Annotated in this window: 45 protein-coding genes, 1 tRNA gene and 1 pseudogene (2 of these 47 running past the window's edge); 28 read left to right on the forward strand and 19 right to left on the reverse strand. The window is 56.4% G+C overall.

Annotated features, from left to right (window positions below; all coding sequences use genetic code 11):
* The 5 genes in view from GS611_RS12410 to GS611_RS12430 are tightly spaced (at most 58 nt apart) and all read left to right on the forward strand, a layout consistent with a single transcriptional unit that may run on beyond the window.
* Nucleotides 1-57 carry the 3' end of an NUDIX hydrolase gene (locus GS611_RS12410; RefSeq protein WP_253285020.1) on the forward strand. Its footprint begins 366 nt before the window's first position, so only the last 57 of its 423 coding nucleotides appear in the window; its start codon lies off the left edge, out of view; its stop codon occupies nt 55-57.
* 58 nt (nt 58-115) lie between these two features.
* Entirely contained in the window at nt 116-1141 is a 1026-nt protein-coding gene (locus GS611_RS12415; RefSeq protein ID WP_171636061.1) for an ABC transporter substrate-binding protein, read from the forward strand.
* On the forward strand, nt 1142-3358 hold the full coding sequence (locus GS611_RS12420) for an iron ABC transporter permease (protein WP_171636063.1): 2217 nt from the start codon (nt 1142-1144) through the stop codon (nt 3356-3358).
* Nucleotides 3355-4425 carry an ABC transporter ATP-binding protein gene (locus tag GS611_RS12425; protein WP_171636065.1) on the forward strand — a complete coding sequence of 357 codons (1071 nt, stop codon included), beginning with the start codon at nt 3355-3357 and terminating at the stop codon, nt 4423-4425. Before GS611_RS12420 ends, GS611_RS12425 begins: the two co-directional genes overlap by 4 nt.
* Nucleotides 4426-4992 carry a histidine phosphatase family protein gene (locus GS611_RS12430; RefSeq protein ID WP_171636067.1) on the forward strand — a complete coding sequence of 189 codons (567 nt, stop codon included), beginning with the start codon at nt 4426-4428 and terminating at the stop codon, nt 4990-4992.
* Nucleotides 4993-4995: 3 nt separating this feature from the next.
* On the opposite strand, the gene GS611_RS12435 is transcribed toward GS611_RS12430, so the two are convergent.
* From GS611_RS12435 to GS611_RS12445, 3 genes and pseudogenes are all read right to left on the reverse strand, one after another.
* Nucleotides 4996-5787 carry an inositol monophosphatase family protein gene (locus GS611_RS12435; RefSeq protein ID WP_171636069.1) on the reverse strand — a complete coding sequence of 264 codons (792 nt, stop codon included), beginning with the start codon at nt 5785-5787 and terminating at the stop codon, nt 4996-4998.
* A gap of 401 nt (nt 5788-6188) precedes the next feature.
* Nucleotides 6189-7205 (reverse strand): annotated as a pseudogene (locus GS611_RS21160) (IS30 family transposase).
* Nucleotides 7206-7328: 123 nt separating this feature from the next.
* Nucleotides 7329-7413, reverse strand: a tRNA-Leu gene (locus GS611_RS12445).
* A gap of 661 nt (nt 7414-8074) precedes the next feature.
* Here GS611_RS12445 and GS611_RS12450 point away from each other — a divergent pair.
* The 13 genes from GS611_RS12450 (at nt 8075) to GS611_RS12510 (ending at nt 25406) form a co-directional block, all read left to right on the forward strand.
* Nucleotides 8075-8668: a hypothetical protein gene (locus tag GS611_RS12450; protein WP_253283273.1), complete on the forward strand. Its 594-nt coding sequence runs from the start codon at nt 8075-8077 to the stop codon at nt 8666-8668.
* A gap of 2 nt (nt 8669-8670) precedes the next feature.
* Nucleotides 8671-10683, forward strand: a complete 2013-nt coding sequence (locus GS611_RS12455; RefSeq protein ID WP_171636071.1) for a dynamin family protein — start codon at nt 8671-8673, stop codon at nt 10681-10683.
* An 8-nt stretch (nt 10684-10691) separates the two neighbouring features.
* Nucleotides 10692-12443: a dynamin family protein gene (locus tag GS611_RS12460; protein ID WP_171636073.1), complete on the forward strand. Its 1752-nt coding sequence runs from the start codon at nt 10692-10694 to the stop codon at nt 12441-12443.
* A 52-nt stretch (nt 12444-12495) separates the two neighbouring features.
* Nucleotides 12496-12897: a hypothetical protein gene (locus GS611_RS12465; protein ID WP_171636075.1), complete on the forward strand. Its 402-nt coding sequence runs from the start codon at nt 12496-12498 to the stop codon at nt 12895-12897.
* A 23-nt stretch (nt 12898-12920) separates the two neighbouring features.
* Nucleotides 12921-13793, forward strand: a complete 873-nt coding sequence (locus GS611_RS12470; RefSeq protein WP_171636077.1) for a hypothetical protein — start codon at nt 12921-12923, stop codon at nt 13791-13793.
* A gap of 68 nt (nt 13794-13861) precedes the next feature.
* Entirely contained in the window at nt 13862-15904 is a 2043-nt protein-coding gene (locus GS611_RS12475) for a dynamin family protein (RefSeq protein WP_171636080.1), read from the forward strand.
* Nucleotides 15901-17187 carry a dynamin family protein gene (locus GS611_RS12480; RefSeq protein WP_171636082.1) on the forward strand — a complete coding sequence of 429 codons (1287 nt, stop codon included), beginning with the start codon at nt 15901-15903 and terminating at the stop codon, nt 17185-17187. Before GS611_RS12475 ends, GS611_RS12480 begins: the two co-directional genes overlap by 4 nt.
* 341 nt (nt 17188-17528) lie before the next feature.
* Nucleotides 17529-19715 carry a serine/threonine-protein kinase gene (locus tag GS611_RS12485; RefSeq protein ID WP_171636084.1) on the forward strand — a complete coding sequence of 729 codons (2187 nt, stop codon included), beginning with the start codon at nt 17529-17531 and terminating at the stop codon, nt 19713-19715.
* Nucleotides 19716-19916: 201 nt separating this feature from the next.
* On the forward strand, nt 19917-20954 hold the full coding sequence (locus tag GS611_RS12490) for an FHA domain-containing protein (RefSeq protein ID WP_171636086.1): 1038 nt from the start codon (nt 19917-19919) through the stop codon (nt 20952-20954).
* A gap of 3 nt (nt 20955-20957) precedes the next feature.
* Nucleotides 20958-21740, forward strand: a complete 783-nt coding sequence (locus GS611_RS12495) for a PP2C family serine/threonine-protein phosphatase (RefSeq protein ID WP_171636088.1) — start codon at nt 20958-20960, stop codon at nt 21738-21740.
* A gap of 21 nt (nt 21741-21761) precedes the next feature.
* On the forward strand, nt 21762-23024 hold the full coding sequence (locus tag GS611_RS12500) for a transporter substrate-binding domain-containing protein (protein WP_171636090.1): 1263 nt from the start codon (nt 21762-21764) through the stop codon (nt 23022-23024).
* 44 nt (nt 23025-23068) lie between these two features.
* Nucleotides 23069-24178, forward strand: coding sequence for a LysM peptidoglycan-binding domain-containing protein (locus tag GS611_RS12505; RefSeq protein WP_171636092.1), 1110 nt, complete (start codon nt 23069-23071; stop codon nt 24176-24178).
* A gap of 265 nt (nt 24179-24443) precedes the next feature.
* Complete coding sequence (locus GS611_RS12510; protein ID WP_371732259.1) at nt 24444-25406, forward strand: glycosyltransferase family 2 protein; 963 nt, start codon at nt 24444-24446, stop codon at nt 25404-25406.
* A 575-nt stretch (nt 25407-25981) separates the two neighbouring features.
* Here the strand turns inward: GS611_RS12510 and GS611_RS12515 are convergent.
* The 3 genes from GS611_RS12515 to GS611_RS12525 all read right to left on the reverse strand — a co-directional run bounded on the left by GS611_RS12515 (nt 25982) and on the right by GS611_RS12525 (nt 30375).
* Complete coding sequence (locus GS611_RS12515; RefSeq protein WP_171636096.1) at nt 25982-28195, reverse strand: NADP-dependent isocitrate dehydrogenase; 2214 nt, start codon at nt 28193-28195, stop codon at nt 25982-25984.
* 318 nt (nt 28196-28513) lie between these two features.
* Entirely contained in the window at nt 28514-29572 is a 1059-nt protein-coding gene (locus GS611_RS12520) for an ABC transporter ATP-binding protein (protein WP_171636098.1), read from the reverse strand.
* Complete coding sequence (locus GS611_RS12525) at nt 29569-30375, reverse strand: IclR family transcriptional regulator C-terminal domain-containing protein (RefSeq protein ID WP_171636100.1); 807 nt, start codon at nt 30373-30375, stop codon at nt 29569-29571. Before GS611_RS12525 ends, GS611_RS12520 begins: the two co-directional genes overlap by 4 nt.
* A gap of 141 nt (nt 30376-30516) precedes the next feature.
* Here GS611_RS12525 and GS611_RS12530 point away from each other — a divergent pair, with 141 nt between their 5' ends.
* The 10 genes from GS611_RS12530 to GS611_RS12575 all read left to right on the forward strand — a co-directional run bounded on the left by GS611_RS12530 (nt 30517) and on the right by GS611_RS12575 (nt 41781).
* Nucleotides 30517-31776 carry an ABC transporter substrate-binding protein gene (locus GS611_RS12530; RefSeq protein ID WP_171636102.1) on the forward strand — a complete coding sequence of 420 codons (1260 nt, stop codon included), beginning with the start codon at nt 30517-30519 and terminating at the stop codon, nt 31774-31776.
* Between the two features lie 92 nt (nt 31777-31868).
* Nucleotides 31869-32795: a carbohydrate ABC transporter permease gene (locus tag GS611_RS12535; protein WP_171636104.1), complete on the forward strand. Its 927-nt coding sequence runs from the start codon at nt 31869-31871 to the stop codon at nt 32793-32795.
* 1 nt (nt 32796) lies between these two features.
* Nucleotides 32797-33645, forward strand: coding sequence for a carbohydrate ABC transporter permease (locus tag GS611_RS12540; RefSeq protein WP_170345350.1), 849 nt, complete (start codon nt 32797-32799; stop codon nt 33643-33645).
* Nucleotides 33642-34982 (forward strand): alpha-glucosidase/alpha-galactosidase, encoded by a 1341-nt coding sequence (locus GS611_RS12545; RefSeq protein ID WP_171636106.1) that lies wholly within the window; start codon nt 33642-33644, stop codon nt 34980-34982. The genes GS611_RS12540 and GS611_RS12545 overlap by 4 nt, the downstream gene beginning before the upstream one ends.
* Before the next feature lie 58 nt (nt 34983-35040).
* A complete protein-coding gene (locus GS611_RS12550) occupies nt 35041-36747 on the forward strand; it encodes an IlvD/Edd family dehydratase (protein WP_171636108.1) in 1707 nt (568 codons plus the stop codon).
* Complete coding sequence (locus GS611_RS12555) at nt 36747-37511, forward strand: SDR family NAD(P)-dependent oxidoreductase (protein ID WP_171636111.1); 765 nt, start codon at nt 36747-36749, stop codon at nt 37509-37511. Before GS611_RS12550 ends, GS611_RS12555 begins: the two co-directional genes overlap by 1 nt.
* 4 nt (nt 37512-37515) lie before the next feature.
* A complete protein-coding gene (locus GS611_RS12560) occupies nt 37516-38409 on the forward strand; it encodes a 2-dehydro-3-deoxygalactonokinase (protein ID WP_171636113.1) in 894 nt (297 codons plus the stop codon).
* Complete coding sequence (locus GS611_RS12565; protein ID WP_171636115.1) at nt 38406-39011, forward strand: 2-dehydro-3-deoxy-6-phosphogalactonate aldolase; 606 nt, start codon at nt 38406-38408, stop codon at nt 39009-39011. Before GS611_RS12560 ends, GS611_RS12565 begins: the two co-directional genes overlap by 4 nt.
* Nucleotides 39008-39868 carry an SMP-30/gluconolactonase/LRE family protein gene (locus tag GS611_RS12570; protein WP_171636116.1) on the forward strand — a complete coding sequence of 287 codons (861 nt, stop codon included), beginning with the start codon at nt 39008-39010 and terminating at the stop codon, nt 39866-39868. Before GS611_RS12565 ends, GS611_RS12570 begins: the two co-directional genes overlap by 4 nt.
* Nucleotides 39865-41781: a beta-galactosidase gene (locus tag GS611_RS12575; protein WP_171636118.1), complete on the forward strand. Its 1917-nt coding sequence runs from the start codon at nt 39865-39867 to the stop codon at nt 41779-41781. The genes GS611_RS12570 and GS611_RS12575 overlap by 4 nt, the downstream gene beginning before the upstream one ends.
* A gap of 40 nt (nt 41782-41821) precedes the next feature.
* Here the strand turns inward: GS611_RS12575 and GS611_RS12580 are convergent, their stop codons facing one another.
* From GS611_RS12580 to GS611_RS12640, 13 genes are all read right to left on the reverse strand, one after another.
* The gene (locus tag GS611_RS12580) at nt 41822-43093 is read right to left on the reverse strand and encodes an ABC transporter permease (protein ID WP_171636120.1); all 1272 of its coding nucleotides are present in this window, start codon (nt 43091-43093) and stop codon (nt 41822-41824) included.
* Nucleotides 43090-44010: an ABC transporter permease gene (locus tag GS611_RS12585; RefSeq protein WP_171119259.1), complete on the reverse strand. Its 921-nt coding sequence runs from the start codon at nt 44008-44010 to the stop codon at nt 43090-43092. The genes GS611_RS12580 and GS611_RS12585 overlap by 4 nt, the downstream gene beginning before the upstream one ends.
* Nucleotides 44011-44022: 12 nt before the next feature.
* Complete coding sequence (locus GS611_RS12590) at nt 44023-45135, reverse strand: ABC transporter ATP-binding protein (protein WP_171636122.1); 1113 nt, start codon at nt 45133-45135, stop codon at nt 44023-44025.
* 116 nt (nt 45136-45251) lie between these two features.
* Nucleotides 45252-46376: an extracellular solute-binding protein gene (locus tag GS611_RS12595; protein ID WP_171636124.1), complete on the reverse strand. Its 1125-nt coding sequence runs from the start codon at nt 46374-46376 to the stop codon at nt 45252-45254.
* A gap of 147 nt (nt 46377-46523) precedes the next feature.
* A complete protein-coding gene (locus GS611_RS12600) occupies nt 46524-48488 on the reverse strand; it encodes a beta-galactosidase (RefSeq protein WP_171636126.1) in 1965 nt (654 codons plus the stop codon).
* Entirely contained in the window at nt 48485-50131 is a 1647-nt protein-coding gene (locus GS611_RS12605) for an amino acid ABC transporter permease (RefSeq protein WP_171636128.1), read from the reverse strand. Before GS611_RS12605 ends, GS611_RS12600 begins: the two co-directional genes overlap by 4 nt.
* A gap of 64 nt (nt 50132-50195) precedes the next feature.
* On the reverse strand, nt 50196-50945 hold the full coding sequence (locus tag GS611_RS12610; RefSeq protein WP_171636130.1) for a basic amino acid ABC transporter substrate-binding protein: 750 nt from the start codon (nt 50943-50945) through the stop codon (nt 50196-50198).
* Between the two features lie 22 nt (nt 50946-50967).
* Nucleotides 50968-52014, reverse strand: coding sequence for a LacI family DNA-binding transcriptional regulator (locus tag GS611_RS12615; RefSeq protein ID WP_171636132.1), 1047 nt, complete (start codon nt 52012-52014; stop codon nt 50968-50970).
* Nucleotides 52014-52763: a sugar phosphate isomerase/epimerase gene (locus tag GS611_RS12620; RefSeq protein ID WP_171636134.1), complete on the reverse strand. Its 750-nt coding sequence runs from the start codon at nt 52761-52763 to the stop codon at nt 52014-52016. Before GS611_RS12620 ends, GS611_RS12615 begins: the two co-directional genes overlap by 1 nt.
* A gap of 71 nt (nt 52764-52834) precedes the next feature.
* Nucleotides 52835-53917, reverse strand: a complete 1083-nt coding sequence (locus tag GS611_RS12625; RefSeq protein ID WP_171636136.1) for an ABC transporter ATP-binding protein — start codon at nt 53915-53917, stop codon at nt 52835-52837.
* Nucleotides 53918-53920: 3 nt separating this feature from the next.
* Nucleotides 53921-55576 carry an alpha-amylase family glycosyl hydrolase gene (locus GS611_RS12630; RefSeq protein WP_171636138.1) on the reverse strand — a complete coding sequence of 552 codons (1656 nt, stop codon included), beginning with the start codon at nt 55574-55576 and terminating at the stop codon, nt 53921-53923.
* Between the two features lie 9 nt (nt 55577-55585).
* Nucleotides 55586-56734 (reverse strand): carbohydrate ABC transporter permease, encoded by a 1149-nt coding sequence (locus GS611_RS12635; protein ID WP_171636140.1) that lies wholly within the window; start codon nt 56732-56734, stop codon nt 55586-55588.
* Between the two features lie 3 nt (nt 56735-56737).
* Nucleotides 56738-57671, reverse strand: partial view of a carbohydrate ABC transporter permease gene (locus tag GS611_RS12640; RefSeq protein WP_171636142.1) — the 3' portion only. It continues 74 nt past the right edge of the window; the window shows 934 of its 1008 coding nt (coding positions 75-1008); its start codon lies beyond the right edge, outside the window; its stop codon occupies nt 56738-56740.

Here is a 57671-nt window from a genome sequence, read left to right on the forward strand (position 1 = left end):
CTGACAGACAATCCAGAAGTCAAAATTGTCATAAAGAAACTTCGACAGGCTGCATGAGGAAGGGCATGAAAGAACCGGGAAACCCGGACGCATCAAGCTCAAAGGGAGGAAGAAAATGAGTAAATTGATATCCACCACGGTTGGATCGGTGATCGCCCTGGCTGCGTCACTGTCGGCGGCACAGGCCGACAAACTGACATTTTATTGTTCGGCGCAAGAAGACTGGTGCCAACTGATGGCGCGCAGCTTTGAAGATGCGACGGGCATCGACGTCAACATGACCCGGAAGTCGTCAGGGGAAACCTTTGCACAAATACGCGCCGAAAGCTCGAATCCAAAAGGGGACGTTTGGTGGGGCGGTACGGGTGATCCGCATTTGCAGGCCGCCGAAGAGGGCCTGACGATGGAATACATTTCACCAATGCGCGATCAGCTTCATAATTGGGCGATATCCCAGGCAGAAAGCGCGGGTAACAGAACGATCGGCATCTATTCGGGCGCACTTGGCTACGGCTACAATGCCGATCTTATCGCTGCAAACAACCTGCCCGAACCGGCCTGTTGGAAAGACCTGCTGAAGCCCGAATACAAGGGCCACGTTCAGATGGCGAATCCGAACTCATCAGGTACGGCCTATACCACGCTGGCGTCGATGGTGCAGATCTTCGGCGAGGATGAAGGCTTTGAGTTCATGAAGGGCCTGCATTCGAACATCAATCAGTACACCAAATCCGGATCGGCGCCGATCAAGGCCGCCGGTCGCGGCGAGAACACAATTGGTATCGTCTTCATGCATGACGCCGTGAAACAGGCCGTTTCCGGGTTCCCGATCAAGGTCGTCGCGCCATGCGAAGGTACAGGATACGAGATTGGCTCTATGTCGATTATTGACGGAGCCCGCAACGAAGAAGAAGCGAAGAAGTTCTATGATTGGGCTCTTTCGCCCGAAGCTCAGAACCTTGCTTTGCAGGTCAACGCGTTCCAGGTGCCATCGAACAAGAACGCAAAAACTTCGGAGAGCGCGCCAGACATGAGTCAGATCAAGCTGATTGATTATGACTTCAAAAAGTATGGGTCCTCGGACGAACGGAAGCGTCTGTTGCAGAAATGGGACGAAGAAGTTTCCACTCTGCCGCAGTAAATGACTGACCGGACTTCAAAAACGACCCATCCGGTTCTGATCTTTTGGATCACGGCCGGGTGGGTCGGATTCTGCCTGTTGCCCTGGTATATGGTCGACGGCGGCCTTTGGTCGTTCGAGTGGCTTTTGGACGGCTATCCATTCGATGAGGATTACGCCCCCGCTGCATTTTTGATCGGGCAGGGCGAAAAACTTTGGCTCGCGCCGCTCCTGATCGCACTGGCCCTGCCGCTTCTGGTGTTGAAGCGCACCAAATCTGATCCAGTTTACGCCCGCATACTGATCCTGTCAGGGGCGCTTGGCTTTGGCTGGCTGATCGCTCAGGGGTTCAGCATTGGCATCAGAGGTTTCAACTTCAACTGGTTGGAGGCGATGTTTGGCGAACTGGGCGACCGTCAGTTCGGCATGGGCTATGGCGCGATGATATGCGCCTCGAGCTTTCTGTTCCTGCTGACTCAGGGGATCGCGGCAAGGGGTGCCATTAATGGTGACGTCTTTGTCGTAAGCGCCATCGGCGGCGTGATTACAATCGTTACTGCGTTTGTCTTTTTCCCCATCGCCAAGATGCTTTTCGCTGCCTTCATCACCGAAGACGGCGCGTATTCCATCGCAGTTTTCTTCTCAAAGTTTTTCGATGATCGACTGTGGGGCCTGGGGTGTTTTCATGGTGCCCGATGCGGTGCGGCCTGGAACTCACTTTTCCTTGCCATCCTCGTTGGCTTCATCACAACGATCCTCGGCCTATGTTTCGCGTTGGTCGTGACGCGTTCGGGTTTCCGCTACAAGCGCGCGTTGCGCGCTCTGACCGTTCTGCCAATAATCACCCCGCCATTCGTGATCGGCCTGGCGCTGATCCTGCTTTTTGGCCTGTCCGGCTCTGTCACCCGGTTCTTTGCCGAACTGTTCGGCACGCAACCGACACGCTGGCTTTACGGAATGCCGGGCATCCTGATCGCGCAGACACTCGCGTTTACACCAATTGCGTTTCTTGTTCTGATTGGTGTGGTTGAAGGCGTCTCTCCGTCGATGGAAGAAGCGGCGCAAACGCTCCGCGCCAGCAGATGGCAGACATTCAAGACGGTTTCCTTGCCCCTGATGCGGCCTGGTCTTGCGAACGCATTTCTTCTGGGCTTCATCGAAAGCATGGCCGATTTCGGAAACCCGCTTGTATTGGGCGGGAATTTCGACGTGCTTTCGACCGAGATATTCTTTGCCATCGTCGGCGCTCAGTACGATCAAGGCAGGGCTGCGGTTCTGGCCATGGTGCTGCTGTTCTTTACTCTTTCCGCCTTTTACGCGCAGCGTGTCTGGCTGGGGAAGAAAAGCTACACAACCGTCACCGGCAAAGGGGATGCCGGCGTCCATCCACTGATGCCCACTGGCCTTTCTGTTCCGGTACTGCTCGTCGCTCTGGGTTGGGCGCTGTTCACAATTGTTGTCTACGCGATGATCATTTACGGCAGTGTTGTCGAGCTGTGGGGCGTCGATAACTCGCTGACGATCAAACACTATATCACTGCATTCTCGGTCCGCTTCGAAGAAGAGGGTATTCGCTGGACCGGGGCAGCTTGGGACAGTTTCTGGACCACCATAACCATCGCGGCCATTGCTGCCCCGTTGACTGCCGCCGTTGGCCTGGTGACCGCCTATCTGCTGACAAGACAAAGTTTTGCAGGCAAGAACGCTTTCGAATTTGGAACAATGCTGTCCTTCGCCATCCCCGGGACAGTGATCGGCGTCAGCTACATCCTGGCCTTCAACGTTCCGCCGATTGAAATCACGGGTACGGGTGTCATTCTCGTGGTCAGCTTCATCTTCCGCAATATGCCGGTCGGCGTTCGTGCGGGGATCGCGAGCATGTCGCAGCTTGACCGCAGCCTTGATGAATCCTCGCTGACCCTTGGTGCAAACTCGTGGCAGACGTTCCGAAACATCATTCTGCCGCTGTTGCGCCCTGCGATACTTGCCGCGCTTGTATACAGCTTTGTGCGCGCCATGACGGCGATCTCGGCTGTCATCTTTCTGGTCAGTGCAGAATATGACATGGCGACCAGCTACATCATCGGTCGGGTCGAGAACAACGACTATGGCCTTGCGATCGCCTATTCGACGACGCTGATCTTCGTGATGCTCGCGGCGGTCGGCTTATTGCAACTTCTCGTCGGTCGGGTCCAAATTGGCCGACGCACGCAGCACGGAACGGAGACATCGCCATGACCGACACCAAAATCGGTTCCAAGGCTGCCCCGGTACGCTTTGAGAACGTGTCGAAAGTGTTCGGCAAGGATGTCGTCGCTGTCGACAACATCAACCTGAACGTCGAGGCGGGAAAGCTCGTCACACTGCTTGGCCCGTCAGGCTGTGGGAAAACAACGACTCTGCGCATGATTGCCGGGTTGGAAATGGCAAGCTCGGGCAAGATCCTGATCGGAGATCGGGACGTGACCAAATTGCCTGCCACCGACCGTGACGTATCCATGGTGTTCCAGTCATACGCGCTTTTCCCTCACATGAGCGTGCTGGAAAACGTGATGTATGGCCTCACCTTCTCGGGTTTTGCAAAGGATGAAGCCCGCAGCCGCGCTCTGAATGGATTGGAACTTGTTGGTCTTCAGGGGTTCGACAACCGTCTTCCCTCTGAACTGTCGGGGGGTCAACAACAGCGTGTTGCAGTCGCCCGCGCGCTGGTTCTTGAGCCGCAGGTTCTGCTGTTCGACGAGCCGTTGTCCAACCTCGATGCCAAGCTTCGCCGTCAGGTGCGAGAGGATATTCGGGCAATCCAGCAAGAACTTGGTTTGACAGTTGTCTACGTGACCCACGATCAGGAAGAGGCACTGGCGGTCTCGGATGAGATTGTCGTCATGCGCAACGCAGCAATCGCCCAAATGGGCACACCCCGCCAGCTTTACGATGCCCCGAACGACCGATTTGTTGCCGATTTCATAGGCGAGGCAAATCTTTTGGAGTGCCAAATCGTCGAAATTAATGGCGCCACGGCAACGATAGAAATAGAAGGCTACCACCACACGCTACCACGTCGCGGTTTGTCCGAAGGACCTGCGACCATCGCTGTGCGCCCCTCGCGTCTGGTCATCGGCTCAGACCAAGGCATCCCAGCCACGGTGGCCAAGGCGACCTATGTTGGCGTTCGGATGGAATATACGCTGACCGGTGAATTCGGTCAGGTTTTTGCTGTACACGATGACGTCGATACGCCGCTTGATCCCGGCACAAAAACCAAAATGGGCTTTGCTGACAAAGGCCCCGTTCTTTTGCCGGATTAAATGCCGAAACTCATTATCATCTCGCACCCCGAGGTCTCTGTCGATCCAGCCGTCCCGATAACTGAGTGGGGATTGAACGCTGTGGGCCGCAAACGCGCTACCGAATTTGCATCCAGTGAAGTCTTATCCAACGTGACGCAGATATGGACCAGTGGCGAGCGGAAGGCCCGCGAAACAGGTGAGATTCTTGCTGCACCACAAGCGTTACCCGTAAATTGCAACTGGGGTCTTGGTGAGAACGACCGCAGCGCAACCGGTTACTTGCCTCGGGACGATTTCGAGGCCGCCGCCGATGCTTTCTTTGCGCAGCCGGATACGAGCTATCGCGGTTGGGAAACAGCTGTCGAGGCGCAGAGACGCATTCATCGCGCAGTAACAGAGATAATCCAGACGCATGATGCCGGGGATCTTGCAATCACGACACACGGGGCAGTAGGCACATTGCTTTGGTGCGCACTTTCGGATTGTTCGATAGACCGCAAGTATGACCAGCCCTCACAAGGCCATTTCTGGCAGGCTGATCTAGCGACACTCAAACCTGATTCAGGTTGGGTCTCTTTGACTTAGACGTTAAGCGCTCCATGCGTTCTCTGCGATCTCACGTAACGTCTCGAACACATCTGGCGTGCCTGCGATCACGCGCCCACCGTCTCGGATCATCGCATCGGCGTTCTGATCCTCGACAACGCCGCCCGCTTCCGCGACCAGCAATTGCCCAGCCAGACAATCCCAAGCATTCATGTGTTCCTCGACGTAACCCAAAAGGCGTCCGGCAGCGACGTAGGCCAACGAAAGCGCTCCGCTGGCATTTCTGTGAAACATCGCCCCGTGCTCGATCAGATTCTCGATCACGGGTATAACATGACGGCTTTCAATCCGGTTCGAGTATCCTACGGCCACGGTTCCGTCGCGCAAAGGCACTCCTGAAGCGACCCATATCGGTGATCCGTTAAGTGTTGCTGTTTCTCCGCGCGTTGCGACAAAAGTCTCATCCACGCTTGGATCATGGATCACGCCAATCTCCGTTTGGCCGTTGGTGACACCAGCCAGAACAATGGTCCACGCTGGAATACCGTTCACGAAATTCGTGGTTCCATCAATTGGGTCAATAACCCAGTCAAAGCCACTCTCTCCCGCTACCGCGCCATGTTCTTCACCGTAAATGCCATCTTTGGGCCAAGCCTCCGAGATCTTTTGACGAATGAAGGTTTCGACGCTCCTGTCCGCCTCGCTGACCCAGTCCTGAGCGCCTTTTTGATCAACGACAAGATTGACCCGATCTGCAAAGAACTTTTTGGCCATTACCCCAGCCTGCTCGCAGATTTCGGTGGCAAAGTCTCTGCGATCTGAAAGTCGAGACATAGGAGCTCCTTTTTCGGCTGGAGAGTTGCCCAGCAACATTGCAGGCGAGCCAAGGCCAGGCAAGACAGATAGTCTTTTTTGTTTATTTCAGGGGCATTGTTGACTCCGCAAACTTTCAGTTGCTGGTGTATTCCATCTCCCTCGCGCCCAGAGTGCCGGAGCAGGGGATTCTACCGATCAACTATGCTCAAGTAAGACACTCTGCGCCGGTTTCCAGGTTGCGAAGAGGTTTGCTGGCTTTCCGTTTGACGTGGACTTAAAGCGCTTGAACTGTCGAAACATTCAAAAAGCGCAAGAATCTTGAGGTGTTGAAATCAAGGTGAGACGAGACTCAGTCGCTCGATCTCACTCTTACGTACACCGACATCCGAAGACTGTGAGCGATACCTGAACTGCGACTCCTATTGCCTTTGAGGGTAGGGGGCTCGGCCCATTTCTTCCATCATCTTTTCCCGGAACACCTCGGCGGGCGTCTTCCAGCCCAGGCATTTTCTGGGCGTCGCATTGAGGCGGTCACTGATCACCTTCAAGTCATGATCAGTGAGGGCCATAATGTCCCGCTTCCTTGGCGGCCATCTTTGAACGCGGCGGTTGGTGTTTTCGTCCGTGCTTTTCTGCAAGGGTGAGGACGGCTTGCAAAACCAAGTCTGCGTTCCGATCTCGGCCTGCAAATTGGGCCACGAGACAAACTCGGTGCCGCGATCGAAGGTGATGGATTTCCGTACCAGATGGGGCAGGTTGCCCACCGCCTTCATGATCTTGCCCATCACGGGCCTCGTGCGCTTGTTCGGGTTCTTCAGCAGCACCGTAAACCGGCTGACGCGTTCGACCAGTGACGTGACATTTGACTAGCCAAGAGCCTGTTTGAACAGCATCAAATCTCCCTCCCAGTGACCGTACTGACGTCGATGCGCCACGTCATCCGGGCGAAACAGGATGCTGACATCACAGTCAAACTTGGGGGGCTGGCGCTTTCTGGCGCGGCGTGGCCGACGAAACATTCGATGCTCGTGCAGATACCACCAGAGCTCGTCGGCCATGCCTTCTCTGGAATTGATGTAGCGGTAGATCGTTTCCTGACACACGCGTAGCTTTGCGCCTTCATAGATCATTCGGTTGCCGATCTGCTCAGGCGTCCAGCCATTCTTTAGCCGCTCGACGACACGCTTGCGCAACTCGGGATGGCGGATCAGTTTACGTTGCCGGTCGCGCCGATCCGCAGCTTTCCGATGCGCAGACGCGCCGTAGTAGCTATCGCATTTCGGCAGACAAGGATCCGAGAAGAAGTTTCGCTTGATCTCTCGATGGATGGTGGCTTTCGAGCACTTCAACACACGTGCCATTTCTCGAACAGGAACTTCCGCCTGCCTCCGGCGCTGAATTCTACGGCGCTCTTCGATGCTGAGTTGCAAATACACTGTCCTCTCGCCATGACCTCCTCATTAGATAACCCATTGGTTTCTAATAGGCGTCGCACTTGGAAGTAGCGCGCACCCGGGCGCAATTATAATTCGTATAATGATGATTATGGTAAATTCATATGGTGCGGGTGGAGGGACTTGAACCCCCACGCCTTGCGGCGCCAGAACCTAAATCTGGTGCGTCTACCAATTTCGCCACACCCGCAACCAAGCGCGTTTGCGCTGGAATGAAGCGGTCAATAACAAAGCTTGCATCGGAGTGCGAGAGGGAAAATTCGAGGAATAGAAAGTTTGTGACTTGCCGGGCTGCCTGGTTGAAAACTGCAACCTGTTTTCGGCCTGGTTGATACCGCAAGCAACGCAACGGTCGCGAAACCAGAGGCGTCTGAAACCCTACCTGCAACCGGTTTGCAAGCAGCTATATGACGCTGCTTTTCGACTTTTGGTTCTCAGGTTGACGCCTGGCACAATCAAGCCATTAAAAACGCGCTAACGTTGAATAGACGCCAGAACTACAAGTCGGAACTTGTGCCGCCAGACTTGATGGAGAATCAAGGCACAACGGACCAGAGTTGATGCAGTCTGATCCGGAAAACTGTCGCAGACTGTGTTACTGGATCTGACACGGAACATGGTTACATCCTCCAGATCCGGTGTTTTCGGTAAAGCAACGAAACATAAATATCTGTTTTTATTCGAAAGTAAAAAATCAAAAGGTTTTCGACCTCCAAATCTTTCGAATGCACCTGAAAAGACGTCACCTTCGCGTCATTTGGCTGCGCCGACTATGCATGCATACAAGCTTGCCGGACGTTTCTCGGTCTGATCTGCCTCATCGAGATACTCGCGTCGGTTGAGGCATTCTTATGAGAGATCGACCACATTGCCGCCACAATTCAACCGCTAAAAAATCTTATTCGCGCCAAAATAACACCGCCTTGAAGGTACTTGTTGTTTATCAGGAGTTAATGAGTCTTTTTGCCACTTTGGCGCCGGTACGAGTTTTTTTGCTCAACTCCAATACAAGGCTTTCTGCTGTGACCGATTTGAATCCCTCCGCTGCCGCCGAGCAAGAAGCCGTCTTCTTCGCTCGTGAGAGTTTCCTTGGTGAGCTCAAAACTCTGAATCGCGACCATCCGAATACAGGCTTTGGCATTTCGCTTCGAACGCATTCCGGTGAACATTACCTGCTTGCGAACGCACGCATGCCGTTGCCCGCCGCAAAATCCGAAGGTTTCCCGACCGGGCGCCGTGTTGCGTGCCTCAAGAACGGCGACCGCTTCAGCTCGATCGAAGTTCTGGCAGATTCCAAATCGTACGAGACCATTACACCTCGGGCCGAAGCTGAAATTCTGGGCAATGCATTGGACCTGATCGCGCGGATCGACACTCTGACAAGCATTCCGGCGGGGCGTGTCGCGCACGAACCCGAAATAGCTGCAACGGGAACCGGAGGTTAAGTATGGCGCGCAACGATCACCTTTTGTCTGTGGGCAACGAAGCACTGGCACCGATGACGGCGACCATGGCTTCACTGACGGCTCAGATTGATCAACTGACTGAGGTGGCTGATGCGCGCTCCTCGGCACGGCTGGCGACCCTCAAGACCCGGATGGAGAACTTTACCGCTAGTGTCACGATGGTGGGCCAGGTCAAGGCCGGAAAATCCTCGATCGTCAATATTCTTGCCGGGCACCCCGGCCTGCTTCCGTCAGACGTCAACCCTTGGACGTCGGTGGTTACGACGTTGAACATCAACACGCGCCCGCCCGGTGACACAAAGGCCAAGTTCACGTTCTTCGAGCAGGAAGAATGGGACAACCTGATGGTCGGTGGCGGTCGTCTTGGCGAATTGGCCAATCGCGCCGGCGCAGATGACGAGATGGAAGACATCCGCCGCCAGATTGGTGAGATGAAGGCCAAGTCAGAGGAACGTCTTGGCAAACATTTCGACCTGATCCTGGGTCAAAGCCATCAGTATGATCATTTCGATGAGGAACTGATTCAGCGTTATGTCTGCCTGGGCGATGAAGACGATCCCGATATTGATCCCAAAACAGGCCGGTTTGCTGATGTCACCAAATCAGCCGAGCTGTATATGGACATTCCGCAATACCCCATCGCGCTGAAACTGTGCGACACACCGGGTGTGAACGATACGTTCATGGTGCGCGAACAAATCACTCTGCGCAGCCTGCGCGGATCCGAAGTCTGCGTTGTGGTATTGGCGGCAAGCCAGGCCCTGACGACAATGGACATGGCCCTGATGCGCATTATCGCGCAGTTCGAGAACCGGCAGATCATCCTGTTCGTCAACCGGATCGACGAGCTGTCCGATCCTGTGAGCCAGGTGCCAGAGATCCGTGACCGCATTCAGGACACGCTGAAACAGAACAATATCGACACAAATACCAGCGTCGTTTTTGGCAGTGCGCTGTGGGCCGAAGCGGCGTTGACCGGGAACCCGGATATTCTGACAGAAGAGTCGCGCCAGGCTTTGAATACGTTCTACCTGGCCGCCGGTTTCGGTGATCAGGCGGCCTCGCTCGATAAAATCTGGGCGCTGTCCGGTCTGCCCGATCTGCTACTGGCCATGAATGAGCGCATTGCAGAAGGTGCCGGAGCGCGACTGATGGACCGCGTCCGCCATCGGGCGCGAAACATTGCCAGTCAGATCCGCGCGACTGCGGTTGCTAGGAATCTTTCCGAAGGTGAAGGCGTTGCACGGGATCTTGACGGCGTATCGCCCGAAGAGGCGGTTAACACGGTGTCAGCCGAATACGAAAAGAAAGTCGCCGAGTTGACAAATGCGCTGCGCGACAAGGTGTTGGAGCGTCTGAAGTCAGCCGAGGACAATTTCGTCAAACGCGCGACGGACTCTCTGATCGCGCATCTTGAAAAAAATGGCGAACAAGGCACATGGCAATACGATCCAGCAGGTTTGCGGACGTTGCAAAAAGCTGCCTATTTCAGTTTCGCCCGCGCCATGCGAAAAGATGCCGGGGCGTTGTACGCAACCGCTGCTGCGGATGTTGAAGCGCTTTATCATAAGATACTCGGCAACCATCTGGGCGAATTCAGCATCGAAGCGCCCATTGTTCCCCGTGTTCCACCGCCTCTCGGCATCGGCCGGACGATCGCACTGGACTTGCAAAGCACCTGGTGGCGACGTTGGTGGCAACGACGAAAGGGGTTTGAGGCATATGCGGCGGATTACACGCGGTTGATCGCGTCCGAGGCAAATTCGATCACCAAGGATATCGAGGAAAACCAGATCGCGGCGGTTCTGGAAAACGTTCGCGCGATCCTGACGGATTTCCTGCGCGAGCAGAAGGAAACTCTGCTGAGCATCTCGTCTTCTGCCGACAAGAACCCGGGTCAGACTGCGGCGGCGATGGCGGGCTTGCAGCCACAGAAATCCAAGGACGAGATTCTGGGTGACATACTGAAAGATCTAAGCAACGAAGCGGCATAAGTAGAAAAATGGCAAAAGATACACAAACACGCTTTGTTTCTCCGAAGGCATGGGAACGCATCGAGCAGTGGTCCCGTCGCAAACCGGTTTTCGCCCTGATGGGCGAGTTCAGCGCCGGCAAATCCACGTTGATGAACTTTTTGCTGCGAACGCAGACCTTGCCGACGCAGGTGACGGCAACCCAGTTGCCACCGGTCTGGTTTAGCTGGGGCAATCAGGCGCCCTATATCAAACGCCATGACGGAAGTACTGAACTGATCGAACTGGATCAGCTTGAAACCGTTGGCGTCAATGACGCACAGTTCATCCGCATCTTCCTTGAGGCCGATATTCTGGAAGCTGTCGACCTGATTGACACACCCGGCATTTCGGACCCCAAGATCTCGACGGATGTGTGGCAACGCGCGGTGGGTCAGGCAAACGGCGTTTTGTGGTGTACCCACGCGACACAAGCCTGGCGCGAAACCGAACGCGCGACATGGGTTTCCCTACCCGAGAGGTTGCAACACAACTCGTTGCTTTTGGTGACGCGGGCAGATGCCCTGAGCCTCAAAGACCGTCAAAAAGTACTGCGCCGCGTTAACCGCGAAGCTGGTCACCTGTTCAATCGGTCCATTTTGTTTTCGGCCCGCGACGCGATCACGGCCCGGGACAAGACAGGCGATGCCGAGATGTGGTCGCGCAGCGGCGGCGGCAAGATGATCGACAGTTTCCTGGAGATCACGGAACAGATTATGGACAACCGTGCCGATCAGCTGGCTCGATACCAGATCGACAAGAGCCAAGCCGACGCACCCAAAGTCAAACCTTTGCGCCCTGCCCGTTCATCAAACGAGCCGACAGCCAAAGACGAAGCCACACCCTTGAGGTTGGTGAACCCGTTGGAGGCCGCCGGGCAATCGAACGCTGTAGGCGAAACAGTTGTAACCAGCTTCCCGGTACGACCTGCCCGGGTCGAGCGGCGCTCGGATGAGGCCGAGCGGGTTCGGATCGATGCCGAAGAGGCTGAACGGCTGCGCGCAGAGATGACATCAGAGCCGGTTCCGCTGCCCGTTGAACCCGACACAAGCGATGATCTGCGTTCCTTTTTCAAAGACACCTCGAACGACCCGCTGGAATTGACGAATGTCGCGGGCCTTGAGGATGACGAAGACGAATTCGAGCTGTCCGTTGACGCCGATCTGGAGGACGAATTGGATGACGACACGGGCGCTCTGGATGATGCGGAAATCAGCCCCGCACCTCTTGCGGCTGTTGACAATTCCGATGACGTGCTTGCCTCGCTGAACACTTCGATGCGAGAGACCCCGATCGTGCCGGATGGCGCAGAAGAGGAATCCGAGCAGGCCGATTTGGCTGAAGATCGCGGCATAGAAGTTTCTGTATCCTCGATTACGGCATTGATGGCCGCGCAAACCGGCAACACTGCGGATGAGTATGAGCCGGAACCCGAAACCAGCGGTTTGATCGAAGCTGCCACCACCGAACAGGTTGACGCAGTTGAAAGAAACGTTGCCGCGCTAGGTGACCTGCACGAAGTTGCGGTCGGATCGCCTCTCAGCGCGTCGGATATGTGGCACGAGGTTTCAAGAAATGAAGACTTGCCGCAGGATGCAGCAGGGCTGAAGAACGTATTCAAGGCCTTTCTGGCCGAGTTTGATCAGATCGCCATTGAACACAACGAAAGGCAAACCAAAGAGGCACTTCGATCCATTCCGAAAGCCAAAGAAAACAGCGGTGCTGAATGGCATGTGTTGTAAGGGTGTCCGAATCGAAGTAATGAGAAACTCATAAATGAAAACAATGGATTAGATGTCTATTCAAACCGCACTGAACTCCGCCATGGAAACGATACCCGACTGTATAGCAGCCGGGTATATCGACATGGAGACGGGGATGCTTTTGGGCAGCTCTGTTTCTGATTCCGACTGCGCGGATTCGTTGGATGTTTTGGCGGTGGCTGTGGCCAATCTGTTTCAGGGGCGCGGGGTTGCAGCCTTTGAAGCGCTCTTGCGTCAGGCCGGCAGTGCAGACGAAGAAAACGCTGGCTTCGGGGAAGTCGCCGTTTTTTCCAAGGACAGGCTGAACATCTTTCTGCGGACCAAGGAATATCCTGATCATGTGGTCTGCTATATCTGTCGCAACAGTGCGAATGTCGGACTGGCGCTTACCAAATCACATCTCAGTCTGGGGCCGGTCGCGGCCGCGGTTTGAACGGGACCAGAGGGGGTCACGGCATGATGGACACGGACATTCTCGACCTGCTTGAAGATATCAGGCGGACCTCGGTCGCACGGCTGTCTCCGACCGTGCGGATCGCTGGGGAAACAGCGGCCGCGCGCCGTTCTGCGGTATTGCGGGCAATCCGCGGCACAGTATTGCCGCGCCGGTTGGAATTTACCGCCGCAAACGGGGATTGTCTGGCAATCGAGGTGAACAGCTCCCGGATCACGGATGTTTTTAAGGTTCCGGCAGGTGAGGTTCCGGACTTTGAAACGGAATCACGCGCCGAACTGATCGAGAAACTAGCCGGATTGGTCTCCGGCATCTCCGGTTCGCCTGCTCCGCTTGAACTGACGTCGGGCAGACCGGACACAGCGCTTGAAGTGGATGACGTGGGTATCACCTTCAGTGAAATCGAGAAAGCCTGCGCTGCCATTGAGCTTCCGTCCGAGCCGATTGTTTCCGTCGTCCCGAGTGCTGAGAAACCTGTTGATGACTTTCCATCCGCCGAGGCAACACCCGATGCAGCGGAAACACTTGCCCAACGTTTTTTTGAAGCGTCGAGCCGCTTTGCCTCGGGTCGTGTGTTCGTGGACAATTCGGACGAAGCCGCACCTCTTTTGGAAGGCGTTTGCAAGCCATCTGAGCCGACGCATCCCGACCAGGACACGCTGGCCCGTTTTGTGGCTGATCTTGCCGGCTGGGATGGCGACTCTCAGCATGAGAGTGAAGACCCGCAACTGATTGTCATGCGGCCATCGGGCGGGAAAGGGGCTGGTCTGGCCGTCTTGAGTGACCAAGGTCAGATCGCGGTCGCCATCCACGAAGCTCGCAAACTGGGGGCGGTCGTCAACCTGTGGACCTCTTTGCAGGAGGCCGAGAAATGATTGCCTCCGTTGAATTCAAATTTTCGACTACTTCAATCTGTTTATTATTGTAATCAGGGTAATGAGTAATGAGTGAAACACATCGCCGCGAACTTATTCGCATAGCAGAAGAAATGAACGGGGCAAGCAATGATGAAACGCGCCAATTCATTTCGCGCATCATTGGTGATCTTAGCAATCTGAAACCGTCAATTGCGTTTGTCGGGCAAATCAAGGCTGGAAAATCGCGTCTGATCAACGGCTTCACCGGTCAGGCAGAGTATTTGCCGTCGGATGTAAACCCCTGGACAACTGTTATAACCGACATGCATTTCGGGCACCCTTCCCGCAGAACCCAAGGTGCCGAATTCCACTTCTTCGACAATTACCAATGGCAATCGCTGATCGCCGAAGGTGAAGAACTGCGCAACATGTTTCCCGATGACGAGGACAGCTATAAGCGCGAGATGATCGAAGAACAGGTCGAGGCCATGAAGGTCCGGGCGCGTCGGCGTCTGGGTGACAGCTATGAACAGCTGCTGGGCCAACAGCACGATCTGGACGAACTGACGTCAGATGACCTCGCCAGATATGTCTGTGCCGGGGATGATCCGTCCGAGGACGGGGCTTTGGACCCCGGAAGCGATCGCGGCCTTTACAGCGACATCACTCGCAAGGCCGAGGTTTATTTTGACTTGGGCCATTTTCCGTTTCCGCTGACGGTCACCGACACGCCCGGTGTAAATGACCCCCTGCTGATCCGTGAAGAAATTTCACGACAGTATCTGAAGGAATCCGATTTCTTTGTGGTGGTTCTGTCCGCGCATCAGGCATTGTCGCGCGCGGATCTGAAACTGTTCCGGTTGATGCAAGCGCTGGAACTTGGGCAGATCGTCGTCTTCATCAACCGTGTGGATGAACTGGGCGGCGGGGCCGAAGACGCGGCCAAGGTTCGTCTGGATGTATTGGAGGGGTTGGAAAAGGCGCTCGGCAACTCGAACATCGATGTCCTGATGGGCAGCGCGCAATGGGCGCACTATGCTCTGACCGGTGATGAAACCGGAGTGAACCACGACCACGTTCTGGCATGGCTGCGCGCCCACCCGGAACAGATGCAGCAATATCTCAACGGTGTGGCCGAGATCAAACAAGGCCCGGGACCGATCAGCCGCGAAGCGGTTCTGCGCTTTGCCGCAATGATTGCGTCCGGCCTGCCCGATCTGCGCCGTCATGTCACTCAGGCTTTGACGGACGGACCGATCAACGAACAGTTGCGTATGGCCTGGCAACATCTCGACAGCTTCGCACGCGGGGAGCTTGAGCGCTCTCAGGTTCGTTTGCGGGCGCTGCAAGATGAAGACGGCTTGGATGTCCGAAATACCGATGAAAGCGACAAGACACTTGGCGACCTGCGGAAACTGATTGCTGAAAAAACGCAAGAGATCACGCGTGACATGGATGATGTTCTGTCGAATCTGCGCGGGGTCATGGATGACACTGTCTCGGAATCGGTGGCTATCGTTGTGCGCGGGCCGGACGGCCAGTCGCCTCTGCTGGCAAAAGGCGGAGAGACCGAGCTTAATTTTACGCCATTGCGCGAGCGTATGCGTGAACTGGTACAGGGGGCATCGCAAGTTGTTCGGCAGCGCATGCTCAGCGAGCTTTACGCGATCGACATGCATTGCAATGCCGCCTTGCGGGCATTGCCGGGATGGCAAGAGCCGGTCGACAATCGCATGAACACCAGTGCTGTACGTTGGTTCCGGCCGGACACCACCGCCCTGACCCGTGGCATTACCGTTGAATTGCGTGTAAACTGGCTGTCGCGTCTGATCTCGCGCAATAGCGTTGTGGCGCGTGCAGAACGGCTGATCGTGCAGGAGTTCGAGCTGATCGGGGATGACCTGATCGACACGACCCGCGACGATCTGTCGGAACGGCTGAATACGGTTCTGGACCACTATATGGCCCTTCTGGCCGGTCATCTTGAGCACCGTTCCAACTCAGGAGAACTGAACGCCCAGGCGGAAGCGCAAGGTGCCTTCGACAAAGCACGTCGCATTGCAGCTGAGCTGGAGACGGTTTTTGGAACACCCGATGCGGATGAAAGACAAGCAGAGGCTGCGGAATGATTGAATTTCCCGGAACTGAAAAGGAAGTACGCCAACTGGAGCGCTTCCTGACCGCAACTGAAAACCTGACGCCTGACGAGGCGTTGGAGGATATGCGTGCGCGGGCTCTGTCCCACGCTGAACGTCTGTCAAACGCGGTCAATATCGGTTTCGCTGGGGAATTCGGCGCAGGCAAGTCAAGTCTGGCGAACATGCTGGCTGGCGCGGACATTCTGCCAACCGGCCCGCAGCATCTGAAATTGCCGCTTGTGATCGTCGCATACGCGGATGCGCCCGAAACGACTGTCGGTTGGTGGAACAGGGAACCAAAGACATACTCCGGCATAGTGCTGGAAAAAGCGGCCCAGGAAGAGCCCGATTTCATATCGGTCGGTATCAATACTCCGGCCCTCAAGGAAATATCGCTGTTTGATCTTCCGGGCTCGGGTGCTCTGGATGATACCTACAAGCCGACTTTGGATCTGCTGAAATTCGTCGATTGTGCCATCTGGTGCACAAATGGAACCAATGCCTGGCGCGAGACCGAGCGTCACTTGTGGTCTCAGGTGCCCCCGGAGCTTCGGGCCAACAGCCTGCTCGCCGTAACACATGCTGATCTGCCACCGGTGCAGGGTGCCCTGGAGCGCGTCCTTGCGCGTCTGAACAAGGAAAAAGAAGGAATGTTCCGCGCCGTTGTCCCAATTGGTACGCCGGTCGCCGTGCGTGCCATGGCGCAGGAGCCAGAGCCCGACTTTGCGCTTTGGGAAACCTGCGGCGGGCAGAACCTTGCGGAACACGTGCTGGAAGCGGCATCCGACCGGCGCCGCGGCGATCTCGAGGCTGCGCGGAAAGATTTGCAGCAGGACTTCCTGCCCTATCTTGAGGCGCTGAAGGGCGCAGAGCCAGAGCCTGTTTCGAATGATACCGCATCAATGCAGTCAACGCTTGGGTCTGCCCTGCCCCCGTTGAACAACCCCATTCTCGAGGACTGGCTGGCCGCAATAGCAAGCATCTATGAAGATCTACGTGAAACCTCTGATATCGAACCGGCCGCGTTTCTGAGCAGCTGTCAGGAGATCGTCGAAGATTTTGCGGAACGGCTGGAACAAGGTGGCGAAATCGACCCCGAAGCTGATTGGATTCCCGCTGAATTTGAAAAGGCGACAGATTTGCTTCTGTTGCTGCAATTCGAAAGCGGGGACGCACCATTGAAGGACGCAATCAGCATTCTGGCGCAGCTGGGCGACAACCTTGCATGGGCTGGCAGCACGGTCGCAGCGGCGCAGCCGAAAACCGGAACCTGACGCTTTCCCGTCAAGATTGAGCTGCATTGCAGCGATTCGAAGGGCCGAGGAATCGGCCCTTTATTGTTTCGAATTCGTGGACCAACACGCTTGATTTCGGGTTTAAGTTTTCAATCAGCCCATACTCATTGTCTATATATAGATCCGCATATACCATTAAGCACAACATATGCCATCACGCGAAAAACGATCCATAGTGAAGCCATCAGGCGGCCCCAATAAAGTCAAATTTGAAACGTCTAACCGTTCTCAAGTGTCCTGCGGTTGTTTTTGGTTGTGAGTTCGTGGGCTGTCGGCCCGGTTTTTCTAAGCCGCAAAATGAATAGAACGGGCGGATTGAAATGAGCCACAACCAGGCTGTCGGCGCGACGCACGACGAACCGAAAATTGAAGGATTGCAGCCAGGCGCAAAGCTGTTGCGCGGGCAGTATGAAATCCTCCGCTATCTCAGCAACGGCGGATTTGGGATCACTTACCTGGCGCGCGACAGCCTGGAGCGCGACGTCGTGATCAAAGAGTGCTTCCCCGGAGCGCTGTGCCGCCGCAACGGTGATCTGGTCGAACCAAACGACCCGTCCTTCAAGGACGACCTGCGCTCGATCATTGACCTCTTTATTCAGGAGGCACGCAATCATGCGCGTCTGGTACATCCCAATATCGTAGATGTGCATCAGGTGTTCGAAGACAATGACACCGCATATATCGCAATGGATCTCATCCGTGGGTGCGACCTGCTGGATTACGTGGAAAACCCGGAGAATGACGGCGGCCCTGATTTCATCGTTCAGGTCACCGAAAAAATGTTGTCCGCGGTGTCTTTCATTCACCAGAGCGGCATGTTGCATCGGGACATTTCGCCGGACAACATTCTGATTGATGAAAACGGAGACCCCGTCCTGATCGATTTTGGCGCCGCACGCGAGCAAGCGGCGAACAAATCGGCAGCATTGCTGACCCTGCGCGTGATCAAGGATGGATACTCTCCGCACGAATTCTATGTGCGGGGCGCGGATCAAGGGCCCAGCAGCGACCTTTATGTTCTGGCCGCCACGCTTTATCACGCCATAAGCGGTGAACGCCCCATCGACGGCCAGAGCCGCCTGAACGCGTTCAACAACGGGCAGGATGACCCCTACACGCCGTTGACCGGTCGTTTCGAAGGATACCCAGACGGGTTCCTCGAGGCGATTGACAAGGCGATGGAAGTTCACGCCACGGATCGTCTTCAATCTGCATTGGATTGGTTGCGCATGTTCCGCGGCCCTGGCGTCATGTTCGACACATTCGCCTATCGGCCCGTGTCCGTGATTGTCGGCATGGATCGCAAAGACAAAGAGGAAGAAAAGGCCCGGATCAAGGCCGAAAGCGAGAACGCCGAAGCCGTAGTTACGGCCCTGCTGGCCGGAAACTCGGACATCGTTCTTGGCAACGAAGACAAAAAAGATAGCGATCTGACCAAAATCTCAAAGAAAGAGGAAACCCCGGTCGCTGTCGATACAGTGGTTCAGAGCGGGTCCGGCGGCAGCGGCAAGCTGATTGCAGGCGCGGCTGTTGTTGCAGTTGCGTTAGCCGCAGGTGGTTTCTTTGTGATGTCCGCCGACAAGACAGAAGACCAGGCAGAAATACCGGTCGCGCAGCCCATGGCAGACATGCAATCCGCTGAGACAGAGGCGCCCGTTACCGATCCTTCTGTCACAGAGGCCACCGATCCCGAACCCGAAGTGGCCGTTGCACCCGAACCCAAACCGGAAGAGCCTGTCGAGCAGGCACAATCAGTACCTGCGGAGCCAGCTGCCACAGAAACAGCCTCCGTAGACACTGAACGTTCCGAAATTCCGGCACAGTCGGAAGAAGTGACTGATATTGCAGCAGTGTCTGAGATCGAGACACCTGCGACTGATGCAATCGCCAACGCCGGTGTTCCGGCGGAACAGCAGGTGGCGTTTGCGCATTGGGATGTCGATATCCCCTTCCAGACATCCCGCCGCCGCGGCTCTACCGGAGCCACCATTGCAGTTACGGGGGTGGACGCCAATCAGGACATGAGCGTGATCGGCGATTGGGTACAGCGTGGCGCTGTCATCTATACCCTGAATGGCAGCCCGGTCCGCCAGGATGTACCTTTTGCGGCGCAGGTTCTGGATAACCTGAAGGTTGATGCCGATGGGTACACAAGGGTTGCTGCCCGCTATCGCCCGCTGGGTCAGACCCGGGCGCAAAATGGTTTGTTGGCCCTTCCCGCCATACGATCCGTTGGTTTAGAAAATGGTTACACCTTTACCGTGAGCGCCGATGGCAATAGCGGATGGCAAACCACGGTGAACGCAGTTCCGGCTGACGCGGCAGTAAGCCTGCAAAAAGACGATGTCCTTCTGAATGAAAGCCATTCCGGCATCACATTTGACGGCTCGGAAAGCCTTGATGAGATGCTGGCCGCACTCGTTTCAAGCGAGCAGCCTGAGGCAAATCTGACAGTGTTGCGCAATGGGGCCGAGACGGCCGCAATCATGCAACTTGCACAGGAGTAATCTGACCGGTTCGAAAGTGATCTGCCAGTGTGTGTTTGCTGAGGGTGGTATCAAGGTGTGCCACCCTGGCGGGAACCGGCCCGCCGCAGAATGTACCAGTTCCCATGGGTATCCATTGAGTGGCTCTGCGCTGAAGTGCAGGGAACAGTAGCAGCTTACGACGCGGCTTATCTGCGTCACTAACTTGAAGGTGTCGACACCATGTTCAAATACAAAAGCCCTCTGAGCCGGCTTCTCGAAGGTGCCGGCAAATCCAAAGAAGAAGACGTTGCCGAGAAACCGACCACAGTAGACGGTGCTGTAAGCGAAGAAGAAAAGCAGGAACCCATTGCGGATTTCAACGCTTTGCGCGCCGCATTGGCCGGTGGAAACATGACATCCGAATCCTATGAGGAAACGGATGAACTGATCCCCGAAGAAAAGATGCCCGAGTTTGACGAGGCCGAGCCGGAGGCAGTGGCCGAACCCGAGGAGTCGATCTTTGCCGAAGACAGTTCGGAAGAAGACAACTTGGAAGAGGGCGACGCTCTGAAAAACGTTCTGGTGGAAGAGAATGTCGAAGAACTGGTTGAGGTCGAGCAGGTTGTCACCCTGCATGTGACGGAAACACCCGCCGAGACTTCGCCAGAGGAAGCAACGGCCGAGGTCGTGTCCGAACCTACCGAGCCAGAAGTCGGCGAGGTTGAGGTTGCCGAAGCTCCGGCCCCAGAAGAGAAGCAGGTCGAAGACGCGGTTGAGCCGGTGATTGAGCAGGTTGAAACAGCCCCTGCCCCGGTCGAGGATCGCCGTTCACGGGTCAAGACGACATTTCTGGGATTTGAGCGCGCCGATACGCATGTTCAGGACCTGATCGAATCCTCCGAACCCGTAGCGAAAGCAGAAGCGGCGCAAGAGACATTCCCGGTGGGCTGGCTGGTCGTAACAGCCGGTCCGGGACGAGGTTCAAGCATTACGCTCACCGAAGGCCTGATGCAAATCGGGCGCAACGATGACCAGACCATTCAGTTGGATTTTGGCGATACCGGCATCTCGCGCTCGAACCATGCAGTCATCGCCTATGACCCCGAAGACCGGAAGTGTTACTTGGGCCATGGCGGCAAGGCCAATCTTGTACGTCTGAACGGCAAACCTGTTCTCAGCACCGTGGCCCTGTCCAACGGAGACCTGATCCGCATCAGCGAAACCTCGATCCGGTTCATGGCCTTCTGCGACGACGGTTTTGATTGGCGGGATTCCTGATAAATGCTGGCAACTCCGGCATATGATGTTGCGCTGATCCTGAACCAGGGTCAGCGGGAAACGCAGGAAGACGCGATTGCAGCCCGCATGTTTGACGCGTCGGACGCGGGCTATGTTGTGATTGCGGACGGTATGGGCGGCCATGAGGCGGGTGAAATAGCTTCGGAAATGGTAGTGGCTGCATGGCGCGACGCGCTGGACGCAGAACTTGAGGCAGAAACCCTGAACGAAGGATCCGCGATAGATGCGCTTCCTTTGGCCGCCATGCACGCCAATGCCGCGATCGCCAACTACACCGAGGCCAGGGGTCATGGCTTCAACATGGGATCAACCATGTTGGGTGTCCTTCTTCTGGGGCGGCGTGTGTTCTGGATTTCGATCGGCGACAGCCCTCTTTACCTGTTTCGGGACGGAGCGTTGACGCAGGTCAACGAAGACCACTCGATGGCACCCGTGATTGCGTCGAAAGTGGCTTCGGGCGAGATCACCGAAGCGGTGGCCCGGGACATGGACAGCAATCAATTAACGTCCGTGGTTACAGGCGGGGCCATTCCCAAAGTGGATTGCCCGGAAGATCCATTGATCGTGTCGCCCGCCGATGTCCTGATCCTTGGAAGTGATGGGTTGCAGTACATCAGCGACACCGAAATTCAAGCCATTCTGCGGGATCATCAACAGGGGCTGGCTCAAGACATTGCCGAAGCATTGCTGACGGCTGTGCAGGCCAAGGGTGACCCGGATCAGGACAATCTTTCTATCGCAGTGGCGAAACTCACAAGAACCTAAACAGGCAAAGCAACAGGACCCATGATAAAGCACTTACTCATATCAAGCCTTGCCCTTGCTGCCGCCACGGGCGCGGCATCTGCGCAAGAGGCGTGTTCAAGTTATGAAATTCAACGCGGCGATAGCTTACGGGAATTGGCAATCGAAGTGTATGCGACCGAGGACTTTCGCATCATTTTCGACGCGAACCGGGATGTTATCGGTTCCAACCCCAATATCATCCGCGTCGGCGACGTTCTGGAACTGCCCTGTCTGGAAGATGTCGGGCGTGCTCCGGCGCTTGCTGACACCGAGGCAGAGCGGCTGGCCGCCGAAATGGCGGCAGAGCTGGTAAAAGCCGCAGAAGAACGCGCCGAGAAAGCCGTGGCCGAAGCGGAAGCCCGCGTTGCGGCAGCGGAAGCCGAGGCAAAGAACGCGAGTGAAGAGGCGGTCGTTGCAGCACGCGCTGCTGCCAAGGAAGAGATCGAAGCCGCCCGTGCCGAAGCTGCCGCTTTGATCCGAAATGCCGGAACGGGCGAACGGCCCGAAATCCGGGACCGTCAATTGCTGTTGATCACTGGCGGTAACTACGCTCCGTTCACCGATGAATCTCTGCCCAATCGGGGGCTCTATACCCATCTGGTTGAGACAGCGATGTTTCGTGCCGCTCCCGAACAGGCCTACAAGATTCAGTTCGTGAATGACTGGTCTTCGCATCTGGACCTGTTGATGCCGACACTCGCATTTGACGCCACCTTCCCCTGGTCGCGTCCCAATTGCGAAGAGGCCGTTGCGCTGTCGGAAGATGATCGCAATCGGTGCGAGACCTACAATTTCTCAAACCCGTTCTACGAGGTCGTGGATACGTTCTTCGCCCGCGAAGGTTCCGGCTATGAGGAGACATTGACCTATGCCGATTTTGCCGGTGCAACGATCTGCCGGCCAGAGGGTTGGTCTTTGTCTCACATGGACGCTGTAAGCCTGTACGAACCGGTCATCAAACTTCTGCGGCCAACGTCACCGGATGATTGCTTTCACGCTTTGATGGAAGGCACCGCAGATATCGTCGCCATCGAGGCACATCTGGCAGCCGAGGCAATTGAACGGCTTGGGTACAAGCACCGGATTATCGAAAACCCCAACCTTGCGGCCATCAAGTCGCTCAACGTCATGACCCACAAAGATAATCCTGATGGGGAAGCGATCCTTGAGACGCTGAATCAGGGTCTGGCAATCATGCAGCAATCGGGCGAATGGCGCGACATCGTGTCAACCGCCCTGCGTCATCAAATGGAAAATGGATAAGGCCCCGATCTGGCCTGACAAACTAAAGTCTGGAGGAAGTGGACATGTTTAACGAGAAGATGAAAAAGGTAGCGCTTTCAGCAACTGCTATTACCGCTCTGAGCGCAGGTGCCGCTGCAGCACAGGAAGCTTGCACCAACTATACCGTCCAAGACGGCGACACCATGGCGACCATTGCAATCGCAGCCTACGGCACGTCGAACTATCAGCCGATCTTCAACGCGAACCGGAACGAAATCACCAACCCCAACGCTCTGGAGCCAGGTCTGGTTCTGGCCCTTCCCTGTGAGGACGGTAGCCTGCCCAATGGTCAGAGCGCGCAGGAAATCATCGCAGCTGAAGAACAACGCGCGGCCAGCGTCAAACGTTCGAGCGTCTACCAGCCACCGATCAAGCTGGTGACCGGCAATGGCTGGGCACCTTTCGCCGATGAATCGCTGAACGGCGGCGGAGCAATCACCCGTCTGGGCACCACGGCTTTGCAGCGTGGCGGCAACGCGCGCGACTATTCCGTAAGCTTCGTGGATGATTGGAACTCGCACTTGGAAACTCTTCTGCCTCTTGGCGCCTTTGACGTGTCCATGGCGTGGAACATGCCGGATTGCACCAACCGCACCTACGAATGGTCCTGGGAAACCGAGGTGCGCTGCACCCAGTTCGATTCATCTGTTCCGGTCTACGACATTGTCGTCGGGTTCTACACCATTCCGGAAAGCCAGTATGCGAACGCGACAACCTTTGAAGAGCTGAAGGGCGCCACGATCTGCCGTATGGATGGCTGGTTCATCCATGATCTGGAACAGGAAGGTCTGCACAACGGTGAAACCATGACGCTGATGCAGCCGATCACCGCACGCGAATGCCTTGACGCGGTCCTGACCGGCACCGCAGATGTTGCAACCTTTGAAGTTCAGCTGTTCTCGGACACAATGGTTGAAATGGGCCTGAACCAAAACGACCTGGTTGAGAACCCGTACGTGACCTCGCTTTCCTCGCTGCGCTTTATCAGCCACCGCAGCAATCCGTTCGGCAAGCAATACCTGGCGATGCTGAACAAAGGCCTGAACGAGATGCGCGAAACCGGGGAATGGTATGCGATCGTCTCCGACACGCTGCGCGAGCACAACGAAAAACTGATGGCAGCGTCGAACTGATCCCTCGGTTCAGCTGAAACTTTGGGGCCGGTTCTTCAATCGGCCCCTTTTTTGTCAGCGTCAAACACGAGGTTTTTCAGAATGACAAATTTTGGCCTCTTATCTGCTTCATAACAGCCTCAAATACGCAGCACCTTCAACCCCAAGCACGATCATCATTCAATTGATGCCAATGAAAGAGCGTGATTTGCATATGATACAGGGCGCCTTCAATATTCAGAATAACTCACCGTCGTCCGCGACCAGATCGGATTTGGACGTTGCAGTGATCTTGCCCTGCTACAACGAGGCCGTTGCCATAGGTGAAACCGTTCGGCAATTCCGCGCGGCCCTGCCCGACGCAACGATTTACGTATATGACAACAATTCCACCGACGACTCCGTCAAGGTCGCGCTTGAGGCAGGCGCGCGGGTCTATTCCGAAACATACCAGGGCAAAGGCAACGTGGTCCGTCGAATGTTTGCCGACGTTGATGCGGATGTCTACGTTATGGCTGACGGGGATGCGACCTATGACAGCGCGGCGGCGCCGGAATTGATCGACATGCTCGTTTCGCAGAATCTGGATATGGTCAACGGCGCCCGTGTGAATGAAGAAACTGAAGCCTATCGGCGCGGCCACAAATTTGGCAACGCGTTGTTCAGTTGGCTTGTGAAATTCTTCTTCAACAGCAAAATCAACGACCTGCTTTCGGGTTACCGCGTTTTCAGCAGACGCTTTGTCAAAAGCTTCCCCGCAGTATCAAACGGGTTCGAGATTGAAACAGAGCTAACAGTTCATGCGATGCAGATGCGCATGCCAATCGGTGAGGTTCAAACAAGGTATTCGTCACGCCTGCCGGATTCGAACTCTAAGCTGGCGACGTTTTCCGACGGGTGGCGGATTCTCAAAATGATCGGCTTGTTGATCAAGGATGAAAAGCCCGTTGCGTTTTTCCTGTCATTGGCCGTGTTGATGTTTTTGCCTTCGCTCTTTGTGTTTACATCCGTATTCCGGGAATTTTTGGAAACAGGGCTTGTCGATAGAATTCCGTCTGTCGTCGTCGCAGTATCCGGTTTTGTTGCGACAATGCTGTCCATCGTCTGCGCTTTGATTCTGGAATCTCTGGCTCTTGCCCGGAGGGAAGCACGTCGTCTGTCATATTTGCAGCACAAAGGTGTAGCTGCGTCAGGCGTTGACCAAATCAAGCCATCGCTTGTCGAGGCTCAAACCCGTCGATTTGGCTGATTAAAATCAACCCCCAGTTCAATGCTAGGCAAATGAACGGCCTGTTCGCGCGTAAGCGTCTGAACACGCTGGTTTGTTCAAGGGGTTGGTGAACCAGATACGCAAATGGCCAGCACCCCAAATGCTGGCCATTTTTCTGAGTGAGTGATATAGCCCTAAGGCCTCACCAGTGAAATTCTTTGTCCCCAAATACCTAACGCGGACTGAAAACCGGCGCTATTGGGGGAATCCCGTAAATCTAAAATTTTTCCAAAAATCAGGATCTTTCGATCCTTGCTGACCGCCCTGTTCGCAGTTTCAGGAAAGCGATCGAAACTTGCGCCTGGTGTCCGGACGGCCCAAGCGCTGGAATCCAACGTGATGCGCAGATGTTTACCGGGCACACATTGCGCAAGTCGTTCATAGAACCTGACAAGGTTGGTTTTAACGGCGCAGCCACAGCAAGCTACAGATCGTCAGGCGTAAGGTTCGGGGCGGGTCTTTGGGCAATCCCGCGTTCCATGAAAAGGACCGCGCAAAGGCGGTCCCTTCGTGTTTTGATGTCGGACGAAACTCGCCCGCCTGTTAGACGGCGATCAGCCGATGATTGCGTTCAGCGTAGCGCTGGGGCGCATCACAGCGGCGGTTTTGATCGGGTCAGTGTGATAGTACCCGCCCAAATCCACCGACGGTCCTTGGACTGCGGCCAGTTCCGACAAGATCTGCTCTTCTTTCTCTGCCAGCGCTTTTGCAAGTGGTGCCATTTCAGCTGCCAGATCGGCATCGTCAGATTGGGCAGCCAAGGCTTGGGCCCAGTAGCGCGCGAACCAGTAGTGGCTGTCGCGGTTGTCCGGTTCGCCGACTTTTCGACTTGGCGACCGGTTGTTGTCCAAAATGCCCTGAGTTGCGGCCTCTGCCGCAGCGCCAAGAACACCTGCCTTCGCGTTTCCTTTGGCGTCGGCCAGGAAGTTCAGTGATTCCCCAAGCGCGCAGAATTCACCCATCGAATCCCAGCGCAGGTGATTTTCCTCGACCAATTGCTGCACGTGTTTCGGTGCCGAGCCCCCTGCCCCGGTTTCGAACAGGCCGCCGCCATTCATAAGCTTGACGATCGACAGCATCTTGGCCGAGGTGCCCAGTTCGAGAATCGGGAACAGGTCGGTCAGATAGTCACGCAGCACGTTGCCGGTGATGGCGATGCTGTCCTTTCCGGCGGTGATGGTTTCCAGCGTCTGGCGCGTTGCCTCGCGCGGGGCCATGATCTGGAACTTGTCAGCCACGCCCGCAGCCTCGAGCGCCGGTTCGACATATTTGATCAGCTCTGCGTCGTGGGCACGGTTCGCATCCAGCCAGAAGATCGCCTCGGATCCGGTCAGGCGCTGACGGTCCATCGCCAACTGTATCCAGTTCTCGATCGGCGCCTTCTTGACGGTGCAGGCCCGCCAGATGTCACCCTTTTCGACCTCGTGCGAAAGCAGGGCCTCGCCATTGGCCAGAACGATGCGCATTGTGCCGTCGGCGGGCGCCTCGAAGGTGGTCGGGTGGCTGCCGTATTCCTCGGCCTTCTGCGCCATAAGGCCAACATTTGCGACCGCACCGGCAGTGGCGGGATTCAATGCACCATTGGCTTTGAAGAACTTGATGCTTTCATCATAAACAGTTGCATAGCACCGGTCGGGGATGACGCAATTTGTATCACCCTTGGCACCGGTCTCATCCCAACCCTTGCCGCCCGCGCGGATCACCGCTGGCATCGAAGCATCAATGATCACGTCGGAAGGAACATGCAGGTTGGTGATGCCCTTGTCGCTATCCACCATATACATGGATGGACGATCAGACTTGATCGCGTTTATTGCGGCGACGATCTCGGCATTGTTTTGTACCCGCTCAAGCAAATCGCCAAGACCCGAGTTCGGATTCACACCCAGCGCATCCAGTTCCGCACCGAATTTGTCGAAAACCGGCGCCAACCAGGCCTTGACCGCATAGCCAAAGATGATCGGGTCCGAGACCTTCATCATCGTGGCTTTCAGGTGCAACGAGAACATTGTGCCGTCTTTCTTGGTGTCCTCGATGGCCTCTGCAAGAAAGGATGACAGTGCTTTGACCGACATGAAGGTCGCATCAGCCACGGTGCCTTCGTCCAGCGGCCACGCGTTCTTAAGGACAGTCACACTGCCGTCTTTGCTGACAAACTCGATCCTTGCATCGCCCGCTTGGGCAGCGGTGATGGTGGACGATTTCTCATTGGCGTAAAAATCGTTGCCCGACATGGACGAGACTTTGGTTTTGCTGTCCGAGGTCCATTCGCCCATGGAATGCGGGTTGTTGCGGGCATAGTTTTTGACAGCCCGCGCCGCACGGCGGTCACTGTTACCTTCACGCAGAACCGGGTTCACGGCCGAGCCTTTGATGGCATCATAACGCGCACGGATCGCCTTTTCTTCGTCGGTCGAAGGTTCTTCGGGATAGGCCGGGATATCATAGCCTTGCGACTGCAACTCTTCTATGGCGGCCACCAGTTGCGGAACCGATGCCGAGATGTTCGGCAGCTTGATCACATTGGCGTCCGGGGTTTTTACCAGCTCACCCAATGCTGCCAGATCGTCCGAGACACGCTGCTCATCCGTCAGGTTTTCGGGGAAGGCTGCCAGAATGCGCCCGGCCAGTGAAATGTCCTTGGTCCCCACGCTGACGCCAGCAGCCGAAGCGAACTTGCGAATGATGGGCAGGAACGAGGCGCTGGCCAGTTCGGGCGCTTCGTCTACAATGGTATACAATATGTCGAAGTTCGATTTATCTGCCATATTCTTTTACCTTTTTAAGCCTTTCGGGGCGTGCGATCCAAGAGTTGAAGCCACTTCAGCGTGGCGCGGGAGGGGCGCGATCACGATACCGCCCCTGGGTGACTCTGTTTTGACAGGGCCTCCCTTAAATCACGTTACGCTGGGAATCAATCATCTGTGCCCGCGCGTTTTGCCACGGGCTGGGCTTGGATGGCTTTTGATGTCATCAGCTCAACGTTTCACCCGGCTGTCTTGGGCGTTTCCCTTCAGGTCACGCCACATGTTTTCCATGAAGCTGCCCGGCTGGTCCCACGAATTTTTTCGGGTTGCGGCCAAGGATTACCGAAATCTCTGCCCTGTCTCGGGATCAAATACCATGGCACGGTCAGGTTGAATGGATATGCCAATCCGGTCGCCGGTTTTGCTGCGCTGGTCATCCCGCTCTTCCACAATCAGTTTGTCCCCATTTGGCGTCAGCAAATACGAGTAGGATACACCCCCAAGCGCTTCGGTCAGGTCCACAGTGCAGGTGTCGGCAGACCGGTCGATGTGAATATGTTCAGGGCGCATCCCCAACGTCACCTTGCCCGTTCCGGCAGGAACAGTTGCCGAGACCGGCAATGGCTGGCCCAAAGCGGGATGGGTGACATGGCCGTCAGTATATTCGCAATCAAGAAAGTTCATCGCGGGCGAACCGATGAAACCTGCAACAAACCGGTTGTCAGGATCACGGTACAGATCCATCGGGGCGCCGACCTGTTCGATCCGGCCATCGCGCAGCACCACAATCTTGTCGGCCATCGTCATGGCTTCGACCTGATCATGGGTCACATAGATCATGGTTGCACCGATTTCCTGATGCAGACGCGCGATTTCGACGCGCATCTCGACACGCAATTCAGCGTCCAAGTTGGACAGGGGTTCGTCAAACAGAAAAACCTCGGGCCCGCGTACAATCGCCCGCCCGATCGCAACCCTTTGCCGTTGCCCCCCGGACAGGGCCTTGGGTTTGCGCTTGAGGTAAGGATCAAGCTTCAGGATGCTCGAAGCCTCCTGCACCTTCTGGTCGATCTCGGCTTTTGGGACACCATTCATGCGCAGACCAAATCCCATGTTTTCCGCCACTGACATGTGCGGGTAGAGCGCATAAGTCTGAAACACCATCGCCACGCCGCGCTTGGCTGGATCCATATGTGTCACCTCGCGCGATCCGATGTGAATCTCACCTTCCGAGGTTTCTTCCAGCCCTGCAATCATCCGCAACAACGTGGATTTTCCGCACCCTGAAGGCCCTACAAAAACGCAGAACTCACCATCTTCGATTTGCAGGTCGATCCCATGAATGACCTGTGTCTGACCGTACCGTTTGATTGCCCGATTCAGAGTTACACCTGTCATGTCATCAGCATCCTGTCGTTTTTGGAACTAGGGCCTGTTTCGGGAAACCGCCAGGCTTGTGCCTCGGTTCCGATTTGTTCAGCCACGCGCCGCAAGCGCGGCACCCAGGCTTCGAGTTGATCGAAATCCATTCGTTCGGTGGACCCGGTTATCGAAATTGCCCCAAGCATCCGACCGTTCGACGTCAGAACTGGGCAGGCGATGCATATGATGCCAGGCTCGTGCTCTTCATCATCGATGGCAAATCCCCGGCTGCGAATTCTGTCAAGATCAGCCCGCAACATCTTTTCGGATGTCAGAGTTTTGTTGGTGAAGCGGTGATAGCTTTGCTGCGACGCCGCCCTGTTCAACGCATCTTCGTCCAAAAATGCCAGCATCGCCTTGCCGACCCCTGTGCAGTAGGCCGGGCCAACTTTACCAGCCTGAGAGTACATCTCGATTGGTTGTGCGGCGTTGCGTTTGTCGACGTAAAGAACCTGACTGGAATCAAGCTGCGCCAGATGCACGGTTTCACCGGTTTCTTGACTGAGGGCATCCATAAAAGGTCGCGCTATCGGGGCCAATGAGCTTTGCGTCCATGCCGCATGGGCCAACCGTACCAGCCGCATTCCGGGCGCATAGGTCTGCCTGTCGCGGTTATAAGACAGCATTCCCTGGTTGGTCAGAGATTGCAGAAATCGATACAGGGTCGCCTTTGGAAAATCGCTGCTTTCCAAAAGTTCAGCGAATCGAACGGGGCGCTCGAACGATGCTACGTGATCCAGCACATCACATGCTTTGCCTATAGTTCCGTCACCTGACACGGGCCATCATTCTCCTCCGATTATCCCTCGCCATCCTCACGAGGGTCTTGACAACAGTAACCGAGTCGATGTGTAGTTTTCAATATATAAAACAAGGTTTCATTATTTGGAACCTTGTGGGAGAGAAACAGGGAGGAAACTATGTATTCAACTTTCAAGCGCACGACGGCTGCGCTGGCGCTTGGTGTCGCGATGGCGGCACCAGCAGCTGCGGAACTCACCGGAGAGCTACGGATCTTTCTGGACACATCGAACCCGGCGCCACGCGCGACGATGGAGGCGATGATCGAACGGTTCGGGGCACAGCATCCGGGGTTGGAAATCGAAACAACCGTCATCGACCGCGAAGCCTATAAAACGCAGATCCGGAACTTCCTGACGGCTGACACCCCGGACGTGGCCACGTGGTACGCGGCCAACCGTATGAAACCATATGTCGAGGCGGGTCTGTTCGAGGACGTTTCAGATTTGTGGGCCGAGCCCGAGATCGCCGACAATCTCGCTTCGACCAAGGGCGCTTTGACAATCGACGGCAAGCAATGGGGTGTGCCGTATACCTATTATCAGTGGGGTGTCTACTATCGCAAAGACATCTTTGACGAGCTGGGCCTGAGCGAGCCGACTACTTGGGAAGAAGAACTGTCCAACTGCCAGAAAATCGTCGATTCAGGACGCGCCTGCTACACGATCGGCACCAAGTTCCTTTGGACCGCTGGTGGCTGGTTTGACTACTTGAACATGCGCACAAACGGCTTTGATTTTCATCAGCAATTGGCCAATGGCGAAGTCAGCTGGGAAGACGACCGGGTCAAGCAGACCTTCGCCAACTGGAAACAGTTGATCGACATGGGCGCATTCATCGACAACCACCAGACCTACAGCTGGCAGGAAGCGCTGCCCTTCATGGTCAATGGTGAGGCAGCAGCCTATCTGATGGGCAACTTCGCAGTGGCACCGTTGCGCGATGCGGGCCTGACAGATGACCAGCTGGATTTCTACCAGTTCGTCGCGATCAATCCCGATGTTGAGCTGGCCGAAGACGCTCCGACAGACACGTTCCACATCCCGACCAATGCTTCGAACAAGGAAGCTGCGCGCGAATTCCTGCGTTTTGTGGTCTCTGCTGATGAACAGACCGAAATCAACAACGGCGCGAATCTCGGCCAATTGCCGGTCAACGCGCAATCCGCTGTGGATGACGACAAGTTCCTGCAACAGGGCTTTGAAATGCTTTCGTCCAACAGCCCCGGTGGGGTAGCCCAGTTCTGGGACCGCGACGCGCCTGCGGAAATGGCCAAAGTGTCCATGGAAGGTTTCCAGGAATTCATGGTCAAACCCGACAACTTGGACCGGATACTGGCCAAACTCGAACGCGCGCGCGAGCGTATTTACGATAACTGATCAGGCAAGGGTCGGGCCAAAGCCCGGCCCACGCTCCTTTGAATCGTAGGGCGGGTTCCGACCCGCCTTGCTCCAACAGACCCGAGTTTCCAATGACAGTTGCAGCCGACGCCTCAGAACAGGAAAGCTGGTTCCATCGCAATCAACAACGCATCGCACCCTGGCTGTTTCTGGCCCCCGGGATGCTGTTCTTCTTGGTCTATGTGATTATCCCGGTATTCCAGTCCTTCAACCTGTCGCTTTACGAGTGGGACGGCCTGGGCGCTGCGGAATACGTCGGCTTTCGCAACTACGAAGACCTCTATTGGGAATGGGTAGACCGGGATGCTTTCTACATCTCGATGAAGAACAATCTGATCTGGCTGATCCTGTACCTGGCCGCGATTCCGGCAGGTTTGTTCATCGCCCTGTTCCTGAACCAGACAGTTTGGGGCATCCGCCTGTATAAGTCCCTGTTTTTCTTTCCTTTCGTGATTTCTCAGGTCGTGGTGGGGCTGGTGTTCACCTGGTTCTACGATCCGACCTTCGGGTTGCTGAACGAATTCCTCGACCTCTTCGGCCTTGGTCCCCTGAACGTGCTTGGCGATGAGCGCTTTGTGACCTACGGCATCATCTTCGCCGGCCTCTGGCCACAAACCGCCTATTGCATGATCCTGTACCTCACCGGCCTGAACGCTGTGGACCCGGAACAGATCGAAGCGGGACGCCTGGACGGGGCCAAGGGTTGGAAGATGCTTTGGCACATCATCATCCCACAATTGCGGCCCGCAACCTTTATCGCGTTTGTCGTGACCATCATCGGCGCATTACGGTCATTCGACCTGATCTCGATCATGACACAAGGCGGACCTTTCGGATCCTCCCGCGTGCTGGCCTATTACATGTTCGAGGTCGCCCTGTCCGAATATGGCTTCCGCATGGGTTATGGCGCGGCCATCGCCGTGATCCTTTTCCTGATCATGTTGTGCTTCATCGCCTACTTCCTGTGGTCGATGTACCGTGAAGAGAAGGGGCGCTGAGATGTTTCCCAAACCCATCGAAAAACAACCCCGCGCGGCGCAGATCACGTATCAAGCCATGCTTCCATTGGCCCTTCTGTTGTGGCTGGGTCCCCTGCTGGCGGTTGCTCTTTTCTCGGTAAAACCCGCTGCTGACTTCACCAACGCGAATTACTGGGGAATGCCGTCCAGCTTTGAAGGCGCCTTTAACTATGGTCAGGTGTTCTTTAATTCGGACATGCCGCGATACCTGCTGAATTCATTCATGATCACCGTCCCTACCGTGATCGGAGCGGTGGCGCTCAGCTGCATGACCGGCTTCGCGCTTGGCATTTACAAGTTCAAGTCGAACCTCTGGATCTTTTTCATGTTCGTGGCTGGGAATTTCGTGCCCTTTCAGATCCTGATGGTGCCGGTTCGGGATCTGACCCTGCAACTTGGGCTCTACAACACCAAGACCGGGCTGGTCCTGTTTCACATCGCCTTCCAGACCGGGTTCTGCACCCTGTTCATGCGCAACTTCATCCGCGCCCTGCCCTTTGAACTGATCGAGGCAGCACGGGTCGAAGGCATCAGCGAATGGCGCATCTTCTGGTACGTGGTCCTGCCGCTGATGAAGCCCGCGATCGCCGCGCTCAGCGTGCTGATCTTCACCTTCATCTGGAACGACTATTTCTGGGCCGTCGTCCTGACGCAAGGCGCGGAAAGCCAGCCTGTAACTGCCGGAATCACCAGTTTCAACGCACAATTCCGCGCCGCTTATCAATTGATGAGCGCGGGCTCCATCGTGGCGGCTCTGCCACCGGTGGCCATGTTCTTCCTGATGCAGAAACACTTCATTGCGGGTTTGACCCTCGGAGCTGTGAAATGACCAAAATTACCTTTATCGGTGCCGGGTCCACAATTTTCATGCAGAACATCGTTGGAGATGCTCTGTTGACCCCTGCGCTGGCCGACAGTCACTTTGCGCTTATGGATATCGACCCCCAGCGCCTTGCGGAAAGCGAAGCAGTTGCGCGCTCCATGATCCGCTCGGTCGGGGCCGGGGCGACTGTCTCGACCCATACCGACCGCCGTGCGGCGCTGGACGGGGCCGATTTCGTCATCACCGCCTTTCAGGTCGGGGGGTACAAGCCCTGTACGATCACCGATTTCGAGATCCCCAAGCAGTATGGCTTGCGTCAAACCATCGCTGATACGCTGGGCGTCGGAGGAATCATGCGAGGCCTGCGCACGGTTCCGGTGCTTTGGGATGTCGCAGGGGACATGATGCAACTCTGTCCGAACGCGACATTGCTGCAGTACGTAAATCCGATGGCCATCAACACCTGGGCACTGGCCGAACGCTTCCCTTCCCTGAAACATGTGGGCCTTTGCCATTCGGTTCAAAATACGGTCGAGGAACTGGCCCATGATCTGGATCTGCCAAAGGATGAGTTCCGCTACAAAGTCGCGGGCGTCAATCACGTGGCATTCTTTCTGAAACTGGAACATCAGGGCCGCGACCTGTATCCGGCACTGCGACGGGGCTATCACGCGGGGAAATTCCCGAAGGCACCGCTGCTGATGCCGCGCTGCCCCAACAAGGTGCGGTACGAGGTGATGGATCATCTGGGCTATTTCTGCACAGAAAGCTCGGAACACCTGGCCGAATACGTGCCGTGGTTCATCAAGGACGGGCGACAGGACCTGATCGAGGAATTCTCGATCCCGCTGGACGAATACCCCACCCGCTGCGTCGAGCAGGTCGAGATGTGGAAGAAACAGGCCAAGACCCTGACCGACGGGCGCAATATCGATGTCACGCGCAGCCACGAATTCGCCGCCGACCTGATGAACGCGATCGCAACGAACACGCCCTACATGGCCTATGGCAACCTGCCCAATACCGGCCAGATCCCGCAACTGCCCATGGGCGCGGCGGTAGAAACCCCCTGCCTGGTCGACAGCAACGGCGTACAGCCTTCTGTCGTGACCGACATCCCGCCGCAGTTGATTGCCCTGATGCGCACCCAGATCAACGTACAGGAACTGACTGTTCGGGCCCTGACAGAACAAAACCCCGAATATATCTATCACGCCGCGATGATGGATCCGCACACCGCCGCCGAACTGGACCTGCGCCAGATCCGAAACCTTGTCACGGATCTGCTGACGGCCCATAACGATTGGCTGCCCGACTGGTGCCGACCGGCCCGCGCCGCCTGATCTTCATCATTTTACAAATACTCAGATCCAACTTCAGCCAAGAAAAACAAAGCCAGACATGATAAAACGCCGCTCACAGCATTGGTATGGAAAACTCGACAAGGATGGCTTCATCCACCGGTCGTGGATGAAAAACCAGGGCTTTCCCGACCACGCTTTTGACGGACGACCCATAATTGGCATCTGCAACACCTGGTCGGAACTGACCCCCTGTAACTCGGGCCTGCGCGACCTGGCCGAGGGCGTAAAACGCGGCGTGTGGGAGGCGGGCGGCTTCCCGGTCGAATTCCCCGTCATGTCGCTGGGTGAAACCCAGATGAAACCCACCGCGATGCTGTTCCGCAACCTGCTGGCCATGGATGTCGAAGAATCGATCCGCGCCTATGGTATTGACGGAGTCGTTCTGTTGGGCGGCTGCGACAAGACCACGCCGGGGCAACTGATGGGGGCCGCTTCAGTCGATCTGCCTTCGATCGTCGTCAGTTCAGGCCCGATGCTGAACGGTAAATACCGTGGACAGGATATCGGATCCGGCACCGACGTCTGGAAGTTTTCCGAAGCGGTTCGGGCCGGCGAAATGACCTTGCAGGATTTCATGAACGCCGAATCCGGCATGTCGCGCAGCGCTGGTGTCTGCATGACCATGGGCACGGCGTCCACCATGGCATCGCTGGTCGAGGCGATGGGCATGAGCCTGCCCACCAATGCCGCGCTTCCGGCGGTCGACGCCCGCCGCATGGCGCTGGCGCACATGACCGGCCGGCGCATCGTCGAGATGGTGGAAGAAGACCTCAAGCCCTCGGACATCCTGACCAAAGAGGCGTTTGAGAACGCCATCCTCGCCAATGCCGCCGTAGGAGGCTCGACCAACGCTGTGGTTCACCTGCTGGCGCTGGCGGGACGTGTCGGGGTTGACCTGACCCTGAAAGACTTTGAAATCGGATCCGAAATACCGCTGCTGGTCAACTGCATGCCGTCGGGCAAATACCTGATGGAAGACTTCTGCTACGCAGGCGGCATGCCGGTTGTACTGAATGAACTCAAATCGTTCCTGCGCCCGGCAAAGACGGTTCTGAACAAGGATATCTCAGCACATTACGAAGGGGCCGAGTGTTACAACTCGGACGTCATCCGTCCCTTCGATGATCCTGTAAAGCCCGCTGCGGGCCTGCGAGTTCTGCGCGGCAACCTTGCGCCGAATGGGGCAATCGTCAAGCCTTCGGCGGCCACTGACGCGCTTCTTGAAACCGAGGGCGAGGCTTTTGTGTTCGACAACATCGAAGACCTGAAGGCCAATATAGACCGTGAAGACCTGCCGGTCACGGCCAAGAGCATTCTGGTGCTCAAAGGGTGTGGCCCCAAGGGGTATCCGGGCATGCCCGAGGTCGGCAACCTGCCAATTCCGGCGAAATTGGTGAAAGAGGGTGTGCGAGACATGATCCGGATCTCGGATGCCCGCATGTCGGGAACAGCTTATGGCACCGTCATTTTGCATGTCAGCCCCGAAGCACAGGCGGGTGGCACGCTGGCGCTGGTCAAAAGCGGAGACCGCATCCGTGTTTCAGCCAGCAGCGGCAAACTGGAACTGCTTGTGGACGAAAACGAACTTAACGCCCGCCGCGCCGCGTGGCAACCGGATGATCCGCACTACACACGCGGATATGCAAAACTTTACATCGACCACGTGCTGCAAGCGGATCAGGGGGCGGATCTGGATTTCCTTGTTGGCAAAGACACGCGCCTCGTGACCAGAGAGAGCCACTGATGACCCAACCAGCTACATTCCACGATCTCAACGGGGCCTCCGTCTATATCACCGGCGGCGGCTCGGGCGTCGGTGCGGCGCTGACAGATGGATTCATGGCACAGGGGGCCAATGTGGCCTTCATTGGTCGGTCGGATGCCAGCGGTTTTGTCGAAGAGATGCGCGACAAGCACGGCCGCGCGCCGCTGTTCCTGCAAGGCGACATGACGGATACCGAACTACTGCACGCGACGATGGCCAAAGCTGCCGAGGCTCATGGTCCTTTGAACGTCTTGGTGAACAATGCAGCCAACGATCAACGTCATACGCTTGAGGAAACCACGACGGAATTCTGGGACTGGATGATCGAGGTGAACCTGAAAGCCTATTATTTCGCGTGTCAGGAAGCCGCCCGGCAAATGAAAGATGGCGGGTCGATCATCAATTTCAGCTCGATCAGTTACATGATGGGCAATGCTGGCTATCCGATCTATACGACCTCGAATGCCGGGATTACAGGGATGACACGGTCATTGGCACGAGAACTGGGGCCGAGGAAAATCCGCGTCAACGCTCTGGCCCCCGGCTGGGTTCTGACGCAAAAACAGTTGGATAAATGGGCCACGCCCGAGGATCTGGCGGCGCATTTGGACCGGCAATGTCTGAAAGAGCACCTGAAGCCCGAGGATATGATAGCACCAACACTTTTTCTGGCGTCCAAGGCCAGCCATGCAATGACCGGGCAATGTATGGCTGTTGATGGCGGCGTCGTGGTTTCGGGGTGATGTTATGAACACTGAATGGATCGCCGTCGACTGGGGAACATCTCATTTACGGGCCTGGGCCATGCAGGGTTCGACTGCGCTGGACCATGCGCAATCCGACAAGGGCATGGCGCATGTCGGGCCTGACGGGTTTCAAGCCGCCCTGCTGGATTTGATCGAAAACTGGTTGCCCGGCGCGCCGGTGGATGTGGTCGCTTGCGGAATGGTCGGCGCACGACAGGGCTGGGTGGAAGCCCCTTATTCGACCGTGCCGTCGGACCCCTTGCCGGATGTCCCTATCCGCGTACCCGGATCAGACCCGCGCATTCGGGCCTTTGTCATACCCGGTCTGAAACAGACAACTCCGCCGGATGTGATGCGGGGTGAGGAAACCCAGATTGCCGGATTTCTGGGCGCGCGCCAGAGTTGGGACGGCGTTATCTGCCTGCCCGGAACCCACACGAAATGGGTTCAGGTAAGCGCTGGCGAGGTTGTAAGCTTTCGTACCTTCATGACGGGTGAGTTGTTCGACCTGCTATGTGGTCAGTCCGTGCTGCGGCACTCTGTAGGCCCGGGCTGGGACGAAGACGCTTTCGCCGAGGCGGTTGCGGATACGTTATCAAAGCCCGAACAATTGGCTGCGCGTCTTTTTAACTTGCGAGCTGCGGACTTGCTGCAAGGTCAGGCCAAAGCCACCGCACGCGCGCGCCTTTCCGGATTGTTGATCGGGGCCGAACTGGCCGCGACACGGCCCTATTGGCTAGGGCAGCAACTGGCCATTATCGGAGCAGAAGGCGTGTCGCAGACATATGCAACAGCCTTGCAACGGCAAGGCGCATTCGTGGAAACCGCAAACGCCACCGAGGCAACTCTGGCCGGGCTTGCGCTGGCCCGAAACCTGACAAGGCAAACCGCATGAGCCGTCCCATCATCGCCATATTGCGTGGCTTGCAACCGCACGAAGCCAAAGCCGTTGGCCGCGCCATTATCGATGCCGGCATCGACCGGATCGAAGTGCCGCTCAATTCTCCGGATCCGCTCGACAGTATCGGCACTTTGGTTGATGCGTTTGGAAACCAGGCCCTGATCGGCGCGGGCACTGTTTTGACAGTCGATCAGGTGGACGCTGTGTCGGCCGCCGGAGGCAAGTTGATCGTATCGCCCAACTATGACGCCGAGGTCATCAAGCGTTCCGTCGCGTTGGGCCTGCAAAGCTGGCCGGGGGTTTACACCCCAACCGAAGCCTTTGCAGCCCTCAAGGCCGGGGCCACCGGTTTGAAGCTGTTCCCGGGGGTGATGGCTGGTCCGGCGGGTTTGGCCGCCTTACGTCCGGTTTTGCCCATAGGCTCGCTTGTTTTTGCCGTTGGCGGTGCCGGACCCGAAAATTTCGGGCAATGGATCAAAGCGGGCGCAGATGGCTTTGGGATAGGCTCTGCACTTTACAAACCCGGAATGGATGTCGCCGAAATCGCCGAGCGCGCCCGGCATATCGTTACGGCCTATGACGAGGCCGCCGGATGAGCACTATCTTTGACGATCGCCCCTGCGAGTTGGGCGAAGGCCCGTTGTGGCATCCTGAAAGACGTCAGCTTTTCTGGTTCGATATCATAGGCAAACGTCTGATGACCCGCGAGCGGGGAATGCCCAAAAGCTGGAGCTTCGATGAAAATGTTTCGGCCGCGGGCTGGGTGGATCGCGATACGCTTCTTATGGCGTCGGAAACGGGACTGTGGCGTCTCGATTTGCAATCCGGAAAGCGGAACTTGATCACGCCTCTGGAAGCCGACAACCCCGTCACGCGTTCAAACGATGGCCGCGCCGATCCGTGGGGTGGGTTTTGGATCGGCACAATGGGCAAGCAGGCGGAACCCGGGGCCGGATCAATCTATCGCTTCTGGAAAGGCGAGTTGAGACGATTGGTTCCGGATGTGACAATCTCCAACGCGATCTGTTTTGCCGCCGATCGTTCGGTGGCCTATTTCTGCGACACCGCAACGAAACAAGTCAGGCGCTGGCGTCTGAACGCCGAAACCGGGTGGCCGGAAGGCGACAGCGCAGTTTTTCTGGATTTGCGCAAAGAAGGTCTGAACCCGGATGGCGCGGTCATCGATGCCCAGGGGAATATCTGGATTGCACAATGGGGTGCCAGCCGAATTGCGGCATACAAGGCCGACGGCATGTTTCTGAAGGCCGTTGCATTTGACGCATCCCATACGTCATGTCCCGCTTTCGGGGGCGATGAACTGAATACGCTTTTCTGCACAACGGCCCGTCAGGGATTGAACGCAGAAACAATAGACAGCCAACCGACCAACGGCATGACCTTTGCCGCGCGAAATGCAGGTCAGGGTCAGGCAGAACACAAGGTCATCTTATGAAGCCGGAACTGGGCGTTTGTTATTATCCTGAACATTGGCCGGAAGCGATGTGGGCAGACGATGCCGCGCAAATGGTCGAAACAGGCCTTACATGGGTGCGTATTGGCGAGTTCGCGTGGAGCCGCATCGAGCCGCAATCCGGCGTTTTTCAATTCGAATGGCTAGATCGCGCGATTGAGACACTCGGAGCAGCCGGATTGAAGGTCGTGCTGGGCACGCCAACCGCAACACCGCCGCGCTGGATGCTGGACAAACACCCGGATATGCTGGCCGCCGATGAAAACGGCAACCCGCGCAAGTTCGGATCACGGCGGCATTACTGCTTTAGCCATCAAGGCTATATCGACGAATCTACCCGCATCGCACGCATATTGGGTGAACGGTTCGGTAGGAACCCGCATGTCGTCGCGTGGCAGATTGACAATGAATACGGGTGTCACGACACCACTCTCAGCTACAGCGCAGCTGCTCAACAGGCATTTCGCCATTGGCTGGCCGAACGGTACGGAACAATTGAAACGCTGAACCAGGCGTGGGGCAATGTGTTCTGGTCGATGGAATATCGCAACTTCAGCGAAATCGACCTGCCCAATCAAACGGTGACCGAGCCGAACCCGGCTCATGTACTGGCATTCCGGCGCTTCAGTTCGGATCAGGTCGCGGCTTTCAACAAAGCACAGGTGGATGCGCTGCGCCCGTTGACTGATGCGCCGCTTTTGCACAATTACATGGGCCGTATTCTGGACTTCGACCATTTCAAGGTTGGCGCGGATCTGGATATCGCCACCTGGGACAGTTATCCGATCGGTTTTCTGTCGGACCGGCTGGATGCCGACGACGCGCACAAGACCGCCTTTTTGCAACAGGGTGATCCGGACATGCAGGCGTTTCACCATGATCTCTACCGGGCGGTCGGGCGCGGCCGTTGGTGGGTGATGGAACAACAACCCGGCCCGGTGAATTGGGCACCGTATAATCCGGCGCCCCTGCCCGGAATGGTACGTCTTTGGTCCGTGGAAGCCGTGGCTCATGGTGCCGAGGTGGTGAGTTATTTCCGATGGCGGCAAGCCCCGTTTGCGCAAGAGCAAATGCATGCGGGCTTGCTGACATCGAACAATCACCCTGCTGCTGCACTGGCAGAGGCCCGCCAGACCGCAGATGACCTGAACACGTTGGGCGCGGTGCAACAGATACAGGCCAAAGTGGCCATTCTGTTTGATTACGCCTCGGACTGGGCGTGGACCACACAACCACAAGGCGCGGGATTTGATTATTTCCGATTGGTTTTTTCGGCTTACCGCGCGCTGCGACGGGCCGGTCTTTCGGTAGACTTTGTTTCGGCGAAGGACATTTCCGGTGATTACTCGGTGATCTTTGCCCCCGGTTTGGCCACAATGGATCCTGATTTGGAACAACGTTTGGCAGAGAGATGCGATCTTGCCATTCTGGGACCGCGCGGCGGCGCGATCACCCGCGATTTTCAAATTCCTGAAAAGGGCAGACCCGGTCTGAGAAGGATCGATTGCGATGTTGATCTGGTCGAAACTCTGCCGCCCACGGTTGAACGCGCGGTCAAGGGTGGCGGCGCGGCGCGGCATTGGATCGACCGATTGTCAGGAACGGCCAAAGACTTGCTGAGTTTCGAAGACGGAACACCTGCTCTCAAGGCAGGGGACGGAATCTGGTACTTGGCCGGCTTCCCCGATGCAGACCTTTGGGACCGCGTTATAGCCATGGCGGCGGAAGAAGCCGATTTGACATTGCGCAGGATGCCGCAAGGCCTGCGACTGCGCGAGACGGCCGATCATGCCTTCCTGATCAACTACAACGCAGGACCGGTGGATTGGAACGGGCTCACCGTCGAAGGTTGTGACGTCAAAATCCTGAAACGCAATCCGCCCGAACAAACCTGAGGTCAGTCCGGGCGGATGCCGAGGCTACGAACCTGCGCCGCTATTCGTCGTTTTGCAGGCTATTGGGGTCAAACACCCCGCCGAAACCACTGTTATTGGACGGAGCGTTTTCGGATTCAGGCCCACTATCAGCGCCTTCGCTTTCCTCGCCCCCTAAAGAGTTCGGAGCGAAAACATTGCCAAAGCCGCTGTTGTTCGTCGGTTTCGGGGTGGATTGCGCACCGCCCTGTTCCGCTTCTTCAGCTTCGCGTTGCTTGCGGCGTTCTTCACGCTGCTTACGCAACTCCTGAATACGCTGTTCCGCTTCCAGCTGCTTCTGCTCGCGAATATCGGCGATACACTGCGCCGGATTGTAGGTGGCCGCAGTGCCGACAACTGTGATCGTTGCGACGGCAAATACAACCAACAGAACCGCTGCCATGTTGCCGGAAAAGAAGCTGGGCAGTTTGATCTTGCCGGCCAGCTCCTCAACCGTCGCGTTCTTGCGCGCCGCTGCCACCAGTTCCTGACGTTTCAGCTTGGCTTCGTTCAGCAGAGCGAAGAACACTGTCAGCGCCACGATGATGAAGGCCAGCGCCGAGATTGCGGGTGTGATGCCATACCGGACTTTTTGGGCCAGCTCGATCGTCAACGTCGGGTATTCACCGAAGGTAAAGGTGGTGGTGTTGTAGTTTTCGAACGATGCGAGGAACGCCAACACCGCTGCCGATGCAATCGCCGGACGCATGAACGGCAACAGGATCTTGCGGAAGGCCTGGGCGTGGCTGGCCCCAAGGTCCAGTGCCGCCTCGGTCAGGGCCACGTCGTAGCGCTGCAAGCGTGCCACCAACACCAGCATGCAGTAGCTGGCGATAAAGGTGGATTGGCCGATCACCGTCAGAAAAATGCCATTTGACAGGAAGCTGTCCGCCCCCAGTCCCAGCACCCGGTTGATACGATCCCAGAACACCAGCGTCGAGATACCCAGAACAACACCCGGGATCAGGATCGGAGCTATAATGATCGTATAGTAAGTCGCCCGCAGCTTTGGCCAGATCTGGGTCAGCATCAATGCGCCCGCCAGACCCATGGCCACTGACAGGATGACCGTGCCGATCCCGATGATCAGTGAGTTCTTGATACCGTTCAGGATGCGCTGATCCTGAAACAACTCGCCAAACCACTGGAAGGTCAGGCATTCCCACGGGCTCATCCGCGGGAAGCCGGACGAGTTGAACGCGGTGATCGACATGATCACAAGCGGGCCCAGCAGATACAGGAAGAAGATCGCCAGATAGACCCAGATGCTTATGCGGAGAAAGGAATTGTTCATTTCCCAATATCCCCCATGTTCACTTTGAACAGGCGCATCATGGCCAGCACGAACAGGATACAGGTCACCAGCAGGACGATCGCATAAGCAGCCCCTTGCGGCCAGTCGTTGTTATCGTTGAACTGCTGATAGATCAGCTGTGTGAACCACAGCGACGACGGCCCGCCCAGGATTTGCGGTGCCGCCAGCGCGCCCGCAGACAGCATGAACACCATCGTACAGCCCGAACTGATCCCTGGCTTGGCATAAGGAATGACCACACGCCAATGTATCCGCCACCACGGCGCGCCAAGGTCGCGCGCGGCTTCGATCTGATTTTTGTCCAGGCTTTCTATGACGTTATACATTGGGAAGATCATCAGCAGAATATAGGCATAGCCCAGCCCGGCATAGAGTGCGATATCGTTTCGGATGAAGTCGAACGGCGTATCCCAGACCCCCAGTCCCACGAACAGCGTGTTCAGAACACCGGTTTCACCGAAGATAATGCGCAACGCAAAGGCGCGCAGGATTTCGTTGATCCAGTAAGGGATGATCAGCATGATCGCGAAGATGCGGATATGGCTGCCTTCGGACTGCCCCAGATAGTAGGCGATCGGATAGCAGATGATCAGGTTGAAAATCGTGACGCAAACGGCCGCCACGAGGGTGCGGAAGAACACCCGCAGGTCAACCGTGTTGTAATCCTGACTGCCACCTTCGGGGCCGTATATCAGGTACTTGTAGTTCTCCAGCGTATAGACGTCCTTCGGCCCGCCAATTTCTGGTGGGGGCAGGTTTGGACGGAACGAGAAATCCAGCATCGACAGCTGCGGCAGGATAATAAGGCCGATTGTCCAGAACAAAACCAGACCCAGGATCGCCAAGCCCATACCGGTGCCGTTGCGATTGAAGAATTCTTTCAGAAATCGGGGCATGAACTGTTCCCCTTATTCCGCAGCCAGCTCACCCGCGGGAACGACGACGGCATTATGCGTCTCGTATTCCAGCGTGATGTTCTGTCCGGTGTGGTCCTCGAAGGATTGCCCATGGTTGGGGATCGAGACCTTGATTTCCTTTCCGCCTTCGCCTTCGGTGAAGATGTTGAAGACGTTGCCTTCGAACTCTTCATGATTGACCCGGGCGGTGACGAAGTGATCGCCCGTTGCGCCATCGGGGGCAATTGCAAAGGCCTCGGGGCGGATGAACATCATCGCGTCATCACCTTCTTTCATCTTGCCCTGATTGGCCGTCGAAATCCTTGCCACCAGATCCCCCGAACGGTTGGTCGAGATCAAAGCTTCCTTGCCCATCACTTGCTTGATTTTACCGCGGAACACATTGTTTTCGCCAACGAATGAAGCCGCAAAAGCCGTGTTGGGATCGTTGTAAATCGTCTTCCCGTCGGCGATTTGATCAATCACACCGGCACGCATGACGGCGATATTGTCCGACATGGTCAGCGCTTCACCCTGATCGTGCGTGATGTAGATGAAAGTAATGCCGACACGCTGTTGAATTTCACGCAACTCGGTCCGCATGTGCTGGCGCAGCTTCAGGTCAAGTGCCGACAGAGGCTCATCCAGCAACAGCACGTCCGGTTCGGCGCACAGAGCACGGGCAATAGCAACACGCTGACGTTGACCACCTGACAGTTCACTTGGCAGTTTGTCCCCCTGCCCCGGTAACGCAATCATGTCCAGAAGCTCATCGGCGCGCCTGCGGCGTTCGGCAGCACTGGCCCCTTTGATTTCCATGGAAAACGTGATGTTTTCCCAGACCTTCATCAGCGGGAACAATGCGAGGTTCTGAAAGATCAGCGCCGTCGGGCGCTTGTTGGGCCCGATGCCACGCATATTGTTGCCACCAATCAGGACGTTGCCTTCGCTTGGTTCAAGAAAGCCGGACACTGCCCTCAGAATGGTTGTTTTTCCGCAGCCCGATGGCCCGAGGAAAGAAAAGAAATCTCCCCCGTTGATGTTGACGTTTGCATCGCGCACGGCGACGAAGTCACCGAAACGGATCCACAGGTTTTCCAGATCGACTCCGACCCCTGCACTCATTTTTGGTTTCTCCCTGAGGTGTGTGTTGTCACCACACAGTATTAGCGTCCGCCACGCCGGGACGGCGCGCAGATGGGTGCCCCCCGCAGGATGCGGAGGGCGAAGGTTCGGAACGCTTAAGCGCTTTTGAACTTGTTGACGAACTCGGTCCGGGTTTCAGCATACCACGGCGCTTCTGCCGGCCACGGATTGAGGTTGGCCAGCGAGTCGCCCGGATAGGCCTCGGCAAAGTTCTTCTTGTAGGTGTCGCCGGAATACTGGTCGGCGCCCAACACCGGCGAGTTGTAGCCGTGACTGTCAATGGCGACACCGGCCGGCTTGGCCTGATAGGCAAAGTCGATAAAGGCGTAAACCTGATCGATATTCGCGGCACCAGTCGGCATGGACATACCATCCACCCAAGCCATCGCACCTTCGACGGGTGCCTGATAGTGCACCGGCTCACCTGCGGATTTCAGTGCAAGGGGTGGGCCGTCCCAGGTTTGGCCAACGACAACGCCTTCGTTCAGAAGACCGTTCTTCTGTGTATCGGCGTCGTTCCAGATCAGCTTGATGCGGTCCTTGCGTGCAATACACCAGTCGGTGATCTGGCCCCAAACCTTGCGCATGGTGTCTTCATCACCATATGCCGCCCAGACCGAACCCGGCTCCATCTCGCCAGCGCGTTCCATGTAAAGACCGGCACCCAGCATCATGGAATGCGCGCGGCCCATGGTTTTGCCAGCGTTCGCTTCCGACCACACGTCGCCATAGGATGGTGCATCACCATCCGGCAGCCACAGGTCAGTACGATAAGCAATACCTTCTGTACCCCAGATATGCGGCAGCCAGTGCGCACCTGAATCGCCAAAGTTCCACGCATCAGTACCAATCTTGGCCATGGCCGGGTTCACCAGATCGATCGGAACCTTGTTCATGTCGAAGGGCTGGAGCAGCTCCAGCGGTTCCCACTGCAACGACCGGTTGTTGGTCGGTGAAACGATATCAAAACCCTGGCCCTTGGTGGCCTTCATCTTGTTGATGATCTCTTCGTTCGAGCCGATGCCGGTATAGTTCACCTTGATTCCGGTCAGAGTCTCAAACTCTTCGATGAAACTGGGCGGCAGGTAGTCCGACCACATCAGAATGTTGATTTCGCCCGACGACGCCAGAGCGCTCTTGCTGTAAAGGGGTGCCGCAAGTGCCGCAGCACCTGCGCCTTTCAACACAGAGCGTCTCGAAAGTGACGAATGTTTAACCATAGGTGATCTCCCGTTGTTGGATGAGTTTATTTTTGTCTTTATATTCATAGGACTTTCTGTGCCCGTTCGTCAGTCCAAAAGTGACAGTTTGCGGAAATCTTATATCCAGTTTTTGTTTTTGACACGTTTTGGTTGAATCTCAGGGCGTTAGTTTACCTGCCAGACTGTGAATTCGTGCGCGCCGACCGGATCAGAGCCGATCAAAATTCGTCGTGATCCACCACCAGGCAGGGGTTTGGACATGTCACCAAAATTGAAGGCAAAATGCAACGTACCGAAGCGGGTTACACGTAAGTCTGGATAGCAGTCCAGAGGCTTCAGCCCTGCCCATTCCAAGACATCGCGCATAATCTCGTGCAAGAGCGCACCGCAGGGCACCATGGCCAGATATGTCGCACGATCCGACCGGACAACCGCTGGGCTGGCGTCGCAATAGGCACTTTTGAAGCGCGCCAGGACATTTGCCTCGGTCTCGATGATTTCGCGCCAACCGGCAAAGTCAAAAAGCTGACCGTTCTGCAACAGCACGGATTCTCTTGCAATATCCGGCAGCGATTCGACACGGACGACACGGACGCCGGTCAGATCCGCCAACGCACCCGGCGCCAGATTCGAAGGCGTCTGCATTTGAGCCGTCTTGCTGCCGGACCGGGCACCAATCAAAAGCTTTGCCCCCGAAGCCTCAAGTCTTGCGGCCAGATCCGGGGTCACGATCATGCTTTGCGGCAGCACGATCAGGGCGTAACCTTCCAAACCATCCTGGGGACCCACAAAATCAATGTCCACCCCCAGACTGCGCACGGCAGTGTACCATTCACGGAAGATATGGGAATTGGGGAAGTCATCATCATGCGGCAGAATATCGGCCGCCCAGATCGAAGCGTAATCCAGCATCATCGCCACCGAGGCTTTTCCGCGCGTCGTCGGCGGAAGCTTTTCACGATCCTTCACAATTTGAGCCAGTTCGAGCGCGGCTTGATCCACACTGCCATCCGAGCGCAGCAAGGCTGTATGGTATTGTTCCTGCGCGAATTTTGCCTGTCGCCATCGAAAGAACATCACAGCTTGCGCGCCGTGTGCATATGCGGCCCAGGTCCAAAGCCGAACCATCCCTTCGGCTGGGGAAGGGTTTTGTGCCGCCCAGTCCACCGGCCCCGGCTGCTGTTCCAACACCCATACCCGCCCCCGCCCCTGACTGCGATACAGGTCACAATGAAATCCCTGATAATCAGGCGCGCCGGTTCGCAGATAACGGCGCTTTTCCTTCTCTGACAGGGTTGAGCCCATCAGATTACCCAGCGGGTAGCTGTCAAAGCCGACGATATCCAGATCGGCGGCCACTGCGTGGTGATCGAATTCGAAACTGCCGGCCATGAAGTTGTGCGTGATATCTCGACCCGGCGCATGTTCGCGCAGCACGTCCACCTGTGTCTTGTTGAACAACCGCACTCGGTCCGAGGAATAGCGCCTGAAATCAAGGGCATGGGTGGGGTTGGGTGTAGCGACCAGACCATTGGGCAGTTCAATCTGGTCAAAGCCGGAATAAAGGCTCCCCCAGAACACAGTCCCCCAGGCCTCGTTCAATGCGTCAATTGTGCCGTATCGTTTTGCCAGCCAGCGCCGAAAGCCCGCCTGGGCAGCATTAGAATAGCTGAGAACGGTGTCGTGGTCATTGTACTCATTGTCGATCTGCCAGGCATGGACATGCGGGTTCTGGCCATACCTGGCGGCATATTCCGTGGCGATCCTTTGCGCCTCGGCCAGGTACACGTCACTGGAAAAACAATAATGTCTGCGGGAACCATAGCCCCTGACCCGGCCGTCCGGGCCAACCGGCAGAATTTCGGGGTGCTCATCAATCAGCCATTTGGGAGGCGCAGCCGTTGGAGTCGACATCATGACCCGCAGGCCGGCCCGCCCCAGAATCTCGATGACGTCATCCAACCAGTCCCAATGAAACCGGCCGCGTTCCGGTTCAATCAGACCCCAGGTGAACTCGGCGATTCGAACCCAATCCAAACCCATCTCGACCATCCGCGCGGCGTCACTGCGCCACTGGGACGGGTCCCATTGTTCGGGGTAGTAGCAAACCCCAAGCTCCAGTTTGCTCATCGGTTGTCCTTTGCCGTGCGCCGTTCGATCCATTTCAGGAAGCTTGCGCAACAGAGGGTGAGTACCACATACAGAATTGCTGCCGTATTGAACGGCGCAAAGGGCAGAAAGCTTGCTGCCTGAAACTCTCGCATCCTTTGGGTCATGTCGCGGACGGACAGGATGGACAGCAACGAGGTATCCTTGATCATCGCGATGAATTCGTTGCCCAATGGCGGGGTGACGATCCGCAGGGCTTGCGGCAGAACGATCAGCCGCGCCGTCTGCCAGCGCGACAAGCCCAGCGAACTGCCTGCTTCCAGTTGCCCTTTCGGGATGGCCTCGATCCCAGATCGGAATATTTCCGCCATATAGGCCGAATACCCGACCGAAATCGCGATGATCCCGCGTGTCATGTTGGTCATATCAATGCCGCCCCCCGTGGCATCCTTGACCGCGCCCGCCAAGGGCAGGCCAATGTAAAGAATGATCACCAACATCGGAATGCCGCGTATCGTGTCCACGAAAAATTCGGCCCCGACCGCCAAGGGATGCAGCTTGTGCTGTGCGCCGCCAATGGTCAGCGTCAGCAGCAGAAAGCCGAAAACAGCAAAAGCCAGAGCGGGATTCCGGTATTTGTCAGGCAAGAAACTGGTCTGCCACAGAACTGGATAGCCTTGTGAATGAGCATCCACGGGAACAAACGCTCCGGAAACGCTGTCGACGGTTTCAATCTGCTCCAGGGCGGCCGCTGCATCAGTGGCGCTGCGTATGCGGTATTGTTGTTCGCCGGCACCGTCGAACTCTCCAAACCGGATGATGTCAGCCTGCGCCTGTGGTGTGCCGCGCACAATGGCAATGCGCCCTTCGGTGCTTCCGACCAGAACGTAACTGACCTGCGGCTGCATGAAGAAAAAGGCTGATATCGCAAGCAATGACAGGCTGATGGAACCATACAGAATCGTGGTGCGCGCCCGTGGTTTGAACGATTGCAGCCCCACCCAGATCAAGCCCAGAATGGCCGAGAAGATATAGGCGAAGATGGCTGCGCGAAACGTAATGGCAACGCCCGTCGCGAACTGCCAGTGGGCCATGAACATCAGATAGAACAAAACCGCACCTGTAAGGCATTCCAGCCCCAAAAGAACGCGCCCGCGCCAAGGGGGTTGCAACCGCACCGACAGCAGGCTCAAGGCGACAACAGCTGTGTATGCGGCCAGAAGAACTTGCAGTCCTGTTTGAATCTGGGTCACGACTTCGGGATACAACACCCACGTCTGACTGGACCGGTCGATCAGGGTTGATGTGTTCTCGCTGAGCGCATGAAAGAAAACGGATTCCGCGAAGGGCATCAAAAGCTGTGGAGATAAAAAGCTTATGACCAAAAGCGCAATTGACGCGGGCAGCGCCGCAAGGGCCGAAGCGCGCAACCAGCCGGGGGCGTGATTGGCAAAACGTGCATACCGGGCGCAGAGATATCCAAGGATTGCAACCGAGACGATCAGCAGAAAGCCGACGAAAATCGGCCCTGCATTGTTGCCGATCCCCAGAATTGCAATCAGAGATCGCAGATATTTCGAGGACGTGGCGAACAGATAGACGATGAAGGGAGCGGCTGCGAGCAATACAAGATTGCTCGGGCGGATCGTGCTGAGACGCGACATGGAACTTCTCCGCTGAAACATGGCCCGGCAACGACTGCCGCCGGGCCCAGAAGGGCTTGGAGGATCAGTTTGTGCCCCAGTATTTGGCCTTCAGCGCGTCCAGCGTTCCGTCTTCCTGAATGGCGGCAAGACCGGCATTGATTGCATCCACCGTCGGGTCACCTTCCTGAAACACGATTCCCAATGGATCGGATTGCAGGCCTGTGATGCCTACGGTCAGTTCTCCGGCAAACTCCTGCTCGTAGGCCGCGGCAGAGGTGCCATCGATGATCACCCCTTGCACGTCTGCGTTCTGAAGCGCCAGAATAGCCGCCGAGAAATTGTCGTAGAGGCTGACATTCTCGCGCCCTACAAGCTCTTCCGCCAGTTGGGCGTTGGTCGTCGCGGTTTGTGCCGCCAGTTTCTGGCCACCCGCTTTGAAATCCTCAAGCGTCAAATCCGCGTTGTCGACTTGCATTAAAATGGCCTGACTGACAACGATGTACGGTTCGGAAAAGTCCATAGTTTCTTCACGTTCGGGCGTGATCGATACGCCCGAGATGACCAGGTCGAACTCACCCTGTTGAAGCGCCGCAAAGATGCCATCCCAGGCGGTGTTTACGAAATTCGGAACGCAATTGATCTTTTCACAGATTGCATTCATCACATCGACATCAAAGCCTACGATTTCGCCAGTTGTTTCGTCGACGGTTTCCATCGGGGGATAGGTCGCATCCGTTCCGATCTTGAGAACGCGACCTTCCAGATCGGCGGCAAAGGCCGCAGGCGCTGTCAGCATTGCAAGCGTTGCAACGGCAAATAGGTTTTTGAACATGTTCGGTTTCTCCTCTGTTGGCTCAGTTGGTCTGCGCCATACCCGGCGCCGGGGTGTCAGGTTGCCGCTCGATCAATGTGGCCCTGATCTTTTTTTGCGTTTCCGACGGATCAACGCCGTCCAGTGTTTTTAGCATGTATTCACCCAGCAGGCGGCTGGTCTCGCCGATTGGCAAATAATAGGTGCTGGGCGGGGGGACGAAATACTGGCTGAGTTTCAGATCGTCGTTTGAAATGACGACGACATCCCTGCCGACCTGAACGCCCATATCGGCGGCGGCGGACAATGCGCCAAGGGTCATCGCCTCGTTGGCGCAAATGATGGCGCTTGGCCGGTTGTGCATTCGCATGAGCGACGCAAAGGCCCTTTGCCCGGTCTTCGCCGTGGTCGGGCCGGGAAGAACAAGGGCCGGGTCAAACTCCATGCCACCTGCCGACAAAGCATCAGAGTATCCCTGAAGTCGTTGACGGGCATAGATCAGGTCATCCGGCGGGTTGATAAGCGCTATCCGTTTGTGCCCCAATGCCAGCAGCCGGGCCGTTGCATCAAAAGCCGCAGCCTGACTGTCGAGATCCACGTAAGGATGTGGTTGGGCACTGTCACTCATCCCGTATGTGACAAACGGAAATCCCTCATCTTGCAGAAAGGCGATACGCGGGTCATGCACCCGAGTTCCCGAAAAGATCACGCCGTCTGCCAACCCTTCCTGTACAATGGAATGCAGGGTCTGCAATGCGGCTTCAACATCTCGTACACTGAAGACACTCAACTCATAGCGTGACCCTTGAACCGCGTCGGATATTCCGGCCAGGATCCGGGTGAACTCCACACCCTCCCACTCTTCAGCGGCACTGCCCGAAACGCTGACCAATACCGCAATCCTGTAGGATTTATTGGTGCGCAGCTTCAGGCCGTCCAGATTGACCCGATACCCAAGCTCGGACGCCGCCTTTTGGATCTCTTCCCGCGTTTCCCGTTTAACCGACGAAGCGCCGCGCAGGGCGTTTGAAACCGTGCCTACTGAATAGCCTGTCATACGGGCGATCGATTTGATCGTTGCCCGCGCCATCAGCCGATACCCCCAAGCCGTTCAGTCAAAAACAACCGCCCCATTTGCAAGGTGCGCCTGTGATCGGCGGTTTCATCATGCTCGACGAAAAGGTCGGTGCACTTGGTGCTTGAAAGGGCTCGTATCGTGGCGTCCCAATCGACAACACCCTCACCCGGATTGCGCCAGCGCCTGTCGCCTGATCCGCCCTGCGGATCCACGTCCTTTGCATGAACCGACAGGATGCGATCCGCATGGCGCACCAGCAGGTCAGCCACGTCCTGACCGGCCGCGACAATCCAACCGATATCGGGCTGCCAATAGATGTTTTCTTGCGCCAGAATCAGTTCAAGAGGTGTTTTTCCCGGCGCGCCGAACAGATCAAAGTCGTGGTTGTGATAGGCCAAACTGACGCCGTGATCTCCAAGTTGATCTGCCCAATCGGACAACTGGCCCGACACTGCCTTCCATCCCTCGACAGTGCCGGGCCGCGCCTGTGGCGCCAGCCAAGGCATGACCGCCACCTGGCATTCCAAAAGGTGCAGTACTTCAACGATCTCGTCGAAACGCTCGTGGAACTCCTCCCAATCAAAATGTGCAGAACGAAGGTTAAGACCTGATTGATGGACGATGCGTGCCATCTCTTGCGGTGTCATGTCATGCAGACCGGTAGTTTCGATATCCGAAAACCCGCAAGCGGAAACCAACTTCAGTTGGTCCGAGAGGTCACCGTATTGCCGAACCGTGTAAAGCTGCGCCGATACCCGCATTTTTCACCATTGAAACGTTTCAATTATGGTGAAACACAAAACGCAATTCTGTCAAGAACTGCGTTTCGCTGCTATTTGCGCATGGACAATCCATTGTGGAACAGATGCACCTTGTCCGGTGAGGCCGTGACCGAGACCGTCTGGCCGCGCAGGTTCCGCTGAACCCCCGGAAGCTTTGCAATGACTGCATCCGCACCATCGGTTTTCTCAAAATACAGCAGCGTGACTTCGCCCAGGGCTTCGGTGAAATCCACCTTGCCGGACAGAATCGCGGAGTCTTCCGTCATCGCCAAATCTTCGGGGCGCACCCCGATATTGACCTTTTTCCCCAGGTCACTGTCTTCGGTTGGAACCGCGGATCTTGCAATCCCGCCTGATGACAGTTCAACGGTGGTCGTTTCGCCGGTTCCGGTGATTGTGCCGGACAGCAGGTTCATGGAAGGTGAACCGATGAACTGCGCAACAAACTCGTTGTCAGGCGCCTCATACAGTTCAAGCGGTGTCCCGACCTGCGCGATGCCCTTGTTGGCCAATACCACGATCCGACTGGCCAGTGTCATCGCCTCGACCTGATCGTGGGTCACGTAGATCATGGTGCTGTCAGGCATGGCCTCTTTCAGACGCGCGATCTCGATCCGCGTGGCCACCCGAAGTGCCGCGTCGAGGTTCGAGAGGGGTTCGTCGAACAGATACACCTTTGGGTCACGTACGATCGCGCGCCCGATGGCAACGCGTTGACGCTGCCCCCCGGAAAGAGCTTTTGGCAGGCGGTCCAGGAATGGTTCCAGCTGAAGGATTTGAGCGGCACGGTCCACGGCAGCATCAATCTCGGCCGTGGGCATCTTCGAGATTTTCAGGGCAAAGGCCATATTCTCGCGAACGGTCATGTGGGGATACAAAGCATAGCTTTGAAACACCATCGCGATGCCCCGCTGTGCAGGCGGAACATCGTTCATGACCTGCCCTTCGATTTCCAGCGTGCCGCCTGTAATCTTCTCCAACCCGGCAATCATCCGCAGCAGGGTGGACTTGCCGCATCCGGAAGGACCGACAAAAACGATCAGTTCGCCTTGTTCGATGTCGAGGTTGATGTTCTTCAAAACATCGACAGGGCCATAGGACTTGGCGACGTCCGTGAGGTTGAGTTCAGACATGCTTTATCCCTTTTTCCTGTACATCAGGATGAACTGCGCCGCGTTCAGGACAACGTTGCCGCTTCCTTCGACACCGCCGAGGTCCTGACCCATGACCTGCCAACTGCCTTCGGGCGGCTTGAACGCGGTAGAATTCGCGCCCAGATTGAACGCGCAAAATATCTGCTCATGCGAATCGTCACGCATAAAAGACAGAATCGAACCCGTTTCCTTCATGCCGGTCTGCGCCCCCGTTGCCAAAGCAGGATGCGCATGTCGCAAGGCAATGGCGCGACGGTAGTGGTTCAACATCGATCCTGGATCCGCCTCCAATCGGTCCACCGCCTGCCCGGCCTGCTGTGCGCTTACCGGCAGCCAGGGCTCTGCTGTGCTGAAACCCGATTGTTCATCTTGTGCCGCCCAAACCATCGGTGTGCGGCAGCCATCGCGGCCCTTGTATTCGGGCCAGAACTCGATGCCGTAGGGGTCTTGCAGTTTCTCGAACGGCACATCCGCTTCGTGCAGGCCCAGTTCTTCGCCCTGATAAAGGCAGGCAGAGCCGCGCAGGCACATCATGAGAACCGCGTGCTGGCGGGTTGCGGCGTCATCCAGATTCCAGCGCGAGACGTGACGCTGCACGTCGTGGTTGGAAAATGCCCAACATGGCCATGCGTCACCTGCCTTCGCTTCCAACTGGTCGAAAACGTGCTTGGTGTAAGTGGCCGTCAATGCACGTTTTTCCAGGAACTCGAAGGCATAGCACATGTGCATCCGCTTATCCCCGGATGTGTATTCGCCCATGATCTCGAGCCCACGCTGCGCATCTCCGACCTCGCCCAGACAAGCCCGGCCTTCATATTCGTCCGTCAAGGCCCGCAGTCTTTCGAGGAAGGCGATGTTCTCGGGCTGGCTTTTTGAAAACAGGTGGTCCTGATGGTTGTAGGGGTTCACGGCCGGTGCGATCGTGGCGTTGCGTTGATCCATCGGCAGCGCAGGATTGTCGCGCAGCGCCTTGTCGTGGAAATAGAAATTGATGGTATCCAGCCGAAAGCCATCCACTCCCAGATCAAGCCAGAACCGCGCCACGTCCAGCAACGCATCCTGAACATCCGGGCAGTGGAAATTCAGATCCGGCTGCGATGTCAGGAAGTTGTGCAGATAATATTGCAGCCGTCGGGCATCCCATTGCCAGGCCGAGCCGCCGAAGATCGAAAGCCAGTTGTTTGGTGGCGTGCCATCCGGCTTGGGGTCAGCCCACACATACCAATCGGATTTCGGGTTTTCACGGCTGCTGCGGCTTTCGCTGAACCAAGGGTGCTGGTCCGACGTGTGCGACAGAACCAGATCGATCATGATCTTCAACCCTTTGGCATGCGCCTGATCCAGAAGCTCTTTGAAGTCCTCAAGCGTTCCGAACATGGGGTCGACGTCGCGATAATCGCTGACGTCGTAACCAAAATCCTTCATCGGCGATTTGAAAAACGGCGAGATCCAGATTGCATCAACGCCCAGCGAGGCGATGTAATCCAGTCGCGCAGTGATGCCCTTCAAATCACCGATCCCATCCCCGTTGCTGTCCTGAAAACTGCGTGGGTAGATCTGATAGATCACACCACCGCGCCACCAGTCCGAAGACAGTTTCGTTGCTTTGCATTGTTCAGGGTTGTTCTGCACGTTCATCAGACGCCTCTATTTGACAGATCCGGCCAGCAGGCCCCGGACCAGGTATTTTTGCATTGCGAAGAAGACGACCAGCGGCACGAAGATCGAGACAAAGGCAGCGGTCGCAAGGATTTCCCAATTGCCGCCACGTGTACCCAGCAGTTCGACGATGCGGTTCGTCATCACGGTTGTCTGGCCGGTCGCGTCGATCAGGAAAACCTTGGCAACAAGCAGGTCATTCCATGTCCACAGGAACTGGAAAATCGCGAAAGACGCCAGCGCCGGGAAGCTGAGTGGCAGGATCAGTTTGGTAAAGATCTGAAACTCTGTGGCGCCATCGACGCGGGCGTTTTCGATCAGATCACGCGGCAATCCGGCCATGTAGTTGCGCAGCAGGTAAATCGCCAGGGGCATCCCAAACCCTGTATGCGCAAGCCAGACTCCCAGATAGCCTTTGCCGATCCCGATATTGAGGTGAAATTTCAGCAACGGGATCAAGGCCAATTGAAGCGGAACGACCAAAAGGCCAACAACGGCCGCAATCAGCAGGGCGCGCCCGGGAAACTCCATCCACGCCAGCGCATAAGCCGCAAAGGCGGCAACCAGAATCGGGATGATTGTTGCAGGGATGGTCACCGTCAGCGTGTTGAAGAACGCCTTGGCCATGCTGTCCGTACTGCTTTGATCCAGAAGAACCTTTCGGTAGTTTTCCAAAGTGAACTCGGGTGGCAGTTCCGCTGTTACGAAGATGCGCGCACCACGTTTCCCGGTGAATTCCTCGGTGTTTTCCATACGATAGTTGCCCGCCGCATCCACCGTGATCGTACCACCTCGGCGCAACTCGGCTGTTTGGCCCGGTTCAAATGCATCAACCTCGCGCGAACTGATCCCCCATCTGGAAATCGTTGCTTGCTCATCTTCGCCGAACAACGCCCCCTGAATGACATACAGTCCGTTTTCCAGCACCTGCGTCTCGGGCGCGGCACTGCGAAGCGTCAGGTTTTGTTCAGAGGGAAACAGCGACCGCCACCAGCCGCTGGACGAAATCTGATCTGCCGTCCGAAAGGATGAAATCAGCAAGCCAAGCGTAGGAATGACCCAAAGAGCCACCAGGAAGATGACTGACAGATGCACCACCCATCTGAGCGCGGGTTTGGTTCCGGCGATATCGCTCATGGCTTACTCCATCTCCTTGCGCGCGTTGCGCACGTTCCAGACGAGGATCGGCATAACAAGCAACATGATCACCATGGCCGAGGCGGATCCGACGCCCCAGTCATTGGCCCGGAAAAGCTTGTCGTACATGTAGTTTGCCAGCACCTGCGTCTCCCACTGGCCGTTCGTCATGGCAAAGACGATGTCGAACACTTTGAGAACGGTGATCGTGATCGTCGTCCAAACGACAAGGATCGTGGTTTTGATCTGCGGTACCTTGATCTTGAAGAAGATCTGAAAGGGATTGGCCCCATCCAAAATGGCTGCCTCGATGGTTTCTTCGGGAATACCGCGCAAGGCCGCCGACAGGATGACCATCGCGAAACCCGTCTGTATCCAGATCAGGACAACCATCAGAAAGAAACTGTTCCAGAAGGGGATTGTTAACCAAGTGTTGGGCTCGGTTCCGCCGAAGAAGATGTACAGCGCGTTCAGGATGCCTATCTGGTCCTGTTCCGCTGGTCGCGCATCATAAACCAGTTTCCAGATCACCGATGCACCAACAAATGAAATGGCCATCGGCATGAAAATCAGGGATTTGGCAAAGTTGCCCCAGCGGATGCGGTCGGTCAGTTGCGCCACGAGAAGACCAAAAGCCGTTGACATGGCCGGCACGACGATCAGCCAGAACATGTTGTTGCGCATGGCTTCCCAAAACTTCGGCTCCGCCGCCATTTGGGTATAGTTGTCCAGGCCAACCCAACGGTATCCGCCACCGGGCACGCGTTCCGTAAGCGAAAGGCGCAAGGTTTCAACCACCGGATACGCCAGATACAGCCCCAATGCAGCAAGCGCCGGGAACAGGAACAACCACGGGCGGATCAAGTTCGCACGGTTGATGTTTCGGCTCGCCTTTGGCCCGCGCGGCGGAAACAGGACTTTGTCCAGAAACTGGTTG

This window comes from Ruegeria sp. HKCCD6119 (assembly GCF_013110585.1).
GTDB lineage: Bacteria > Pseudomonadota > Alphaproteobacteria > Rhodobacterales > Rhodobacteraceae > Ruegeria.

Excerpts from the sequence above, each read along its gene's own strand:
- GS611_RS12415 (WP_171636061.1), top strand. The coding sequence starts at position 116 with ATGAGTAAATTGATATCCACCACGGTTGGATCGGTGATCGCCCTGGCT.
- GS611_RS12420 (WP_171636063.1), top strand. The coding sequence starts at position 1,142 with ATGACTGACCGGACTTCAAAAACGACCCATCCGGTTCTGATCTTTTGG.
- GS611_RS12425 (WP_171636065.1), top strand. The coding sequence starts at position 3,355 with ATGACCGACACCAAAATCGGTTCCAAGGCTGCCCCGGTACGCTTTGAG.
- GS611_RS12430 (WP_171636067.1), top strand. The coding sequence starts at position 4,426 with ATGCCGAAACTCATTATCATCTCGCACCCCGAGGTCTCTGTCGATCCA.
- GS611_RS12435 (WP_171636069.1), bottom strand. The coding sequence starts at position 5,787 with ATGTCTCGACTTTCAGATCGCAGAGACTTTGCCACCGAAATCTGCGAG.
- GS611_RS12450 (WP_253283273.1), top strand. The coding sequence starts at position 8,075 with ATGAGAGATCGACCACATTGCCGCCACAATTCAACCGCTAAAAAATCT.
- GS611_RS12455 (WP_171636071.1), top strand. The coding sequence starts at position 8,671 with ATGGCGCGCAACGATCACCTTTTGTCTGTGGGCAACGAAGCACTGGCA.
- GS611_RS12460 (WP_171636073.1), top strand. The coding sequence starts at position 10,692 with ATGGCAAAAGATACACAAACACGCTTTGTTTCTCCGAAGGCATGGGAA.
- GS611_RS12465 (WP_171636075.1), top strand. The coding sequence starts at position 12,496 with ATGTCTATTCAAACCGCACTGAACTCCGCCATGGAAACGATACCCGAC.
- GS611_RS12470 (WP_171636077.1), top strand. The coding sequence starts at position 12,921 with ATGATGGACACGGACATTCTCGACCTGCTTGAAGATATCAGGCGGACC.
- GS611_RS12475 (WP_171636080.1), top strand. The coding sequence starts at position 13,862 with ATGAGTGAAACACATCGCCGCGAACTTATTCGCATAGCAGAAGAAATG.
- GS611_RS12480 (WP_171636082.1), top strand. The coding sequence starts at position 15,901 with ATGATTGAATTTCCCGGAACTGAAAAGGAAGTACGCCAACTGGAGCGC.
- GS611_RS12485 (WP_171636084.1), top strand. The coding sequence starts at position 17,529 with ATGAGCCACAACCAGGCTGTCGGCGCGACGCACGACGAACCGAAAATT.
- GS611_RS12490 (WP_171636086.1), top strand. The coding sequence starts at position 19,917 with ATGTTCAAATACAAAAGCCCTCTGAGCCGGCTTCTCGAAGGTGCCGGC.
- GS611_RS12495 (WP_171636088.1), top strand. The coding sequence starts at position 20,958 with ATGCTGGCAACTCCGGCATATGATGTTGCGCTGATCCTGAACCAGGGT.
- GS611_RS12500 (WP_171636090.1), top strand. The coding sequence starts at position 21,762 with ATGATAAAGCACTTACTCATATCAAGCCTTGCCCTTGCTGCCGCCACG.
- GS611_RS12505 (WP_171636092.1), top strand. The coding sequence starts at position 23,069 with ATGTTTAACGAGAAGATGAAAAAGGTAGCGCTTTCAGCAACTGCTATT.
- GS611_RS12515 (WP_171636096.1), bottom strand. The coding sequence starts at position 28,195 with ATGGCAGATAAATCGAACTTCGACATATTGTATACCATTGTAGACGAA.
- GS611_RS12520 (WP_171636098.1), bottom strand. The coding sequence starts at position 29,572 with ATGACAGGTGTAACTCTGAATCGGGCAATCAAACGGTACGGTCAGACA.
- GS611_RS12530 (WP_171636102.1), top strand. The coding sequence starts at position 30,517 with ATGTATTCAACTTTCAAGCGCACGACGGCTGCGCTGGCGCTTGGTGTC.
- GS611_RS12535 (WP_171636104.1), top strand. The coding sequence starts at position 31,869 with ATGACAGTTGCAGCCGACGCCTCAGAACAGGAAAGCTGGTTCCATCGC.
- GS611_RS12540 (WP_170345350.1), top strand. The coding sequence starts at position 32,797 with ATGTTTCCCAAACCCATCGAAAAACAACCCCGCGCGGCGCAGATCACG.
- GS611_RS12545 (WP_171636106.1), top strand. The coding sequence starts at position 33,642 with ATGACCAAAATTACCTTTATCGGTGCCGGGTCCACAATTTTCATGCAG.
- GS611_RS12550 (WP_171636108.1), top strand. The coding sequence starts at position 35,041 with ATGATAAAACGCCGCTCACAGCATTGGTATGGAAAACTCGACAAGGAT.
- GS611_RS12555 (WP_171636111.1), top strand. The coding sequence starts at position 36,747 with ATGACCCAACCAGCTACATTCCACGATCTCAACGGGGCCTCCGTCTAT.
- GS611_RS12560 (WP_171636113.1), top strand. The coding sequence starts at position 37,516 with ATGAACACTGAATGGATCGCCGTCGACTGGGGAACATCTCATTTACGG.
- GS611_RS12565 (WP_171636115.1), top strand. The coding sequence starts at position 38,406 with ATGAGCCGTCCCATCATCGCCATATTGCGTGGCTTGCAACCGCACGAA.
- GS611_RS12570 (WP_171636116.1), top strand. The coding sequence starts at position 39,008 with ATGAGCACTATCTTTGACGATCGCCCCTGCGAGTTGGGCGAAGGCCCG.
- GS611_RS12575 (WP_171636118.1), top strand. The coding sequence starts at position 39,865 with ATGAAGCCGGAACTGGGCGTTTGTTATTATCCTGAACATTGGCCGGAA.
- GS611_RS12580 (WP_171636120.1), bottom strand. The coding sequence starts at position 43,093 with ATGAACAATTCCTTTCTCCGCATAAGCATCTGGGTCTATCTGGCGATC.
- GS611_RS12585 (WP_171119259.1), bottom strand. The coding sequence starts at position 44,010 with ATGCCCCGATTTCTGAAAGAATTCTTCAATCGCAACGGCACCGGTATG.
- GS611_RS12590 (WP_171636122.1), bottom strand. The coding sequence starts at position 45,135 with ATGAGTGCAGGGGTCGGAGTCGATCTGGAAAACCTGTGGATCCGTTTC.
- GS611_RS12595 (WP_171636124.1), bottom strand. The coding sequence starts at position 46,376 with ATGGTTAAACATTCGTCACTTTCGAGACGCTCTGTGTTGAAAGGCGCA.
- GS611_RS12600 (WP_171636126.1), bottom strand. The coding sequence starts at position 48,488 with ATGAGCAAACTGGAGCTTGGGGTTTGCTACTACCCCGAACAATGGGAC.
- GS611_RS12605 (WP_171636128.1), bottom strand. The coding sequence starts at position 50,131 with ATGTCGCGTCTCAGCACGATCCGCCCGAGCAATCTTGTATTGCTCGCA.
- GS611_RS12610 (WP_171636130.1), bottom strand. The coding sequence starts at position 50,945 with ATGTTCAAAAACCTATTTGCCGTTGCAACGCTTGCAATGCTGACAGCG.
- GS611_RS12615 (WP_171636132.1), bottom strand. The coding sequence starts at position 52,014 with ATGGCGCGGGCAACGATCAAATCGATCGCCCGTATGACAGGCTATTCA.
- GS611_RS12620 (WP_171636134.1), bottom strand. The coding sequence starts at position 52,763 with ATGCGGGTATCGGCGCAGCTTTACACGGTTCGGCAATACGGTGACCTC.
- GS611_RS12625 (WP_171636136.1), bottom strand. The coding sequence starts at position 53,917 with ATGTCTGAACTCAACCTCACGGACGTCGCCAAGTCCTATGGCCCTGTC.
- GS611_RS12630 (WP_171636138.1), bottom strand. The coding sequence starts at position 55,576 with ATGAACGTGCAGAACAACCCTGAACAATGCAAAGCAACGAAACTGTCT.
- GS611_RS12635 (WP_171636140.1), bottom strand. The coding sequence starts at position 56,734 with ATGAGCGATATCGCCGGAACCAAACCCGCGCTCAGATGGGTGGTGCAT.